The sequence below is a fragment of the Pseudomonas sp. E1BtOHC1 genome (assembly GCF_058744285.1).
Genome location: NZ_CP196023.1, coordinates 1,694,429 through 1,750,575, shown reverse-complemented (window position 1 = coordinate 1,750,575; position 56,147 = coordinate 1,694,429). Strand labels below are relative to the sequence as shown.

At 60.1% G+C, this 56,147-nt stretch carries 54 protein-coding genes, 2 tRNA genes and 1 other RNA gene (1 of these 57 cut by a window edge); 23 read left to right on the top strand and 34 right to left on the bottom strand.

Annotated features, from left to right (window positions below; translation table 11 throughout):
• Positions 1–22: 22 nt before the first annotated feature.
• The 14 genes from rpsO to rlmE all read right to left on the bottom strand — a co-directional run bounded on the left by rpsO (position 23) and on the right by rlmE (position 13,011).
• Positions 23–292, bottom strand: a complete 270-nt coding sequence (rpsO, locus tag ACSSVC_RS08030; protein WP_011059205.1) for a 30S ribosomal protein S15 — start codon at positions 290–292, stop codon at positions 23–25.
• A gap of 115 nt (positions 293–407) precedes the next feature.
• Positions 408–1,325: a tRNA pseudouridine(55) synthase TruB gene (gene truB, locus ACSSVC_RS08025; protein ID WP_058438936.1), complete on the bottom strand. Its 918-nt coding sequence runs from the start codon at positions 1,323–1,325 to the stop codon at positions 408–410.
• A 3-nt stretch (positions 1,326–1,328) separates the two neighbouring features.
• The gene (gene rbfA / locus ACSSVC_RS08020; RefSeq protein ID WP_016967778.1) at positions 1,329–1,730 is read right to left on the bottom strand and encodes a 30S ribosome-binding factor RbfA; all 402 of its coding nucleotides are present in this window, start codon (positions 1,728–1,730) and stop codon (positions 1,329–1,331) included.
• Between the two features lie 159 nt (positions 1,731–1,889).
• Positions 1,890–4,418 carry a translation initiation factor IF-2 gene (infB, locus tag ACSSVC_RS08015; RefSeq protein WP_346633669.1) on the bottom strand — a complete coding sequence of 843 codons (2,529 nt, stop codon included), beginning with the start codon at positions 4,416–4,418 and terminating at the stop codon, positions 1,890–1,892.
• A gap of 27 nt (positions 4,419–4,445) precedes the next feature.
• Positions 4,446–5,927 (bottom strand): transcription termination factor NusA, encoded by a 1,482-nt coding sequence (gene nusA / locus ACSSVC_RS08010; RefSeq protein ID WP_346633670.1) that lies wholly within the window; start codon positions 5,925–5,927, stop codon positions 4,446–4,448.
• A 47-nt stretch (positions 5,928–5,974) separates the two neighbouring features.
• Complete coding sequence (rimP, locus tag ACSSVC_RS08005; RefSeq protein ID WP_041120545.1) at positions 5,975–6,433, bottom strand: ribosome maturation factor RimP; 459 nt, start codon at positions 6,431–6,433, stop codon at positions 5,975–5,977.
• Between the two features lie 130 nt (positions 6,434–6,563).
• Positions 6,564–6,640, bottom strand: a tRNA-Met gene (locus tag ACSSVC_RS08000).
• 96 nt (positions 6,641–6,736) lie between these two features.
• Positions 6,737–6,822 (bottom strand) — tRNA-Leu (locus ACSSVC_RS07995).
• A gap of 29 nt (positions 6,823–6,851) precedes the next feature.
• Positions 6,852–7,235, bottom strand: coding sequence for a preprotein translocase subunit SecG (gene secG, locus ACSSVC_RS07990; protein ID WP_015634120.1), 384 nt, complete (start codon positions 7,233–7,235; stop codon positions 6,852–6,854).
• Between the two features lie 4 nt (positions 7,236–7,239).
• Entirely contained in the window at positions 7,240–7,995 is a 756-nt protein-coding gene (gene tpiA, locus ACSSVC_RS07985) for a triose-phosphate isomerase (protein ID WP_025131413.1), read from the bottom strand.
• 66 nt (positions 7,996–8,061) lie between these two features.
• On the bottom strand, positions 8,062–9,399 hold the full coding sequence (glmM, locus tag ACSSVC_RS07980) for a phosphoglucosamine mutase (protein WP_199010586.1): 1,338 nt from the start codon (positions 9,397–9,399) through the stop codon (positions 8,062–8,064).
• A gap of 16 nt (positions 9,400–9,415) precedes the next feature.
• A complete protein-coding gene (gene folP, locus ACSSVC_RS07975) occupies positions 9,416–10,267 on the bottom strand; it encodes a dihydropteroate synthase (protein ID WP_492612147.1) in 852 nt (283 codons plus the stop codon).
• Between the two features lie 8 nt (positions 10,268–10,275).
• Positions 10,276–12,180, bottom strand: coding sequence for an ATP-dependent zinc metalloprotease FtsH (gene ftsH, locus ACSSVC_RS07970; RefSeq protein ID WP_060837486.1), 1,905 nt, complete (start codon positions 12,178–12,180; stop codon positions 10,276–10,278).
• 201 nt (positions 12,181–12,381) lie between these two features.
• Positions 12,382–13,011 (bottom strand): 23S rRNA (uridine(2552)-2'-O)-methyltransferase RlmE, encoded by a 630-nt coding sequence (gene rlmE, locus ACSSVC_RS07965; RefSeq protein WP_047283886.1) that lies wholly within the window; start codon positions 13,009–13,011, stop codon positions 12,382–12,384.
• Between the two features lie 104 nt (positions 13,012–13,115).
• Between rlmE and ACSSVC_RS07960 the strand changes: the two genes are divergently transcribed.
• Complete coding sequence (locus tag ACSSVC_RS07960; RefSeq protein ID WP_102861082.1) at positions 13,116–13,424, top strand: YhbY family RNA-binding protein; 309 nt, start codon at positions 13,116–13,118, stop codon at positions 13,422–13,424.
• Positions 13,425–13,436: 12 nt separating this feature from the next.
• Here ACSSVC_RS07960 and ACSSVC_RS07955 read toward each other — a convergent pair whose 3' ends face one another.
• The 8 genes from ACSSVC_RS07955 to grpE form a co-directional block, all read right to left on the bottom strand.
• Positions 13,437–13,841 (bottom strand): MFS transporter, encoded by a 405-nt coding sequence (locus ACSSVC_RS07955; protein WP_492612146.1) that lies wholly within the window; start codon positions 13,839–13,841, stop codon positions 13,437–13,439.
• A 28-nt stretch (positions 13,842–13,869) separates the two neighbouring features.
• Positions 13,870–14,346: a transcription elongation factor GreA gene (greA, locus tag ACSSVC_RS07950; protein ID WP_011059193.1), complete on the bottom strand. Its 477-nt coding sequence runs from the start codon at positions 14,344–14,346 to the stop codon at positions 13,870–13,872.
• Positions 14,343–17,564: a carbamoyl-phosphate synthase large subunit gene (gene carB / locus ACSSVC_RS07945; RefSeq protein ID WP_123727413.1), complete on the bottom strand. Its 3,222-nt coding sequence runs from the start codon at positions 17,562–17,564 to the stop codon at positions 14,343–14,345. Before carB ends, greA begins: the two co-directional genes overlap by 4 nt.
• A gap of 130 nt (positions 17,565–17,694) precedes the next feature.
• Positions 17,695–18,831 (bottom strand): glutamine-hydrolyzing carbamoyl-phosphate synthase small subunit, encoded by a 1,137-nt coding sequence (carA, locus tag ACSSVC_RS07940; protein ID WP_047301683.1) that lies wholly within the window; start codon positions 18,829–18,831, stop codon positions 17,695–17,697.
• Positions 18,832–19,088: 257 nt separating this feature from the next.
• Positions 19,089–19,895 (bottom strand): 4-hydroxy-tetrahydrodipicolinate reductase, encoded by an 807-nt coding sequence (dapB, locus tag ACSSVC_RS07935; protein WP_015634113.1) that lies wholly within the window; start codon positions 19,893–19,895, stop codon positions 19,089–19,091.
• 10 nt (positions 19,896–19,905) lie between these two features.
• Positions 19,906–21,030 carry a molecular chaperone DnaJ gene (dnaJ, locus tag ACSSVC_RS07930; protein WP_123727412.1) on the bottom strand — a complete coding sequence of 375 codons (1,125 nt, stop codon included), beginning with the start codon at positions 21,028–21,030 and terminating at the stop codon, positions 19,906–19,908.
• 321 nt (positions 21,031–21,351) lie between these two features.
• Positions 21,352–23,268 (bottom strand): molecular chaperone DnaK, encoded by a 1,917-nt coding sequence (gene dnaK / locus ACSSVC_RS07925; protein ID WP_492612145.1) that lies wholly within the window; start codon positions 23,266–23,268, stop codon positions 21,352–21,354.
• A gap of 102 nt (positions 23,269–23,370) precedes the next feature.
• A complete protein-coding gene (grpE, locus tag ACSSVC_RS07920; RefSeq protein ID WP_346633674.1) occupies positions 23,371–23,937 on the bottom strand; it encodes a nucleotide exchange factor GrpE in 567 nt (188 codons plus the stop codon).
• Between the two features lie 250 nt (positions 23,938–24,187).
• Between grpE and recN the strand changes: the two genes are divergently transcribed.
• Positions 24,188–25,861, top strand: a complete 1,674-nt coding sequence (recN, locus tag ACSSVC_RS07915) for a DNA repair protein RecN (protein WP_346633675.1) — start codon at positions 24,188–24,190, stop codon at positions 25,859–25,861.
• A 94-nt stretch (positions 25,862–25,955) separates the two neighbouring features.
• Here recN and fur read toward each other — a convergent pair whose 3' ends face one another.
• On the bottom strand, positions 25,956–26,360 hold the full coding sequence (gene fur, locus ACSSVC_RS07910) for a ferric iron uptake transcriptional regulator (RefSeq protein ID WP_011059185.1): 405 nt from the start codon (positions 26,358–26,360) through the stop codon (positions 25,956–25,958).
• A 98-nt stretch (positions 26,361–26,458) separates the two neighbouring features.
• On the opposite strand from fur, the gene ACSSVC_RS07905 reads away from it, so the two are divergent.
• Positions 26,459–26,986 (top strand): outer membrane protein assembly factor BamE, encoded by a 528-nt coding sequence (locus tag ACSSVC_RS07905; RefSeq protein ID WP_102861073.1) that lies wholly within the window; start codon positions 26,459–26,461, stop codon positions 26,984–26,986.
• 59 nt (positions 26,987–27,045) lie between these two features.
• Here ACSSVC_RS07905 and ACSSVC_RS07900 read toward each other — a convergent pair whose 3' ends face one another.
• Genes ACSSVC_RS07900 through ACSSVC_RS07890 form a run of 3 tightly spaced genes read right to left on the bottom strand, consistent with a single transcriptional unit; the run spans position 27,046 to position 29,198 of the window.
• Positions 27,046–27,360 (bottom strand): RnfH family protein, encoded by a 315-nt coding sequence (locus ACSSVC_RS07900; RefSeq protein WP_446439064.1) that lies wholly within the window; start codon positions 27,358–27,360, stop codon positions 27,046–27,048.
• The gene (locus ACSSVC_RS07895) at positions 27,353–27,787 is read right to left on the bottom strand and encodes a type II toxin-antitoxin system RatA family toxin (protein WP_346633677.1); all 435 of its coding nucleotides are present in this window, start codon (positions 27,785–27,787) and stop codon (positions 27,353–27,355) included. The genes ACSSVC_RS07900 and ACSSVC_RS07895 overlap by 8 nt, the downstream gene beginning before the upstream one ends.
• Before the next feature lie 7 nt (positions 27,788–27,794).
• Positions 27,795–29,198 (bottom strand): sodium-dependent transporter, encoded by a 1,404-nt coding sequence (locus ACSSVC_RS07890; RefSeq protein ID WP_346633742.1) that lies wholly within the window; start codon positions 29,196–29,198, stop codon positions 27,795–27,797.
• Positions 29,199–29,315: 117 nt separating this feature from the next.
• On the opposite strand from ACSSVC_RS07890, the gene smpB reads away from it, so the two are divergent.
• A complete protein-coding gene (smpB, locus tag ACSSVC_RS07885; protein WP_025131431.1) occupies positions 29,316–29,798 on the top strand; it encodes an SsrA-binding protein SmpB in 483 nt (160 codons plus the stop codon).
• Between the two features lie 81 nt (positions 29,799–29,879).
• On the opposite strand, the gene ACSSVC_RS07880 is transcribed toward smpB, so the two are convergent.
• Positions 29,880–30,647 (bottom strand): GntR family transcriptional regulator, encoded by a 768-nt coding sequence (locus ACSSVC_RS07880; RefSeq protein ID WP_053149011.1) that lies wholly within the window; start codon positions 30,645–30,647, stop codon positions 29,880–29,882.
• A gap of 261 nt (positions 30,648–30,908) precedes the next feature.
• On the opposite strand from ACSSVC_RS07880, the gene ACSSVC_RS07875 reads away from it, so the two are divergent.
• The 7 genes from ACSSVC_RS07875 (at position 30,909) to ssrA (ending at position 39,482) form a co-directional block, all read left to right on the top strand.
• On the top strand, positions 30,909–32,603 hold the full coding sequence (locus ACSSVC_RS07875; RefSeq protein WP_492612144.1) for a lactate permease LctP family transporter: 1,695 nt from the start codon (positions 30,909–30,911) through the stop codon (positions 32,601–32,603).
• Positions 32,604–32,745: 142 nt separating this feature from the next.
• Positions 32,746–33,570, top strand: a complete 825-nt coding sequence (locus ACSSVC_RS07870; protein ID WP_492612143.1) for a (Fe-S)-binding protein — start codon at positions 32,746–32,748, stop codon at positions 33,568–33,570.
• Positions 33,567–35,021, top strand: a complete 1,455-nt coding sequence (locus ACSSVC_RS07865) for a LutB/LldF family L-lactate oxidation iron-sulfur protein (protein WP_492612142.1) — start codon at positions 33,567–33,569, stop codon at positions 35,019–35,021. The genes ACSSVC_RS07870 and ACSSVC_RS07865 overlap by 4 nt, the downstream gene beginning before the upstream one ends.
• Positions 35,021–35,692, top strand: a complete 672-nt coding sequence (locus ACSSVC_RS07860) for a LutC/YkgG family protein (protein ID WP_492612141.1) — start codon at positions 35,021–35,023, stop codon at positions 35,690–35,692. Before ACSSVC_RS07865 ends, ACSSVC_RS07860 begins: the two co-directional genes overlap by 1 nt.
• On the top strand, positions 35,689–38,499 hold the full coding sequence (locus ACSSVC_RS07855) for an FAD-binding and (Fe-S)-binding domain-containing protein (RefSeq protein WP_492612140.1): 2,811 nt from the start codon (positions 35,689–35,691) through the stop codon (positions 38,497–38,499). Before ACSSVC_RS07860 ends, ACSSVC_RS07855 begins: the two co-directional genes overlap by 4 nt.
• A gap of 213 nt (positions 38,500–38,712) precedes the next feature.
• Entirely contained in the window at positions 38,713–39,000 is a 288-nt protein-coding gene (locus ACSSVC_RS07850) for a PA2433 domain-containing protein (protein WP_041115918.1), read from the top strand.
• An 88-nt stretch (positions 39,001–39,088) separates the two neighbouring features.
• Positions 39,089–39,482, top strand: a transfer-messenger RNA (tmRNA) gene (ssrA, locus tag ACSSVC_RS07845).
• A gap of 507 nt (positions 39,483–39,989) precedes the next feature.
• On the opposite strand, the gene ACSSVC_RS07840 is transcribed toward ssrA, so the two are convergent.
• Positions 39,990–40,844 (bottom strand): helix-turn-helix domain-containing protein, encoded by an 855-nt coding sequence (locus ACSSVC_RS07840; RefSeq protein ID WP_404938203.1) that lies wholly within the window; start codon positions 40,842–40,844, stop codon positions 39,990–39,992.
• Positions 40,845–41,000: 156 nt separating this feature from the next.
• Here ACSSVC_RS07840 and ACSSVC_RS07835 point away from each other — a divergent pair, with 156 nt between their 5' ends.
• Both ACSSVC_RS07835 and ACSSVC_RS07830 read left to right on the top strand, forming a co-directional pair.
• On the top strand, positions 41,001–41,549 hold the full coding sequence (locus tag ACSSVC_RS07835) for a GNAT family N-acetyltransferase (RefSeq protein WP_015634094.1): 549 nt from the start codon (positions 41,001–41,003) through the stop codon (positions 41,547–41,549).
• Positions 41,550–41,842: 293 nt separating this feature from the next.
• Positions 41,843–42,280 carry a GNAT family N-acetyltransferase gene (locus ACSSVC_RS07830; RefSeq protein WP_221809598.1) on the top strand — a complete coding sequence of 146 codons (438 nt, stop codon included), beginning with the start codon at positions 41,843–41,845 and terminating at the stop codon, positions 42,278–42,280.
• A 98-nt stretch (positions 42,281–42,378) separates the two neighbouring features.
• Here ACSSVC_RS07830 and ACSSVC_RS07825 read toward each other — a convergent pair whose 3' ends face one another.
• On the bottom strand, positions 42,379–43,008 hold the full coding sequence (locus ACSSVC_RS07825; protein WP_346633683.1) for a helix-turn-helix domain-containing protein: 630 nt from the start codon (positions 43,006–43,008) through the stop codon (positions 42,379–42,381).
• 165 nt (positions 43,009–43,173) lie between these two features.
• Between ACSSVC_RS07825 and ACSSVC_RS07820 the strand changes: the two genes are divergently transcribed.
• The 3 genes from ACSSVC_RS07820 (at position 43,174) to ACSSVC_RS07810 (ending at position 45,872) form a co-directional block, all read left to right on the top strand.
• Complete coding sequence (locus ACSSVC_RS07820; protein ID WP_492612139.1) at positions 43,174–44,310, top strand: NAD(P)/FAD-dependent oxidoreductase; 1,137 nt, start codon at positions 43,174–43,176, stop codon at positions 44,308–44,310.
• Between the two features lie 26 nt (positions 44,311–44,336).
• Positions 44,337–44,714, top strand: coding sequence for a RidA family protein (locus ACSSVC_RS07815; protein WP_346633685.1), 378 nt, complete (start codon positions 44,337–44,339; stop codon positions 44,712–44,714).
• 102 nt (positions 44,715–44,816) lie between these two features.
• Positions 44,817–45,872 (top strand): YkvI family membrane protein, encoded by a 1,056-nt coding sequence (locus tag ACSSVC_RS07810; protein ID WP_346633686.1) that lies wholly within the window; start codon positions 44,817–44,819, stop codon positions 45,870–45,872.
• 157 nt (positions 45,873–46,029) lie between these two features.
• On the opposite strand, the gene ACSSVC_RS07805 is transcribed toward ACSSVC_RS07810, so the two are convergent.
• The 3 genes from ACSSVC_RS07805 to ACSSVC_RS07795 all read right to left on the bottom strand — a co-directional run bounded on the left by ACSSVC_RS07805 (position 46,030) and on the right by ACSSVC_RS07795 (position 49,237).
• Positions 46,030–46,485 carry a GNAT family N-acetyltransferase gene (locus tag ACSSVC_RS07805; protein ID WP_492612138.1) on the bottom strand — a complete coding sequence of 152 codons (456 nt, stop codon included), beginning with the start codon at positions 46,483–46,485 and terminating at the stop codon, positions 46,030–46,032.
• 70 nt (positions 46,486–46,555) lie between these two features.
• On the bottom strand, positions 46,556–48,196 hold the full coding sequence (locus tag ACSSVC_RS07800) for an ArnT family glycosyltransferase (protein ID WP_346633688.1): 1,641 nt from the start codon (positions 48,194–48,196) through the stop codon (positions 46,556–46,558).
• 156 nt (positions 48,197–48,352) lie between these two features.
• Positions 48,353–49,237 (bottom strand): EamA family transporter, encoded by an 885-nt coding sequence (locus ACSSVC_RS07795; RefSeq protein ID WP_346633689.1) that lies wholly within the window; start codon positions 49,235–49,237, stop codon positions 48,353–48,355.
• Between the two features lie 115 nt (positions 49,238–49,352).
• On the opposite strand from ACSSVC_RS07795, the gene ACSSVC_RS07790 reads away from it, so the two are divergent.
• Positions 49,353–50,135: an AraC family ligand binding domain-containing protein gene (locus ACSSVC_RS07790; protein WP_492612137.1), complete on the top strand. Its 783-nt coding sequence runs from the start codon at positions 49,353–49,355 to the stop codon at positions 50,133–50,135.
• Between the two features lie 47 nt (positions 50,136–50,182).
• Here ACSSVC_RS07790 and ACSSVC_RS07785 read toward each other — a convergent pair whose 3' ends face one another.
• Positions 50,183–50,500, bottom strand: a complete 318-nt coding sequence (locus ACSSVC_RS07785) for a hypothetical protein (protein ID WP_011059155.1) — start codon at positions 50,498–50,500, stop codon at positions 50,183–50,185.
• A gap of 365 nt (positions 50,501–50,865) precedes the next feature.
• Between ACSSVC_RS07785 and ACSSVC_RS07780 the strand changes: the two genes are divergently transcribed.
• Together ACSSVC_RS07780 and ACSSVC_RS07775 are read left to right on the top strand one after the other, a co-directional pair.
• The gene (locus ACSSVC_RS07780; RefSeq protein ID WP_346633691.1) at positions 50,866–51,336 is read left to right on the top strand and encodes a hypothetical protein; all 471 of its coding nucleotides are present in this window, start codon (positions 50,866–50,868) and stop codon (positions 51,334–51,336) included.
• A gap of 85 nt (positions 51,337–51,421) precedes the next feature.
• The gene (locus ACSSVC_RS07775) at positions 51,422–51,910 is read left to right on the top strand and encodes a hypothetical protein (RefSeq protein WP_346633692.1); all 489 of its coding nucleotides are present in this window, start codon (positions 51,422–51,424) and stop codon (positions 51,908–51,910) included.
• Positions 51,911–52,071: 161 nt separating this feature from the next.
• Here ACSSVC_RS07775 and ACSSVC_RS07770 read toward each other — a convergent pair whose 3' ends face one another.
• Positions 52,072–53,088: a zinc-binding alcohol dehydrogenase family protein gene (locus ACSSVC_RS07770; protein WP_492612136.1), complete on the bottom strand. Its 1,017-nt coding sequence runs from the start codon at positions 53,086–53,088 to the stop codon at positions 52,072–52,074.
• Positions 53,089–53,194: 106 nt separating this feature from the next.
• Between ACSSVC_RS07770 and ACSSVC_RS07765 the strand changes: the two genes are divergently transcribed.
• The 4 genes from ACSSVC_RS07765 to ACSSVC_RS07750 form a co-directional block, all read left to right on the top strand.
• Positions 53,195–53,554, top strand: a complete 360-nt coding sequence (locus ACSSVC_RS07765) for a winged helix-turn-helix transcriptional regulator (RefSeq protein ID WP_492612135.1) — start codon at positions 53,195–53,197, stop codon at positions 53,552–53,554.
• 126 nt (positions 53,555–53,680) lie between these two features.
• The gene (locus tag ACSSVC_RS07760) at positions 53,681–55,147 is read left to right on the top strand and encodes an ArnT family glycosyltransferase (RefSeq protein ID WP_492612134.1); all 1,467 of its coding nucleotides are present in this window, start codon (positions 53,681–53,683) and stop codon (positions 55,145–55,147) included.
• 148 nt (positions 55,148–55,295) lie between these two features.
• Positions 55,296–55,844 (top strand): hypothetical protein, encoded by a 549-nt coding sequence (locus ACSSVC_RS07755; RefSeq protein WP_346633697.1) that lies wholly within the window; start codon positions 55,296–55,298, stop codon positions 55,842–55,844.
• A gap of 84 nt (positions 55,845–55,928) precedes the next feature.
• Positions 55,929–56,147 carry the 5' end (the start) of a hypothetical protein gene (locus ACSSVC_RS07750; RefSeq protein ID WP_346633698.1) on the top strand. 240 nt of this gene lie beyond the right edge of the window, so 219 of the gene's 459 nt are visible here — the first part of the coding sequence; its start codon is at positions 55,929–55,931; its stop codon lies beyond the right edge, outside the window.

Below are 56,147 nucleotides of genomic sequence, written 5' to 3'. Positions count from 1 at the left end.
AACCTCATAGCGCAATCGCTGATTAGCGACGCAGACCCAGACGACCGATCAGGGTGCTGTAACGGCTCAGGTCTTTGCCTTTCAGGTAGTCCAGCAGCTTACGACGCTGGTTTACCATGCGGATCAGGCCACGACGGGAGTGGTGGTCTTTACCGTTGGCTTTGAAGTGACCTTGCAGTTTGTTGATGTTGGCGGTCAGCAGTGCAACTTGCACTTCTGGCGAACCAGTGTCACCAACAGCTTGCTGGTAGTCGGTTACGATCTGAGCTTTTTCTTCAACGCTGAGTGCCATGTGGGCAATCCTTATATCAGGAAACTGTTCAAGAACAGTTTCAACAGGCCAGGGACAAATCCCTGTATCTATAAATGAGTAGTGACCGTGCCTGTTAACAGCCACCCTCGTCCGGTCATTCTGACCGAATCAGTCGACGCGGCGCGATGCGCCCGTCTTCGCTCACTTCACCGATACCGATGAAGCGACCGTTGTGATCCTGTACCCGCACCATGCCGAACTTCGGTGCATCCGGGGCACGTACCGGCTGGCCATTGAGCCAGTAGAACGCGCTGTGCTCCGAGAACTGCAGCAGCGGCCAATCCAGCAAGCCGCTGTCCGATGGCATCAGGAAGCGGTCTACCGCTTCGTTGCCGCCTTCGGCGTGCACTGCTTCGAGCTCTTCCAGGGTGACCGTCTGGGCCAGGCTGAAAGGTCCGGCCTGGGTCCGCCGCAGTTCTGCAACGTAAGCACCACAGCCGAGTTTTTCACCGATATCTTCCACCAGGGTACGGATATAGGTGCCTTTGCTGCAGTCCACCGCCAGGCGGGCAGTGTCGCCTTCGCAGGCGAGTAATTCCAAGCGCGCAATAGTAACAGAACGCGGTTCGCGCTCCACCACTTCCCCTGCACGAGCCAGTTTGTAGAGTGGCTGGCCATCACGCTTGAGGGCGGAGTACATCGGCGGTATCTGTTTGATTTCGCCACGAAATTCCGGCAATACCGCTTCGATATCGGCACGACCAACGGTCACTTCACGGGTCTGCAAAACTTCGCCTTCAGCGTCCGCAGTGGTGGTGGTCTTGCCCAACTGCGCCAGGGTTTCGTAACCCTTGTCGGAGTCGAGCAGGTATTGCGAAAACTTGGTGGCCTCGCCGAAGCACAGCGGCAGGACGCCAGTGGCCAACGGATCGAGACTGCCGGTGTGACCGGCCTTCTCGGCATTGAGCAACCAGCGGACCTTCTGCAGGGCCGCGTTAGAGGTGAAGCCCAGCGGCTTGTCCAGAAGGATGATGCCGCTGACGTTACGACGGATACGCTTGACCTGAGCCACCGCTTACTCCTTGGCGTCTTCAGGGGCAGGCGCGTCGCCATGCTGGCTGTCTTCAGCCACGGCACGCTCGATCAGGGCCGACAGGTGCGCCCCGCGGGCCACGCTTTCGTCGTAATGGAAGTGCAGTTGCGGCACGCTGCGCAGCTTCATTTCCTTGGCCAGTTGCATGCGCAGGAAACCTGCCGCCGAGTTCAGCACCTTGATGCTCTGGGCGATCTCTTCGGCGTTTTCCTGGCCCATCACGGTGATGAAGATCTTCGCATGACCGACATCGCGGCTGACTTCCACGGCGGTGATAGTCACCAGGCCGACGCGTGGATCTTTGACTTCGCGACGGATCAGCTGCGCCAGTTCGCGCTGCATCTGATCACCGATACGTTGGGTACGGCTGTATTCTTTTGCCATGTCTTGTTACCTGTTACTGCCTCACGGCGAAAGCCGTGTGGTCTGAAAGCGGCAAACGCCCGGCCTGGCAGGAGCCAGACCGGGCGTTGCGTTTAGAGGCCGCTGGCGATGCCGTGCATGGACATGCTACGGGCCACCAGGGCTCTTGAAGTGCGCGAGTTAGAGGCTGCGAGCAACCTGGACCTTCTCGAAGACTTCGATCTTGTCACCGACTTTGACGTCGTTGTAGCTCTTCACGCCGATACCGCATTCCATGCCGGCACGTACTTCGGAAGCGTCATCCTTGAAGCGGCGCAGGGATTCCAGCTCGCCTTCGAAGATAACGATGTCTTCACGCAGTACACGGATTGGACGGTTACGGTGCACGACACCTTCGATGACCATGCAACCGGCAATCGCGCCAAACTTCGGCGAGCGGAACACGTCGCGAACTTCGGCAACACCCAGGATGTTCTCCCGAACGTCGCTGCCCAACATACCGGTCAGGGCTTTCTTGACGTCTTCGATGATGTCGTAGATCACGTTGTAGTAACGCATATCCAGACCTTCCTGCTCGACGATCTTCCGTGCGCCGGCATCAGCACGCACGTTGAAGCCGAACAGTACAGCGTTGGAGGCCAGTGCCAGGTTGGCGTCGCTCTCGGTGATACCACCGACGCCGCCGCCCACTACACGCACTTGCACTTCGTCGTTGCCCAGGCCGTTCAGAGCGCCTTGCAGAGCTTCCAACGAACCACGGACGTCGGATTTGAGGACGATGTTGAGCGTCTTCTTCTCTTCCTGGCCCATGCTTTCGAAGATGTTTTCCAGCTTGCCGGCGTGAGCACGGGCCAGCTTGACTTCGCGGAACTTGCCTTGACGGAACAGAGCCACTTCACGGGCTTTCTTCTCGTCGGCCACTACGCTCATCTCATCGCCAGCGTCCGGAGTACCGTCCAGGCCGAGGATCTCGACCGGGATGGAAGGACCGGCTTCCTTGATTGGCTTGCCGTTCTCATCGAGCATGGCGCGCACGCGGCCATAGTTCGAGCCGACCAGTACCATGTCGCCTTGACGCAGGGTACCGTCTTGAACCAGCACGGTCGCTACCGGGCCACGGCCCTTGTCGAGACGGGATTCCACCACGACACCACGACCTGGGGCCGAAGGAGTCGCCTTGAGTTCCAGTACTTCAGCCTGCAGCAGGACGGCTTCCAGCAGGTCGTCGACGCCGGTACCCATTTTCGCGGAAACCGGTACGAACGGAGTATCGCCACCCCAATCTTCCGAGGTCACGCCGTGAACCGAGAGTTCACTGCGGATACGGTCCAGATCGGCGCCTGGCTTATCGATCTTGTTCACGGCGACTACCAGCGGTACGCCGGCTGCCTGTGCGTGCTGAACGGCTTCAATGGTCTGCGGCATCACGCCGTCGTCCGCTGCAACCACCAGGATCACGATGTCGGTAGCCTTGGCACCACGGGCACGCATGGCGGTAAACGCGGCGTGACCAGGGGTGTCGAGGAAGGTGACCATGCCACGCTCGGTTTCTACGTGGTAGGCACCGATGTGCTGTGTAATACCACCAGCTTCGCCCGCGGCGACTTTGGCGCGACGAATGTAGTCCAGCAGCGAGGTCTTACCGTGGTCAACGTGGCCCATTACAGTCACGACCGGCGCACGGGCAACCGCTTCACCTTCGAACTTCAGGGACTCGGCCAGGGAATCTTCCAAGGCGGTGTCGCTGACCAGGGTCACTTTGTGGCCCAGTTCTTCAGCAACCAGCTGGGCAGTTTCCTGATCCAGAACCTGGTTGATGGTGGCTGGAGTGCCCAGCTTGAACATGAACTTGATGATTTCAGCAGCCTTGACCGACATCTGCTGGGCGAGATCGCCAACAGTGATGGTCTCACCGATCTTCACTTCACGCACGACAGGGCCGGTTGGGCTCTGGAAACCGTGAGCGTTGCGTTTCTTCAGCTTGGCCTTGCCACGACCACCACGACGGAAGCCATCGCTTTCTTCGTCGGTGGTACGTGGGGCAACGCGCGGCGCAGGCGCCTTCTCCTTGACCGAAGCACGATGCGGAGCGTTTTTGCGCTCACCATCGCCACTGCCGCGACGATTGTTATCGTCTGCACGTGGTTTGTCCGGACGGCGCTGCTCGTCTTTCTTGCGCACGTCAGCCACAGGAGCCGGAGCGGCTACCGGGGCGTCTTGCACAGGCTCGGCGGCAACTGGCGCAGAAGCCGGGGCTGCAACCGCGTCAGCGACTGCAGTTTCGGCAACTGGAGCAGGCTGGCGACGCGCTTCTTCTTCGGCGCGACGCTTGGCTTCTTCTTCAGCCTTCTGACGGGCAGCATTTTCTACTGCGCGACGTTCTTCCAGTTCGCGTTGACGCTCGGCTTCGATTTCTTCCGGGCTGCGCTGCACGAAGACTTTCTTCTTGCGCACTTCAACGCTGATGCTCTTGCTGCCAGCGACACGCAGGGTGCTGGTGGTCTTGCGCTGCAAAGTAATTTTGCGTGGTTCTTCCACTTTCGCCTTGTGGCTGCTTTTCAGATGAGTCAGCAACGACTGCTTCTCACTGTCGCTCACATGTTCCTCGGCGGCGGTGTGCGGCAGACCTGCCTCACGCATCTGCTGCAGCAGGCGCTCTACCGGTGTTTTGACCTCATCGGCCAGTTGTTTCACCGTGACTTGCGTCATGCACTTCTCTCCTCAGGCCGCGCCTAATTACTCGAACCAGTGGGCTCGGGCGGCCATGATCAACTTGCCGGCACGATCATCGTCAATGCCGTCGATGTCGAGCAGGTCGTCAATAGACTGCTCGGCCAGGTCTTCGCGGGTAATTACGCCGCGCACCGCCAGTTCCATCGCCAAATCCTTGTCCATACCCTCAAGCGAGAGCAGGTCTTCGGCCGGATGGGCGTCTGCCAGCTTTTCCTCAGTAGCGATGGCTTTAGTCAACAAGCGATCCTTGGCCCGAGCGCGAAGCTCGTTGACGATGTCTTCGTCAAAGCCGTCGATGTTGAGCATTTCTTCCAGCGGTACGTAGGCAATCTCTTCCAGGCTGGTGAAGCCTTCATCTACCAGCACCTGTGCCAGTTCTTCATCAACTTCCAGCTCGTCGATGAAATTGCGCAGGATGTCGCCGGTTTCTGCTTGCTGCTTGGCCTGGATGTCCGATTCGGTCATCACGTTCAGGGTCCAGCCAGTCAATTGGCTAGCCAGACGCACGTTCTGACCACCGCGACCGATGGCCTGAGCCAGATTGTCTGCGCCAACGGCGATGTCCATGGCATGGGCATCTTCGTCAACGATAATTGCCGCAACTTCAGCCGGCGACATGGCGTTGATCACGAACTGCGCAGGGTTCTCGTCCCACAGGACGATGTCCACACGCTCGCCACCCAACTCGCCGGAGACGGCCTGGACGCGCGAACCGCGCATACCAATGCACGCGCCTTGCGGGTCGATGCGCTTGTCTTTGGAGCGGACTGCGATCTTGGCGCGCGAACCCGGATCACGGGAGGCGGCCATTACTTCGATCAGGCCTTCGGCAATTTCCGGCACTTCGATACGGAACAGCTCGATCAGCATTTCCGGTGCGGTACGCGACAGGATCAGCTGCGGGCCGCGGTTCTCGGTGCGGATTTCCTTGAGCAGCGCACGCAGACGCACGCCAACCCGGAAAGTCTCACGGGAGATGATGTCTTCACGGGCCAACAACGCTTCAGCGTTGTTACCCAGATCAACGATCACGTTGTCACGTGTCACTTTTTTCACGGTGCCGGAGATGATTTCTCCCAGGCGCTCGCGATAGGCATCAACCACCTGTGCGCGCTCGGCTTCGCGAACTTTCTGCACGATGACCTGCTTGGCAGTCTGTGCAGCGATGCGGCCGAACTCGATGGATTCGATTTTTTCTTCGATCACATCACCGACTTTGGCTTCGGGATGAGTCTCGTGGGCCTTGCTCGGCCAGGTTTCCACCGCTGGATCATCCAGATCGGCTTCTTCGACCACCGTCCAGCGACGGAAAGTCTCGTAGGAACCGGTGTGGCGATTGATTTCCACACGCAGGTCCACTTCGTCTTCAAAACGCTTTTTGGTAGCAGTGGCCAGGGCCAGCTCCAGCGCTTCAAAAATCACGCTTGCCGGTACACCCTTTTCATTGGATACCGACTCAACAACCAGCAGTACTTCTTTGCTCATCGTACGCCTCGCCTTTCGCAAGCCATTGGATCCGCGGGATCCGCGTCTCAGTCAAAACTGGGAATAATGTTGGCCTTGTCGATCATATCGATCGGCAACAGGAACTCATGGTCATCCACCTGCACCACGACGTCCTGTTCCTCCACCCCGCGGAGAAGGCCCTGAAAATTACGCCGACCTTCGAAGGGCGAGCGCAGCTTGATCTTCACTTGCTCACCGACATACTTGGCGAACTGCTCAAGAGTGAACAGTGGGCGTTCCATGCCAGGAGAGGAAACTTCAAGGGTGTACTCAACGGAGATCGGATCCTCTACGTCGAGAACACCGCTGATCTGACGGCTGACGATGGCGCAATCGTCCACCAGCACACCGCCTTCTTTATCGATATAAACGCGCAACAATGAGTGGCGACCCTGAGCCGAAAACTCAATACCCCAGCATTCATAGCCAAGGGCCACGACCACCGGGGCCAACAAGGCCTGCAACTGTTCTAGCTTGCTCGACACCTGAACCCCCTCGTGCATGCTTGTGCAAATAAAAAATGGGCGAAGCGCCCATCCCGGAAACGCCGTTGAATAGCGGCGTTATAAAGTGTCCAGCTAACAAAAAGCCCCTGAAAAGGGGCTCCGCTAAAACTGGTTGCGGGGGCCGGATTTGAACCGACGACCTTCGGGTTATGAGCCCGACGAGCTACCAGACTGCTCCACCCCGCGACAAAGCTGGGGCGGAAGTATACGACTGATCCCTTTTTGGGTCAATGTAACCTTCCACCTACAAGAAAGCCCGCAACAGCGGGCTCTCCTGATAATTGGTACCGAGAAGGGGACTCGAACCCCTACACCCTATGGGCACAACCACCTCAAGGTTGCGTGTCTACCAATTCCACCACCTCGGCATAGACTACGTTACTGCGTGAAACTCTTCTTACTTCTGCTCTGGAGCTGGAGGTACGTCAGTCGCACTATTGGCCGACTTTTGCTCTTGGAGCACCGGGACATCATCAGAAGCCGGTTTTTGCTTTGGTACTTCAAGCACTGCTGGATCTGGCAAACCTACTTGAGTCAGCTGATGAGCTTTCTCTTTAGCAAAGTAACCTAACCCCAAGCTGGTTATGAAGAAACCGGCGGCAAGTATAGCAGTAAACTTACTAAGAAAGGTAGAGGAACCTTGGCTTCCGAACACAGTATTTGAAGCACCTGCACCGAAAGACGCGCCAGCATCCGCACCTTTACCCTGCTGCAGCAAAACCAGAGCAACTACGCCCAGGGCACCCAGCAGATGAAAAACGACTACGACTGTTTCCAGCATTTTTTCAGTTTCCCGCGGCGCGACAGATCGCACCGAACTCATCTGCATTCAGGGAAGCTCCACCAATGAGCCCCCCATCGATATCCGGCATGCCGAACAGTTCGACCGCATTGGCCGCCTTCACGCTGCCGCCGTATAGAAGCCGCACTCCTCGTGCCACTTCAGAATTCTCTGCCGCCAACTGCGCGCGGATGGCTGCGTGCACATCCTGCGCTTGTTGCGGCGTTGCAGTCAGCCCGGTACCAATGGCCCAGACCGGCTCGTAAGCGATAACAGCATTGGCGAACGCGCCAACACCCAACTCCTCGATAATGCTGCCCAGCTGACGCCCGACAACCTCTAGAGTCTTCCCGGCTTCGCGCTGCTCCAGGGTTTCCCCTACACACAGAATCGGCTTCAAACCACAAGCCTGTGCCGCCGCGAACTTGCGGTTGAGAGTCGCGTCCCGCTCGCCCATTATCAGGCGGCGTTCGGAGTGCCCAACCAGCACCAGGGAACAACCTGCGTCCACCAATTGACTCGGGGCGATCTCGCCCGTCAACGCACCTTGCATGGATTCCACCGCAGAATTCTGCGCGCCGACCGAAATCGACTTACCTTTCAAGCCATCAATCACTTGATTGATATACAAGCAAGGCGGGAAAACCGCGACATCAACACCGCTTGGCAAGGCCAGATGACGAAGGCCATTGATCAGCTCAGCGACGCTGGCGCGGGTACCGTGCATCTTCCAGTTACCAGCTACCATAGGGCGACGCATGCTGTACCTCGTCGGTCAAAGTGGGCGCAGATGTTACCCAACCAAAACAACACTGGCAAGCCGAAATCAGGCAGAAACTTCAGCAACCAGTTTTGCCAGCTCATCAGCATAAGCGCGAACCTGTGCCTCATCGTCACCTTCGACCATGACACGCACCAAAGGCTCGGTACCGGACTTGCGCAGCAGAACCCGTCCACGCCCCGCCATCGCAGCAGTGACACGCTCACAGGCCTCTTTCACGGCAGGATGCTCAACCGGGTTATCCCCCCCGGCAAAGCGAACATTGACCAGCACCTGAGGACACTTGCGCAGCCCCTGGCGTGACTGGGCCAGGCTTTCACCACGCGCCTTGAGCGCCATCAGCACCTGCAATGCTGCAATGATCGCATCACCCGTCGTGGCATGCCGGAAGCACACAATGTGCCCGGAGTTTTCCCCCCCCACCAACCAGTTACGCTCCAGCAGTTCGGCAATCACATAACGATCACCTACATTGGCCCGGACAAAAGGAATGCCCAGATCCGCCAGAGCCAGCTCCAGCCCCAAATTGCTCATAAGCGTCCCGACCACACCGCCTTGCAACTTGTCACGCTCATGCAGATCCCGAGCAATGATGAACAGCAGTTCATCACCGTCAACAATTGCACCGGTCTGGTCGACCATCAGCACCCGGTCACCATCGCCATCAAAGGCAATACCCAGATCCGCGTGCTCGGCCAGGACCGCCGCTTGCAATTGCGACATATGAGTCGAACCGCAGTTCTCGTTGATGTTCAAGCCATTAGGCTGCGCAGACAGAACCGTGACTTGTGCGCCCAACTCGCGGAATACACTCGGCGCGACCTTGTAGGTGGCACCATGAGCGCAGTCCAGGACGACCTTCAAGCCGGCAAAACTGGTGCTCGATGGCACGCTGCTCTTGCAGAACTCAATGTAGCGCCCTGATGCGTCGTTGATCCGCGACACCTTGCCGAGCTTGCTCGACTCCACCACGGTCATCGGTGCATCCAGCAACTCTTCGATCATCAACTCCACCTCGTCAGGCAGCTTGGTGCCCTCACCCGAGAAGAACTTGATGCCGTTGTCATCATGGGGATTGTGCGAAGCACTGATGACAATCCCGGCCTCCGCATGGAAAGTACGCGTCAGATAGGCGATCGCCGGAGTCGGCATCGGCCCCAGCAGCATTACATCCGCACCGGCCGCGGACAGTCCTGCCTCAAGAGCTGACTCGAACATGTACCCAGAGATACGCGTGTCCTTGCCTACCAACACGCGGCAGGCACCCATGCTGCGAAAGGCCATGCCAGCCGCCCAACCGAGCTTGAGCATGAAATCGGGAGTAATCGGGAATTCGCCCACACGACCACGAATGCCGTCGGTGCCAAAGTATTTCTTAGTCATAAGTACTCCATCGTTCTTATTCGGCGGATTCCACTGCCGCAATCATTCGCACAACGTCCACTGTCTCGGCGACATCATGAACGCGGATAATTTTCGCCCCCTTGGTCACCGCCAATGCCGCGAGCGCCAGACTGCCGTGCAATCGCTCAGCCACAGGTCGATTCAAGGTTTGGCCAACCATGCTTTTGCGCGAAACCCCAACCAGAAGGGGGCGCCCAAGGGCATGCAGGGCTTCCATATGCTTGAACAGGCTCAAATTGTGCTGCAGGGTCTTGGCAAAGCCAAAGCCCGGGTCGAGAACAATCCGTTCAGCGCCAATCCCGACGGCCGCACACGCCACCATTCGCTCGGCCAAAAAGACACCCACTTCCTGAGTGACATTCTGGTAATGCGGATTGTCCTGCATATCGCCCGGCTCCCCGAGCATATGCATCAGACACACCGGCAAGCCTGTGGCAGCTGCTGCATCCAGAGCGCCATCACGGCGCAATGCACGTACATCGTTAATCAGCCCCGCCCCCAGACGTGCAGTTTCGCGCATCACTGCCGGGGTTGAGGTATCAACGGAAATAACCACGTCCAGTTCGCGATGAATTCGCTCGACGGCAGGGGCAACGCGCTCCAGCTCCTCCAGCGGCGATACCGCCCGGGCACCTGGCCGAGTTGACTCGCCGCCGATATCGATCAGCGTAGCACCGGCGGCAACCATGGCCTCGGCATGTCGCAAAGCGACATCCAGCTGGCTGAAGCGACCGCCATCGGAAAAGGAGTCGGGGGTTACATTCAAGATGCCCATGACATGCGCACGGGCCAAATCAAGAACCCGGTTGCCGCAAGGCAACCGGGTGGAGGAAGGAACAGAAGTCATTTAAAACCTTAGTGGTCGGCAGCAGGGCCGCCGATGGGTGTTTCCGGACGTTCGTTTTGCACTACTGGAGGAGTAGTACCCGAACCGCCCTCCCAATCACGAGGTTCACGCGGAGTACGCCCTGCCATGATGTCGTCAATCTGATCGGCATCGATGGTTTCGTACTTCATCAAGGCGTCCGCCATGGCGTCCAGCTTGTCACGGTTGTCCGTCAGGATCTGTTTGGCAGTGCCGTAGCACTGGTCAATGATACTGCGCACTTCAGAGTCGATCAGTTTCGCTGTTTCGGCGGACAAGCTGGCATGCTGACTGCCTGCACTGCGACCCAGGAATACTTCGCCCTCTTCTTCCGCATACATCAGCGGACCGAGTTTTTCGGAGAGACCCCACTTGGTGACCATGTTCCGAGCAATCTGGCTGGCGCGCATGATGTCGTTGGATGCACCGGTGGTCACACCGTCAAAGCCCAGCGTCATCTCTTCTGCGATACGGCCACCATAGAGCGAGCAGATCTGGCTGATCAGGGCTCGCTTGGACAGGCTGTAGCGATCTTCTTCCGGCAGGAACATGGTGACGCCCAATGCCCGACCGCGAGGGATGATCGAGACTTTGTAGACCGGATCATGCTCAGGCACGACTCGACCGACAATGGCGTGGCCGGCTTCGTGATAAGCGGTGTTCTGCTTTTCTTTCTCGGACATGACCATGGATTTGCGCTCTGCGCCCATCATGATCTTGTCCTTGGCCAGTTCAAATTCCTTCATTTCGACAATACGCTTACCGGTACGAGCCGCGAACAGCGAGGCCTCGTTCACCAGGTTTGCCAAGTCGGCACCGGAGAAACCCGGTGTACCACGCGCGATCACTGCCGGGGCAACATCTTCGCCCATCGGCACTTTGCGCATGTGAACCTTGAGAATCTGCTCGCGACCGCGAATATCCGGCAGGCCAACCACCACCTGGCGGTCGAAACGACCGGGACGCAGCAGCGCTGGGTCGAGCACGTCAGGACGGTTAGTGGCGGCGATAACAATGATGCCATCGTTCATTTCAAAGCCGTCCATCTCAACCAGCAATTGGTTGAGGGTCTGCTCACGCTCATCATGACCGCCGCCCATGCCGGCGCCACGGTGACGACCGACAGCGTCGATCTCATCGATGAAAATGATGCATGGAGCATGCTTCTTGGCCTGTTCGAACATATCGCGAACGCGGCTGGCACCGACACCAACGAACATCTCGACGAAGTCGGAACCGGAAATAGTGAAGAACGGCACCTTGGCTTCGCCCGCAATGGCCTTGGCCAGCAAGGTCTTACCAGTACCCGGCGGGCCTACCATCAGCACGCCGCGAGGAATGCGACCACCCAGACGCTGGAACTTGCCTGGATCACGCAGGAATTCCACCAGCTCGCCAACTTCCTCTTTGGCCTCGTCACAACCAGCAACGTCAGCCAGAGTGGTTTTCACCTGATCTTCAGAGAGCAGACGCGCCTTGCTCTTGCCAAAGCTCATCGGCCCACCCTTGCCACCTGCGCCACCTTGCATTTGCCGCATGAAGAACATGAAGACTGCAATGATCACCAGGATCGGGAAGCTGGCCACCAACAATTGGGTCCAGATACTTTGCTGCTCAGGCTGCTTGCCTTCGACCACGACATGGTTGTCCACCAAATCGCCGATCAGGCCATTGTCCTGAATGGCAGGACGAATGGTTTTGAAGCTGTCGCCATCGTTGCGCTTGCCGGTAATAACGTAGCCATCAACAGCTACGCGCTCGACCTTGCCATCCTTAACTTGCTGGATGAAGTCGGAGTAGTTGAGGGTTTGCGGCTCGTTAGGGCTGGAGAAGTTGTTCATCACCGTCACAAGGACGGCAGCGATGATCAACCAAAGGATCAGATTCTTTGCCATGTCGTTCAATTAACTACCCTCTGAAGCAAGCTCCGCTACTGGCGCGCGCTTCGCATGATATTCACCGGCCTAACTTACTACATTACCTACAGCTCTGGCAGGCGCTGTCTGTAACCCTATGTGAAACTTAGACTACACAATATGCGTTTAATCTGACGGGGCGAAATACGAAAATCCTATCACCCCAGTCAAAATCCTTACTTACTCACTGCGACCACGAAAGCCACGCCCCAGCAGGTATTGCTCCCGAGAACGGTCACGGGACGATGTCGGTTTGCGCATCTGCACCTTCTCGAACATCTGCCGAACGCTCTTGTGGTACTCATCAAATCCTTCACCTTGGAAGATCTTGATAAGAAAATCACCACCTGGACGTAATACTCGACCCGCAAGATCCAGCGCCAATTCGCACAGGAACATCGCACGAGGCATGTCCACGGCCGCTAATCCACTCATATTGGGGGCCATATCGGAAATCACAAGGTCAACCTCTGAATTTCCGACTGCTTCGAGAATCTGTGCCAGCACCGCATCCTCGGTGAAGTCCCCTTGAATAAAGGTCACATCGGGAATGCTGTCCATTTCCAGGATATCCGAGGCGATCAATCGCCCTTGACCACCAATCAGACGACTGGTCACCTGCGACCAGCCTCCCGGGGCAGCCCCCAGGTCAATAACACTCATGCCAGGACGGATAAGGCGGTCCTTTTCCTGGATCTCCAGCAGCTTGTAGCTGGCACGGGAACGATACCCATCTTTTTGCGCCATTTTGACGAATGGGTCGTTGAAGTGCTCTTTCAGCCAGTTATGGCTAGTTTTGGAACGGGCCACGGGCCACCTCAAAATAAAACGGGTCGTGATTAACTGGGCGGTCCCGGACTCGCTCGGGTAAACTGGCCGCCGCTTTTTACAAGATCAGACGCAGGGGTCAGATTATGCCGCTCACTCAAGAGCAGAAGAAACAGTACAAATCCATTGGCCACCATCTGAAACCAGTATTGACTGTGGCTGACAACGGTTTGACCGAAGGTGTGCTAGCCGAACTTGAACGCGCCTTGAGCGATCACGAGCTGATCAAGATCAAGCTCAACATCCTCGAGCGCGAATCGCGCCTGGAAGCCATTGCCGAACTGTGCAAGGCCGGCAAAGCGGATCTGGTGCAGGTCATCGGCAAGATGGCGCTGATCTACCGCAAGAACGCCAAGGTAAACAAGCAATTGTCGAACGTCCATCGTTTCAACTGACGCCGACTCGGGTCAAGGGTGTGCCTGGCGCACCCTTCCACCCCATCCTGGCACCGGCTGCAGCACCAGTATCAAGCCGGAAAAGCCCAGAACCAGATAGCTGAACAACTGCCAGCGTTGAGCTTCCGGCAACAGAATTCGTACAGTGAAATACATCCCGCACGCATACATTGCCATCAACAGCAGTTGCCCTCGAACATCACGCCAAAGACTTCTCAGCCCTTCGGACTGAATCAGTACCAGCGCCTGCAGAACCAGGCACGCCGCCGAAAAGCCCACCAACAACGCACTGAGCTGCATCGAAATCTCTTCGATGAGCAAGGGGGCGAGGCCAATCTGGCTCAGAGCGGGAAGCAAGCCAAGATGCAATAACCACAAGCCGCCGACCCACAACATCTGGGTCAGTTGCCAAAGCATGGCGCCCGCATGCAGCGGGCGCCTTCTTTCAGATGTGACGGACTTCGACAATCTCATACTCGATAACGCCGCCAGGCGTTTTGACCGCCACCACATCACCCTCTTCCTTGGCAATCAAGGCGCGGGCAATCGGCGAGCCGACGGAGATTTTACCGAGCTTGATATCAGCCTCGTCCTCACCAACGATCTGGTAGGTCACGCTTTCGTCGGTCTCGACGTTGGCGATCTCGACCGTGGTGCCAAAGATTACTTTGCCAGTATGAGGAATGGTCGTGACGTCGATGACCACCGAGTTCTGCAGACGGCCTTCAATATCACGGATCCGCGCCTCGACCATGCCTTGCTGTTCACGCGCAGCATGGTATTCAGCGTTTTCCTTCAAGTCACCCAACTCGCGGGCCGTACCGATGTCCTGGCTGAGCTTCGGACGCACGACCTTGGTCAGGTGAGCATGCTCTTCTTCCAGGGCGCGAGCGCCCTGGACGGTCATTGGGTATTTATTCATGCCTTCAATCCTGCGTGTAGATCCTGCAAGCGACGCACGGTTTTTTCTGGACCGAACTTCAACGCTTCGCAGATAGCTTCGCCAGCAGCAATGGTGGTGGTGCAGTAGATCTTGTGCTGCAAGGCGTTACGACGAATGGAGTAAGAGTCAGCGATCGACTGACGGCCTTCAGTGGTGTTGATAATCAGGGTGACTTCGTCGTTCTTGATCATATCGACCACATGCGGACGACCTTCAGTCACCTTGTTCACACGACGCACTTTCAGGCCGGCCGCTTCGATCAGCTTGGCAGTGCCTGCAGTAGCGACCACTTCAAAACCCAAGTTGATCAGATCACGGGCCACGCCTGCAACCAGAGGCTTGTCATCGTCACGGACGCTGATGAATGCGGTACCGCCAGTTGGCAGCACTTCGCTAGCACCCATCTGGGCCTTGGCGAACGCCTCACCGAAGGTATCGCCCACACCCATGACTTCACCGGTGGACTTCATCTCTGGGCCGAGGATCGGGTCAACGCCTGGGAACTTGGCGAACGGGAACACCGCTTCCTTGACGCTGTAGAAGTTCGGGATGATTTCCTTGGTGAAGCCCAGCTCTTTCAGGGTCTTACCAGCCATCACACGAGCCGCGATCATCGCCAGGGAGACGCCAATGCACTTGGACACGAAAGGCACGGTGCGGGAAGCACGCGGGTTCACTTCAATAACGTAGATCTCATTGCCCTGCAGGGCCAACTGTACGTTCATCAAGCCAACCACGCCCAACTCCAGGGCCATTTTCTTGACCTGCTCACGCATCTCATCCTGGATGTGCGCCGGCAGCGAGTACGGCGGCAGGGAGCACGCGGAGTCACCGGAGTGAACGCCGGCTTGCTCGATGTGCTGCATGATCGCGCCGATCACCACATCGGTGCCGTCGCAGACCGCATCCACGTCCATCTCGATGGCGCAGTTGAGGAAGTGGTCCAGCAGCACCGGGCTGTCGTTGGACACTTGCACCGCTTCACGCAGGTAGCGCTTGAGCTCTTCTTCCTCGTAGACGATTTCCATCGCCCGGCCGCCCAGAACATAGGACGGACGCACCACCAGCGGATAACCGATCTTGGTCGCGGCACGAATCGCTTCGTCTTCGCTGCGCACAGTAGCGTTTGGCGGCTGACGCAGGTTCAGGCGCTCAACCATCTGCTGGAAGCGCTCACGGTCTTCGGCACGGTCGATGGCGTCAGGACTGGTGCCGATGATCGGCACACCGGCCGCTTCCAGGGCACGAGCCAGCTTCAGCGGAGTCTGGCCGCCATACTGAACGATCACGCCCTTTGGCTTCTCGACGCGGACGATTTCCAGCACGTCTTCCAGGGTTACTGGCTCGAAGTACAGGCGATCGGAGGTGTCGTAGTCGGTGGAAACGGTTTCCGGGTTGCAGTTGACCATGATGGTTTCGTAACCATCGTCGCGCAGCGCCAGTGCAGCGTGTACGCAGCAGTAGTCGAACTCGATACCCTGGCCGATACGGTTTGGACCGCCGCCCAGGATCATGATCTTGTCACGGCTCGAAGGTGCGGCTTCGCACTCTTCTTCATAAGTCGAGTACAGGTAAGCGGTGTCAGTAGCGAACTCGGCGGCGCAAGTATCGACGCGCTTGTAGACCGGGAACACTTCCAGCTTATGACGGTGAGTACGCAGGTTCTTCTCGGTCACACCCAGCAGCTTGGCCAGACGCTGGTCGGAGAAGCCTTTGCGCTTCAAGCGGAACATCAGGTCGCGGCCGATAGCCGACAGCCCCAAGGTCTTGACCTTCTCTTCTTCCTTAATCAGATCTTCGATCTGCACCAGGAACCAAGGATCGATCATGTTCATGCCGAAGATCTGCTCGACGGTCATGCCCGCACGGAAGGCGTCAGCCACGTACCAGATACGCTCGGCGCCCGGCACGGTCAGCTCGCGCTTGAGCACGTTCATGCTTTCCGGGTTGCTCAGGTCGAGTTTCGGATCCAGGCCGCAAACACCGACTTCCAGACCTCGCAGGGCTTTCTGCAGGGATTCCTGGAAGGTCCGGCCGATGGCCATGACCTCACCCACCGACTTCATCTGGGTGGTCAGGCGCGCGTCAGCCTTGGAGAATTTCTCGAAGGCAAAGCGTGGCAGCTTGGTCACGACGTAGTCGATTGACGGCTCGAAGGAGGCTGGAGTCTTGCCGCCGGTGATGTCGTTGGACAGCTCGTCCAGGGTGTAACCCACCGCCAGCTTGGCCGCGACCTTGGCGATCGGGAAACCAGTGGCTTTCGAGGCCAGCGCCGAGGAACGGGACACCCGCGGGTTCATCTCGATCACGACCATGCGGCCGGTGTTCGGGCAGATGCCGAACTGCACGTTGGAACCGCCGGTTTCCACGCCAATCTCACGCAGTACCGCCAGGGAGGCGTTACGCAGGATCTGGTATTCCTTGTCGGTCAGGGTCTGTGCCGGAGCTACGGTGATCGAGTCACCGGTGTGCACACCCATCGGGTCGAAGTTTTCGATGGAGCAGACGATGATGCAGTTGTCCTTCTTATCGCGGACCACCTCCATCTCGTACTCTTTCCAGCCGATCAGCGATTCGTCGATCAGCAGTTCCTTGGTCGGCGACAGGTCCAGACCGCGGGCGCAGATCTCCTCGAACTCTTCACGGTTGTAAGCGATACCGCCACCGGTGCCGCCCATGGTGAAGGACGGACGGATGATGCAAGGGAAGCCCAGCTTGTCGAGGACTGCATTGGCCTCTTCCATGCTGTGAGCGATACCGGAACGTGGGCACGCCAGGCCAATGGACTTCATGGCCGCATCGAAGCGCGAACGGTCTTCAGCCTTGTCGATAGTGTCGGCATTGGCGCCGATCATCTCTACGCCGAACTTCTCCAGAACGCCTTCGCGCTCCAGGTCCAGAGCGCAGTTCAAAGCAGTCTGGCCGCCCATGGTTGGCAGCAGCGCGTCCGGACGCTCTTTCTCGATGATCTTGGCAACAGTCTGCCACTTGATCGGCTCGATGTAGGTGGCGTCGGCCATGGCCGGGTCGGTCATGATGGTGGCCGGGTTGGAGTTCACCAGGATGACCCGGTAACCCTCTTCGCGCAGAGCCTTGCAGGCCTGGGCGCCGGAGTAGTCGAATTCACAGGCCTGGCCGATCACGATCGGGCCAGCGCCAAGAATCAGGATGCTTTTAATGTCTGTACGTTTTGGCATGGGTTGTCACTCAAATCCGCAGGTCAGTCGGCAAGCCGTCTTGAACATTCTCTGAGGCGCCTGAGGGGATTCCGCCGGACTCGCCGGGGCCGCCCTCAGGCGCTGCTCGCTACACTTTCAAGGCGAACGCTTAGCGTCGCTTGGCCATCTCGTTGATGAAGCGGTCGAACAGCGGCGCCACATCGTTCGGGCCCGGGCTGGCTTCAGGGTGGCCCTGGAAGCTGAACGCGCTCTTGTCGGTACGCTCGATACCCTGCAGGGTGCCGTCGAACAGCGACTTGTGGATCGCCCGGACATTGCCCGGCAGCGTAGCTTCATCCACCGCAAAACCGTGGTTCTGGCTGGTGATCATGACCACGCCGGTGTCCAGGTCCTGGACCGGGTGGTTGGCGCCGTGGTGACCGTGACCCATTTTCAGGGTCTTGGCACCGGAAGCCAGGGCCAGCAGTTGGTGACCCAGGCAGATACCGAATACCGGAATCTCGGTCTCGAGGATTTCCTTGATGGCCTTGATCGCGTAGTCGCAAGGCTCGGGGTCGCCAGGACCGTTGGACAGGAACACGCCATCCGGATTGAGGGCCAGGACGTCGCTCGCCGGGGTCTGAGCAGGCACCACGGTCACGCGGCAACCGCGCTCCACCAGCATGCGCAGGATGTTCAACTTGACCCCGTAGTCATAGGCGACCACGTGGTACGGCAGATCGGCGGCTTCGATGGTGGCGTGGCTGTCGGTCTTAAGATCCCAGACAGTCGAACGCCATTCGTAGCTTTGCTTGGTGCTGACGACTTTCGCCAGGTCCATGCCTTTCAGGCCCGGGAAGCCGCGAGCCGCTGCAATCGCCGCTTCTTCGGAAATGTTGTCACCGGCCATGATGCAGCCGTTCTGAGCACCTTTCTCACGCAGGATGCGGGTCAGACGACGGGTGTCGATACCGGCGATCGCCACGACGTTGTTGGCTTTCAGGTAATCGGAAAGAGACAGAGTGTTACGCCAGTTGCTGGCCACCAGCGGCAAGTCACGGATGACCAGGCCAGCCGACCAGACGCGGTCGGACTCGGCGTCTTCCGGCGTGGTGCCGGTGTTGCCGATGTGGGGATAGGTCAGGGTAACGATCTGTTGGGCGTAGGAAGGATCGGTAAGGATTTCCTGATAGCCGGTCATTGCGGTGTTGAACACCACCTCACCAACGGTTTGACCGTCGGCTCCAATGGCTTCGCCGCGAAAAATGCTGCCATCAGCAAGGGCGAGTATGGCTGGCTTAGTCAAGAAGACCTCCCGTAAATAGAGCCTGAAAGGGCGATCGCAGGTTGCAAAAAAGCGGAATGACGTATAGACACGTCACCCCGCTTCTTCGTCGAATTATCTGCGCGCTTTTAGTGGACACACTAAAGCTGTAGCTTACAGAAAAAGGCTTTTTCGGTCCACCGCTAATGAGCCTTAAAGGCAGAGGAATGCGACAGAACATCGCTTAGCGGTTTGAAGCAGGGGTCAAGGCACAACCTCAACCCCACTTCAGATGCATCTCAACGCAGATCCAGCACATCCTGCATGTCGTAAAGACCTGCCTCACGACCATCCAGCCAGAGAGCGGCACGCACCGCCCCCTTGGCGAAGGTCATGCGACTGGAGGCCTTGTGGGTGATTTCCAGGCGCTCGCCCTCAGTGGCGAACAGCACAGTGTGATCCCCCACCACGTCACCACCACGCACAGTGGCGAAACCGATGGTTTCGCGCTCACGCGCACCGGTATGCCCCTCACGACCATAGACCGCAACCTGTTGCAGATCGCGCCCCAAGGCACTGGCAATCACCTCACCCATGCGCAGGGCTGTGCCCGAAGGCGCATCGATCTTGTGACGGTGATGAGCCTCGATGATTTCGATGTCCGCATCATCACCCAGCACCCGAGCCGCCATGTCCAGCAACTTCAGCGACAGGTTCACCCCAACACTGAAGTTGGCAGCGAAGACGATGGGAATCTCCTTGCCCGCCTCGGCCAGCAATTGCTTTTCCTTGGCACCCAAACCCGTAGTACCAATCACCATGGCCTTGCCCGCCTTACGGCAGAAGGCCAGGTTCTTGAGCATCACTTCCGGCAAGGTGAAATCGATCAGCACATCAAACTCATCGACAACCTTCTCCAGGCTATCGGACATCGACACGCCAAGACGACCCAGGGACGCCAGTTCACCTGCATCCGCCCCCACCAGCGAACTGCCAGGACGAACGATAGCTGCCGTCAGCCCGGAGAGCGGCGAGCGCAGCTGCACAGCCTCGACCAAAGTCTTGCCCATGCGCCCCGCGGCGCCCATCACTGCTATACGTCGCATGCATTACTCCTTACAGGTCGCCGAAGAAGCGCTTGACGCCCTCGAACCAACCCGTGGTTTTCGGCGAGTGCGAATTGTCGCCATCCAGCGAACCGCGCAGCTCTTCCAGCAACTCGCGCTGACGACGGCTCAGGTTCACTGGCGTTTCCACCGCAACCCGGCACATCAGGTCGCCGGCACCGCCGCCACGCACCGGAGCAACGCCCTTGCCACGAATCCGGAACTGCTTGCCGGTCTGGGTTCCCTCAGGGATCTTCAGCTTGACCCGACCATCCAGGGTCGGAATCTCCAGCTCGCCACCCAGCGCCGCATCAACGAAGCTGATAGGCACTTCGCAGAACAGGTGCTTGCCGTCACGTTGGAAGATCGCGTGCTCGCGCACATTGATCACCACATACAGATCACCGGTCGGACCACCCTGAGTCCCCGCCTCACCCTCACCGGACAGACGGATACGGTCACCGGTATCGACACCCGCCGGCACTTTTACCGACAGCGTCTTGTACTCTTCGACCCGACCTTCGCCGTGACACGAATCGCACGGATCGGAAATGATCTTGCCCTGGCCATGGCAACGCGGGCAGGTCTGCTGCACCGAGAAGAAGCCCTGCTGCATCCGCACCTGACCAATACCACCGCAGGTCGGGCAAGTGACAGGCGACGAGCCTTTCTTGGCACCCGAACCATCGCACGGCTTGCAATTGACCAGTGTCGGCACACGGATATTCACCGTGGTGCCACGCACCGCCTCTTCCAGATTCAGCTCCAGGGTGTAACGCAGATCGCTACCGCGCTGCGCGCCGCCACGGGAACCGCCGCGACCGCCACCGAAGAAATCACTGAACACGTCTCCGAAGATATCGGAGAAGTTCTGACCGCCAAAACCGGCGCCACCGCCACCCATGCTCGGATCGACACCGGCATGACCATATTGGTCATAAGCTGCACGCTTACTGGAGTCGGACAGCACTTCGTAGGCCTCGTTGGCCTCCTTGAACATGTCTTCCGACGCTTTGTCGCCGGGATTACGATCCGGGTGATGCTTCATCGCCAGGCGACGGTAAGCCTTTTTCAGCTCCGCTTCGCTGGAGCCACGCTCCACACCCAATACTTCGTAATAGTCACGCTTTGCCATAAGTCTTTGCACTCTTAAGGACGTCCGGCAAACCCTCCTGAGCTCTGCCAAACTCGCTGAGCCCCAATACAGGCCCGGACCCAACTCACGTCAATTCAACGATCCTGGTCTTGGATAGACGACCCGGTTGCAGGTCGATAATTGCGGTCATCGCAGCCGGAAAGCAGGAGCTTCTCCGACCCGACCGCCAGCGCACAAACGAAGGTTGTACGCCATCAAAATTCGCTGACTCCAGACACGCCAACGCGGGAGCAAGCTCCCGCGCGGCGACATCCTACCAGTCACCGCCCGAAGGCAGTCAACCGGCCGACCAACAAGCCATTACTTGTGGTCTTTTACTTCTTCGAACTCGGCATCGACGACGTCGTCGGCTTTTTCAGCAGACTCGGCGTGCGGTGCAGCGCCTTCAGCAGGCTGAGCCTGTTCGGCGTACATCTTCTGAGCAACCGGGGCCGAGACTTTCGACAGTTCTTCGACCTTGGCGTCGATAGCAGCCTTGTCGTCGCCTTTGACAGCGGCTTCCAGGGCAACCACGGCAGCTTCAATCGCGGCCTTCTCTTCCGCAGTTACTTTGTCGCCGGCGTCAGCCACCATCTTGCGAGTCGAGTGCACCAGCGCATCACCCTGGTTACGGGCAGTGGCCAGCTCTTCGAACTTGCGATCTTCTTCCGAGTTGGCTTCAGCGTCACGGATCATCTGCTGGATTTCTTCATCCGACAGACCCGAGTTGGCCTTGATCACGATCGACTGAGTCTTGCCGGTAGCCTTGTCCTTCGCACCTACGTGCAGGATGCCGTTGGCGTCGATGTCGAAGGTCACTTCGATCTGCGGCACGCCACGTGGAGCAGGTGGAATGTCGGCCAGGTCGAACTTGCCCAGGGACTTGTTCTGCGCGGCTTGCTTGCGCTCGCCCTGCAGCACGTGAATGGTCACTGCGCCCTGATTGTCGTCGGCAGTCGAGAACACTTGCGATTTCTTGGTAGGAATCGTGGTGTTTTTCTCGATCAGCGCGGTCATCACGCCACCCATGGTTTCGATACCCAGGGTCAGCGGGCTGACGTCCAGCAGCAGCACGTCTTTCACGTCACCGGCCAGTACCGCACCCTGGATCGCAGCACCCATGGCAACAGCTTCGTCCGGGTTGACGTCCTTACGGGCTTCTTTACCGAAGAAGTCGGTTACGGTTTTCTGTACCAGCGGCATACGGGTCTGGCCGCCGACCAGAATCACGTCGTTGATCGCGCCGACGTCGATACCGGCGTCTTTCAGAGCGATACGGCATGGCTCGATGGTGCGCTGAACCAGGTCTTCAACCAGAGATTCCAGCTTGGCGCGGGAGATCTTCACGTTCAAGTGCTTAGGACCGGTGGCATCTGCAGTGATGTACGGCAGGTTGACGTCGGTCTGCTGGCTCGACGACAGCTCGATCTTGGCTTTTTCAGCAGCTTCTTTCAGACGCTGCATTGCCAGCGGGTCACCCTTGAGGTTCATGCCGCTTTCTTTCTTGAACTCATCAACCAGGTAGTCGATCAGACGGATGTCGAAGTCTTCACCACCCAGGAAGGTGTCACCGTTGGTAGCCAGTACTTCGAACTGGTGCTCGCCATCGACTTCAGCGATCTCGATCACGGAAACGTCGAAAGTACCGCCACCCAGGTCGTAAACGATCACGGTGTGATCGCCCTTGGCCTTGTCCATGCCGTAAGCCAGAGCGGCTGCGGTTGGTTCGTTGATGATGCGCTTGACGTCCAGACCGGCGATGCGACCGGCGTCCTTGGTGGCCTGACGCTGGCTGTCGTTGAAGTAGGCCGGAACAGTAATGACCGCTTCGGTCACTGCTTCACCGAGGTAGTCTTCGGCGGTCTTCTTCATTTTCTTGAGGATTTCAGCCGAGATCTGTGGCGGAGCCATTTTCTGGCCGTTCACTTCAACCCAGGCGTCGTTGTTGTCAGCCTTGACGATCTTGTAAGGGACCATCTGGATGTCTTTCTGCACAACTTCTTCGTCGAAACGACGACCGATCAGACGCTTAACTGCGTACAGGGTGTTGTGCGGGTTGGTGACAGCCTGACGCTTGGCCGACTGACCTACCAGAATCTCGCCATCGTTGGCGTACGCGATGATCGACGGCGTGGTACGCGCGCCTTCAGCGTTTTCGATAACTTTTACGTTGCCGTTTTCAAGAATGGAGACGCACGAGTTGGTGGTCCCCAAGTCAATACCGATAATCTTGCCCATGTTAACTCTCCCGAAACTTTGGATTTGGATGCCGCAGCTGTGGTGGCAAACTGCGGTAGCACTTAAACGCTTGACTGATAAATGGGGGCTCTACAGCCGTTTTCAAGCCTTTTCGTCAATCGAAGGCGAAATCGGTGCAGGGGCCTTGCTGACCACGACCATGGCCGGGCGCAGCAGGCGACCATTGAGCTGGTAGCCCTTCTGAAACACTTTGAGAACACTGTTTGGCTCGACATCCGCGCTTTCCTGCATGGCCATGGCCTGATGCTGTTCAGCGTTGAACGGTTCGCCGTGAGGATCGATGGCTTCCAACTGATAACGCTTGAGGGTGTCGTGGAACATCTTCAAGGTCAGCTCGATGCCTTCACGCATTGGGCGGATGCTTTCGTCGTCCGGATTGGACAGTTCCAGGCCACGCTCCAGACTATCGATCACTGGCAACAGGTCACCGGCAAACTTCTCCAAAGCAAATTTGTGAGCCTTTTCCACATCCTGCTCGGCGCGGCGGCGGACGTTTTGCAGATCGGCTGCAACACGCAAAGCCTGATCCTGCGCACCAGCCAGTTGCTCTTCGAGCACTTGTACACGAGCCGTCAGGTCTTCACCCGAAGTCTCGGGAGCCTGATTGGCGTCTAGATTTTGCGTATCCAGCGTCTGTTCGTCAGCCATGAAATTCTCCTTTCAATATCGTCTGTGAGCCAGGCTCACTCTTCTGCCCAGCTATATGGGGTCGCATTTTCAGGGTTCAAGTCCGCAGCCACAGCAAAAGTCATTCCGACCCGATAAATCCTGTATGCGGACATTACCGGGCGCACTAAAAAGCCAGAATGACCAAGCAAATCGAGCTAAGGGAAAGCATTGTCAGCCCGAAACAAAACACTGTATAAATAACCAGACATCTAGTTTGGGAGCGGCCTTAATGCTGGTGCACCTGTCCGTACACAATTACGCCATCGTCGAACACCTGGATCTGGAACTGGATCGCGGGATGAGCGTCATTACAGGCGAAACCGGCGCCGGCAAGTCGATCATGCTCGATGCGCTCGGCCTGACCCTGGGCGATCGCGCCGACAGTGGCGTGGTACGGCCAGGCGCCGACAAGGCCGACATCCTTGCCACCTTCGACCTGGCGGATATTCCCGAGGCCCACAGCTGGCTGGCCGAACGCGATCTGGACAACGACGGCCCCTGCATACTGCGCCGGGTGATCACCGCCGAAGGACGCTCCCGTGGCTATATCAACGGTACGCCCTGCCCGCTCGGAGACCTCAAGGCCCTGGGCGAACTGCTCATCGATATCCACAGCCAGCACGAGCACCAGTCACTACTCAAGACCGATACCCACCGGCGCCTGCTGGATGAATACGCCGGCGCTACCGATCTCGCCCGCCAGGTGCAGTTGGCCGCCCAACGCTGGCGCCAGACCCGCCAGGAGCTGGAACGCCTGTCCAACTCCGGCGATGAGCAACGAGCTCGTCACCAACTGCTCAGCTATCAGCTCGAAGAACTGGAGAACCTCGGCCTGGGGGAAAACGAACTCGAGGATCTGGAGCAGGAACACAAGAACCTGACCAACGCTGAAACCCTGTTGGGCATTTGCCGGCAGGTGGTGGAGCAATGCAGCGAAAGTGATTCCGGCAATGTCCTCAACGCGTTAACCGTCAGCCTCAACCGCCTGTCCAGCATCGGCAATGCATCGGGCTCGCTAGGGGAAGCCACCAATCTATTGGCCAGCGCTCAGATCCAGGTAGAAGAAGCGGTGGGTGAGCTAAATCGCTTTCTTGATCATTTCGATGCCGACCCGGCACGCCTGCAACAACTCGAAGAGCGACTGGACTCGATCTACACCTTGGCGCGCAAACATCGCATCCAACCCTTCGAATTGGCCGCCATGCAGCAGACCTTGCTGGATGAAATAGAGACCCTGGACGCCAACGATGAGTCCATTGAGCGGCTTGGCGAAGAATTGCAGTCCTTCGCCCGGCACTACCAGGAAAAAGCCCAGGAGCTGAGCCAATTGCGCCAGCAAGCGGCGACTGGCCTGGCCAGTGCAGTGGAGCTGGAAATTCAGCGCCTGGGCATGCCTGGCGGGCGCTTCACCATCGAACTGCGAGCCAACACCAGCGATGAGCTGCTGCCCAATGGCCTGGAACAGGTTGAACTGCTGGTCAGCGCCAACCCCGGACAACCACTCAAGGCCCTGGCCAAGGTTGCATCGGGTGGCGAGTTGTCACGCATCAGCCTGGCCATTCAAGTGATTACCGCGCAAACCTCCCGCGTTCCAACCCTGGTATTCGACGAGGTCGACGTCGGGATCGGAGGCCCGACCGCGGAGATCGTCGGCCAATTGCTACGGCGTCTCGGAGAGCGCGGCCAGGTGCTGACCGTTACCCACTTGCCACAAGTCGCCGCCCAGGGGCATCAGCATCTGTTCGTGCACAAGGTACGCGGCAACAACGCGACTCACACCGCCGTTTCCAAGCTGGGCAAAAATGAAAGGGTCGAGGAAATTGCCCGAATGCTGGGCGGCATCGATTTGACCAAGGAGTCCCTGGCCCACGCCAAGAAAATGGTAGTGACCACCAAGGCTTGAGTCTCAAGCACTGCTTTTATATAGACACAAAGCACGAAGGCGACCCTAAGGTCGCCTTCGATCGTTTCACGACTATGAAAGTCGCGTGAGGGGCTTACTTCTTCTTGCGCACATACAGCACAAGATTGTGATCCACCAACTCGAAACCGTGCTTTTCGACAATCGCCTTCTGAAGCTTTTCGATTTCTTCGTCGAAGAACTCGATCACTTCGCCAGACTCCACGTTGACCATATGGTCGTGGTGACCGCCATCCGCCAGCTCGAATACAGCGTGACCGCCATCAAAATTATGGCGCACCACCAGTCCGGCTGCTTCGAATTGAGTCAGTACACGGTAAACCGTGGCCAAACCCACATCCTCACCAGCTTCCATCAGCGCCTTGTAGACATCTTCAGCGCTCATGTGCCGCTGCTCGGTGGAATCGAGCATTTGTAGAATTTTGACCCGTGGCAGAGTCACTTTAAGGCCGGCTTTACGTAGTTCGCTATTTTCAACCATGGTCAGCTTTCTCGCCGATGCTGCTTCGCAGCTTCTCTTAATGCGGGTATGATCGGGGTTTACGTTGTCCCAGCCAAGATAGTGGAAGTCGCCCACCGATGCAAAACACCAAGCTCTTGCTAACCAGTTTCACCTTCGTGGGACTGCTCGCACTCGCCGGTTGTTCATTCCCCGGGGTTTACAAAATCGACATCCAGCAGGGCAATGTCGTCACGCAGGACATGATAGACCAGTTGCGCCCCGGAATGACCCGACGGCAAGTACGGTTTATCATGGGCAACCCTCTGCTGACCGACACGTTCCATGCCGATCGCTGGGATTATCTCTACAGCCTGCAGCCTGGTGGCGGTGAACGCCAACAGGAACGCGTGAGCCTGATCTTCAACGGCAACGACCAACTGGTCAGCTTGGCCGGTGACTTCATGCCAGGCGTGAGCCGCGACGAAGCCTTGCTGGGCAAGGAGAGCGGCAACACCGTTACCGCCCCTGCCGAGAACGCCGAGAAGCCCAAAGCCGAGAAGCCGGTCAAACCAGGCTCGCTGCTGGACCAGATCCAGAAAGATGTGGATGGCGTCGAAACCGTACCAGTGCCTACACCTGAACCACTGGATACTTCTCCGCAATAATTTGTGGCGAATAAAAAAGCCCGGGCATGCCCGGGCTTTTTATTGGCTGTCGCTAACGATCACTGCTCACGCTTACGAGCCTCGGCCGCCTTGGCAGCACGCAGACGCCGCACCTCTTTCGGATCTGCCAGCAGCGGACGATAGATTTCAATTCGATCTCCAGCCTGAACCACATACTGCCCAGGATCGGAAACCTGCTTTCCGAAGATTCCCAGCGGACACTCCGCCAGATCCAGCTCCGCAAAATGCTCCTTTATAGAAGAAGCCTCCAGCGCTGCAAGCAGGGTCGAACCCTGGGGCACTTGCACATTGACCAGTACCTGGCGGTCGACAGCAGCGTGAACCACCTCTATGGCAATCAGAGGCTCAACCATGCAGTTGCTTGGCCCGCTGACAGAATGCATCCATCAGGGTATTGGCCGCCTGATTGAACAGGGGCCCCAGGGTGGCACGCACCAACGGCCCGGCGTAGTCGAACGACAGATCGAGGCTGATCTTACAGGCCTTCTCCCCCAACGGCTTGAACACCCAAAGGCCATGCAGCTGATTGAACGGCCCCTCTTCCAGATTCATCTCGATCGACTGCCCCGGCACCAGGGTATTGCAGGTCACGAAACGCTGGCTCATGCCGCCCTTGGCCACCGCTAGACTGGCACGCATACGCTGTTCACTGCTTTCCAGCACCTCGGCAGTAGAACACCAGGGAAGAAACTCCGGGTACCGGGCCACATCATTGACCAGGTCATACAGGAACTGCGCCGGATAGGGCAAAAGGGCCGAACGTTGAATATGGGTCGTCATGTGAGCTTCATTTCCACAACTGGGCGGCAAACACCACAAGAATGCCGACGGGCGCCACATAGCGCATCAAAAACAAGGCCAGGGCGAACAACAGCGGACTGCGCAACGACAGCTCATCACGAACCGCCTCACGGCCCATCACCCAACCTGCAAATACCACGAAGCACAAACCGCCAAGAGGCAACATGATCCGCGAGGTGAAAAAGTCGATCACGCCAAAGAAATCCAGACCGCCGGCCGCGCCCCATCGATAGAGATGAAAAACACCGCCTTCGTTCACGAAGAATTTGGCCTGCTGCCAGATGTTGAAAGAGAACACCGTTCCCAATCCCACGAACCAGCAACTGAACGCCAGCCAGAATGTCACCCAGCCGCGGCGGATTTTAGTCTTCTCGACGAGATAAGCCACCATCGGCTCCAACAAGGAAATGGCCGAGCTCCAGGCCGCAATCGCCACCAGGATAAAGAACACTACGCCCATAAGCTGGCCGAACGCCACATTGCCGAAGGCGAACGGCAGGCTGATGAACATCAACCCCGGCCCCTCGCTGGGATTCAGCCCGGCGGCGAATACGATAGGGAACAGGGCCATCCCCGCCACCAGAGAAACGAAGGTATCCAGCAGCGCCACCCCCACCACGGTGCCGGCCAGGGATGAATGCTTGGGCATGTAGGCACCGTAGATCATGATCGAGCCAACCCCCACGCTGAGGGAAAAGAACGCATGCCCCATGGCCGGCAACAGCCCATCCAATAGCCGGTCCAGGCTGAAGTCGAACATGAAATGCAGGCCCTGCATGAAATGCCCGGTGGTCATGCTGTAGCCCAGCAGCACCAACAGCATCACGAACAGCAGCGGCATCATGATCCGCAGACTGCGTTCAAGCCCGGCCACGACGCCCTTGGCAATCACCCAGGCCGACAGCAGCATGAACAGCGTGTGCCACAAAGTCAGGCGCCAGGGATCGGCAGTCACTGCAGAGAAATATGCCCCGACCTGGTCCGCCGCAACCCCTTGGAAGTCGCCACGCCCCATATCGATGATGTAGTCCAGGGACCAACCACCCACCACGCTATAGAAGGAGAGAATCAGCAACGCCGTGATCATTCCGGCAAAGGCGCCCCAGGACCACTTGGCCGAGTGCCCGGCCTCCAGGGCCAGCACCTTCAGGGCATTCGCCGGGCTTTGTCGCGCACGACGGCCAATCAGGGTTTCCGCCAGCATCACCGGCAACCCGATCAGCGCAATACACGCCAGAAACACCAGGACAAAGGCACCACCACCATAGACGCCGACCATGTAGGGGAATTTCCAGATGCTCCCCAGGCCCACGGCCGAACCAGTTGCAGCGAGTATAAAGACCCAGCGGCTTGCCCAGCCGCCGTGGACAGAGACCCTGTCTGTCGACATCGTTAACGCGCCCAACCGAAAAAAAAGAGGCCGCATTGTCCGGGATTCAATCAACCTGCTCAAGCACGCTGCGTCACCGTAGCCGACGCGCGCGCAACTCCCTATAATGCCGCCCCTATGGCTAAACAGAAGAAACACCCAACAGGGACCATCGCGCAAAATAAAAAGGCGCGTCACGATTACTTCATCGAACATAGGTTCGAGGCTGGCATGGTCCTGGCCGGCTGGGAAGTAAAGAGTCTGCGTGCAGGCAAGGCACAGCTGGTCGACAGTTATGTGCTGCTCAAGGATGGTGAAGCCTGGTTGCTCGGCAGCCACTTCACGCCATTGACCACCGCCAGCACCCACGTCATCGCCGACCCGACGCGCTCGCGCAAGCTGCTGCTCAACCAGCGAGAGCTGGAAAAGCTGTTTGCCGCCGTGCAGCAGAAGGGTTACGCCTGCGTGTGCCTTTCGCTCTACTGGAGCAAGCACCTGATCAAGTGTGAAATCGCACTGGGCAAGGGCAAGAAGGAATACGACAAGCGTCATACCGAACGCGAGCGCGATTCCGATCGTGAGCTGCAGCGCGCGGTGCGGACCAAGGGCAAGGAAGACTGATCTTCCTGCCTTGAGGTCGTTTTCGCCGGCAAGCCGGCTCCTACATAACCCAGGTAGGAGCCGACTTGCCGGCGATTTGCATTACATGCCCTTGCGCCGCTCGGCCCGGGCCACTCGCTGTACTTCCTGACGCACTTCCTCAAGCACCTCCTGCACATAAAGAATGTGCCGGCTGGAGACTTCCCGAGCCTCCTCTGCGCGCCCTTCAATAATCGCCAGGTACAGATCGCGATGCTGACTGATCAGCATGTCGCGAGTTTCCGTGCGTTGTTTATACATGCCACCGATGTTGGTCACCACGTTGCGCTTGAGCAGGTCGAACAGCCCGCGAATGGTGTGCAGCAACACCGCGTTATGGCTGGCCTCGGCAATTGCCAGGTGGAATTTGGCATCCGCCGCGCCTTCCTCGATACGACTGATATCGTCCGAACGGGAATAACAATCCTGCAACTCCTCGAAGGCTTGAGTCAGCCGCTCACGGTCCACCGCCGTCGCGCGCAGCGCCGCGTAGTAAGCGCAAGACGCCTCCAGGGTATGACGAAACTCCAGCAGATCGCGCTGGGCATCCGTGTTGTTTTCCAACAGGTGCAGCAGTGGATCGCTGAAGGTCGAGCCCAGGGATTCCACCACATAGTTGCCACCGCCCTGACGACTGATCAGCAACCCCTTGGCCGTGAGTTTCTGGATCGCCTCGCGCAGTGAGGGCCGAGAGACACCGAACTGCTCGGCCAGTGCCCGCTCGGCCGGCAGCCGCTCGCCAGCCTTCAAGGTGCCTTCAAGAATCATCCCTTCCAGACGCTCGACAATATCGTCGGACAAACGGCGCTGGCGTATCTGATCAAACCCCATAACTCACTCTCCACCCTCCCGACCCTTCGCCGGGGGGCTCTATTCTGGCCTATTCGCGGCGCGCCAACACCTAGCAGAACGAGGCCTTTTGCACCGATCAGATGCCCGCGCCATAGCGCATTCGACAAAAGTTTTAGGGCGGCAAATTGACACACCACGCACAAGGCTTTTACCCTAGCCAACAGCGCTTGTAAATTGGTCTTACCAATTTACCAAGACGCTCGCAGTGCCTGACCAACAACAATTAGGGGCCACCCCATTATGCAAACCTGGCAACAGCTCTATAGCCCGCTTGGCAGCCTCGGCCTGTCCGCCCTCGCCGCCGTTATCCCGATCGTGTTCTTCTTCCTGGCTCTGGCCGTGTTCCGTCTCAAAGGACACGTCGCCGGGAGTATCACCCTGGCCCTGTCGATCCTGGTGGCGATCTTCGCCTTCAAGATGCCCGCCGACATGGCCCTCGCTGCCGCTGGCTATGGATTTGCCTACGGTCTGTGGCCCATCGCCTGGATCATTGTCGCCGCTGTATTCCTCTACAAACTGACCGTGAAGAGCGGCCAGTTCGAAATCATCCGCAGCTCAGTGCTGTCGATCACCGACGACCAGCGCCTGCAAGTGCTGCTGATCGGCTTCTGCTTCGGCGCCTTCCTCGAAGGTGCGGCAGGCTTCGGCGCACCAGTGGCAATCACCGCCGCCCTGCTGGTGGGTCTGGGATTCAACCCGCTATACGCCGCCGGCCTGTGCTTGATCGCCAACACCGCACCCGTGGCCTTCGGCGCTCTGGGGATTCCTATCATCGTCGCCGGCCAGGTGACGGGCATCGACGCCTTCAAGATCGGCGCCATGACTGGCCGCCAGTTGCCGCTGCTGTCGCTGTTCGTGCCGTTCTGGCTGGTGTTCATGATGGACGGCCTGCGCGGCGTCAAAGAGACCTGGCCCGCCGCGCTGGTAGCCGGCCTGAGCTTTGCCATTACCCAGTACTTCACCTCGAACTTCATCGGCCCGGAACTGCCGGATATCACCTCGGCCTTGGCCAGCCTGATCTCCCTGACCCTGTTCCTGAAAATCTGGCAGCCCAAGCGCACCGCCGGCGCGCAGATTGCCGGCGCCACCTCTGGCGTCGCCATCACCGCCAGCGCCGGCGGTTTCGGCCAGCCACGCCAGACCCAGGCCTCGCCCTACAGCCTGGGCCAGATCTTCAAGGCCTGGTCGCCGTTCCTGATCCTCACCGTGCTGGTGACCATCTGGACCCTCAAGCCCTTCAAGGCGATGTTCGCCGCCGGCGGCTCGATGTACGGCTGGGTGTTCAACTTCGCCATCCCGCATCTGGATCAACTGGTGATCAAGATGGCGCCGATCGTGACCACGCCAACGGCCATCCCGGCGGTGTTCAAGCTCGACCCGATCTCCGCCACCGGCACGGCGATTTTCTTCTCCGCGCTGATCTCCATGCTGGTGCTGAAGATCAATTTCAAAACTGGTCTGACCACTTTGAAAGAGACTTTCTACGAGCTGCGCTGGCCGATTCTCTCCATCGGCATGGTGCTGGCATTCGCCTTCGTCACCAACTACTCGGGCATGTCGTCGACCATGGCCCTGGTACTGGCCGCCACCGGCGCGGCGTTCCCATTCTTCTCGCCGTTCCTGGGCTGGCTCGGGGTGTTCCTCACCGGTTCCGATACCTCGTCCAACGCCCTGTTCAGTTCGCTGCAGGCCACCACCGCGCACCAGATCGGGGTCAATGACACCCTGCTGGTCGCGGCCAACACCAGTGGCGGCGTGACCGGCAAAATGATCTCGCCGCAATCGATCGCCGTGGCCTGCGCCGCCACCGGCCTGGTGGGCAAGGAATCCGACCTGTTCCGCTTCACCCTCAAGCACAGCCTGTTCTTTGCCACTATTGTCGGTCTGATCACCCTGGCCCAGGCCTACTGGTTCACCGGCATGCTGGTGCACTAAGCGACACCGAAAGAGCCGACGCTGCCCTCACCCGCGGCGTCAGTCATTCACCACCCGGTCTGCAAGGCTGCTGAAAGCTTGCTGGTTTATCTTTCAGCCGCCGCGACGGACGAATAACCGGGACCACCCGGAGACACGCCTGATGAGCGAGCTTTTCTACAACGCCGTGCCCAATGCGACCCGTGTCGCACCGCCGCAGGCCGAACCCCGGCAGTACCCCAGCGCGAAACCGTCGCGGGTCTACCTGTTCGGCACTTGTGTGGTCGACCTGTTCTATCCCGAAGCCGGGATGGACGCGATTCACCTGCTGGAGCGCGAAGGCATTCGCGTGGAGTACCCGCAAGGGCAAAGCTGCTGCGGACAACCGGCCTACACCTCGGGTTACACCGAGCAGGCGCGCACCGTGGCCCGCTCGCAACTGGCGCTGTTTGCCGGCGACTATCCGGTGGTGGTGCCGTCGGGTTCCTGCGCGGGCATGCTGCGCGAGCATTACGCGGACTTGTTCAAGGACGAGCCCGAGACGTTGCAACAAGTGCAGGCCCTGGCTGCCCGCACCTATGAACTGGCCGAGTTCCTCCTGCGCGTGTGCAAGGTGCAGCTCAAGGACAGTGGCGCTCCGGTCAAGGTGGCCTTGCACACTTCGTGCTCGGCACGCCGGGAAATGAACACCCACCTGCACGGCCGTGAGTTGCTGTCACAGCTGAGCAATGTGGAACGGGTAGAACACAGCCACGAAAGCGAATGCTGTGGCTTTGGCGGGACTTTCAGCGTCCGAATGCCGGACATCTCCGGCGCCATGGTCGCGGACAAGACCCGGGCGCTGAAGGAATCCGGCGCGCATCAGGTACTGAGTGCCGATTGCGGCTGCTTGATGAACATCAACGGCGCGCTGGAGAAACAGCAAGAGGCATTGCGCGGCCAGCACCTGGCGAGCTTCCTCTGGCAACGTACTGGAGGTGCACAATGAGCACCCCAGAGCTGATTCCGACCACGACGCTGGCGGACGATTTTCGCACCCGGGCCCACCAGGCCCTGGGTGACCAACAGCTGCGAAACAACTTTCGCAGTGCCATGGATTCACTCATGGCCAAGCGTGCGGCCTCGTTCAGCGATGCCCACGAAAGAGAACACCTGCGCGCCCTGGGCAACGCGATTCGCGCCCGGGCGTTATCCAAGCTGCCCGACCTGCTCGAGCGCCTGGAACAGAACCTGACCCGCAACGGTGTGACAGTGCACTGGGCGGAAACGGTGGACGAGGCCAATGGCATCGTCCTCTCGATCATCCGCGCTCACGAGGCGCGGCAAGTGATCAAGGGCAAATCGATGGTCAGCGAAGAGATGGAAATGAACCATGTCCTCGCTGAACAAGGCATTGAATGCCTTGAGTCGGACATGGGCGAGTTCATCGTCCAGCTCGACCACGAGAAGCCTTCACACATCATTATGCCGGCGATCCACAAGAATGCCGGTCAGGTCGCGTCCTTGTTCCACGACAAACTCGGCGTGGAGTACACCAAGGACGTTGACCAACTCATTCAGATCGGTCGCAAGGTCTTGCGGCAGAAGTTCTTCGAAGCCGACATCGGCGTCTCCGGCGTCAACTTCGCCGTGGCCGAGACCGGCACCCTGCTGCTGGTGGAAAACGAAGGCAACGGGCGCATGTCCACCACCGTGCCGCCAGTGCACATCGCTGTCACCGGAATCGAGAAAGTCGTCGAGAACCTGCGAGACGTGGTTCCCCTGCTGTCGCTGCTGACTCGCTCGGCCCTGGGCCAGCCCATCACTACCTACGTCAACATGATCTCCGGCCCGCGCAAAGAGCATGAGCTCGACGGCCCCCCGGAAGTGCACCTGGTGCTGCTGGACAACGGTCGTAGCCAGGCGTTTGCCGACAGCGAACTGCGCCAGACCCTGAACTGCATCCGCTGCGGCGCCTGCATGAACCACTGCCCGGTCTACACCCGGGTCGGCGGCCACACCTACGGTGAGGTCTACCCGGGCCCCATCGGCAAGATCATCACCCCGCACATGGTCGGTCTGGCCAAGGTTCCCGATCACCCCAGCGCCTCGTCGCTGTGCGGCGCCTGTGGCGAAGTCTGCCCGGTGAAGATCCCGATTCCGGCGTTGCTGCGGCGCCTGCGGGAAGAGAACGTCAAGGCCCCGGACAGCCCACATAAAGTGATGCGTGGCCAGGGCAGCAAGTACTCGCGCAATGAGCGGTTCATCTGGAACGCCTGGGCCCGCCTCAACAGCTCACCGCGCCTGTATCGCCTGTTCACCCTGGCCGCCACCCGGCTGCGCGCCCTCACCCCGAGCAAGGTCGGCCCCTGGACGCAGAACCACAGTGCGCCAAAACCCGCCGCCCGGTCGCTGCATGATCTGGCCCGTGAGCACCTGGACAAGCAGGGAGACCGCTGATGAGCGCGAAAAACAACATCCTCGCCAAACTGCGCAACAGCCTGAGCGGCACCACGCCGATTGTGGATAACTTCGACGAGGCGCTGGTCACCGAGCCTTACACCTACACGGCTGAACAACGCATCCCGCAACTGCGCAAACAGATGGAAGCGGTGCACACCGAAATCCACCTGAGCACCGCCGCCGGTTGGCCTGAACTGCTGGCCCGCCTGCTGCAGGAACGCCAGTTGCCCAGTCTGCTGATCGCCCCGAGCACGCCCCACGGCCAGCGGGTCACCCAGTACTGGGCCGAGCGGCCGCAACTGCCGGCGCTCAAGGCCTACGACCGCCCGGTGGAAGAATGGAAAGCCGAGCTGTTCAACGACACCCCGGCCAGCCTCACCACCACCCTGGGCGCCATCGCCGCCACCGGCAGCCTGATCCTCTGGCCGACCCGGGAAGAGCCGCGGCTGATGAGCCTGGTGCCGCCGGTGCATTTTGCCCTGCTCAAGGCCAGCGAGATCCGCGACAACTTCTATCAGGTGCAGCAACAGATGAACTGGGCCGCCGGCATGCCGACCAACGCGCTTCTTGTGTCCGGCCCGTCGAAGACCGCTGATATCGAGCAAGTCCTGGCTTACGGCGCCCACGGCCCGAAAGACCTGGTGGTGCTGATCCTGGAGGACCAATGAGCCTACCGGCCGCTTTTCTGCGTGATGCCCAGCAACTGATCCCTCAGGAGCGGCGCTTCGACGACCCGCTCTCGACCCTGGCCTTCGGCACCGACGCCAGCTTCTACCGACTGATCCCCAAGCTGGTAATCCGCGTCGAGTCCGAAGACGAAGTGGTGGCCCTGCTCCAGTTGGCCCAGCGCGACCGAGTACCGGTGACCTTTCGCGCGGCGGGCACCAGCCTTTCCGGGCAGGCCATCAGCGACTCGGTGCTGATCGTTCTTGGGGATAACTGGAACGGTAAGGAGATTCGCCATCAGGGTACGCAGATTCGTCTGCAGCCTGGTGTGATCGGCGCCCAGGCCAATGCCTGGCTGGCACCTTTCGGGCGCAAGATCGGCCCCGATCCGGCCTCGATCAACGCCTGCAAGATCGGTGGCATCGTCGCCAACAATGCCAGCGGCATGTGCTGCGGCACCGCGCAGAACACCTACCACACCCTGGCCGGCATTCGCCTGGTACTGGCCGATGGCACGCGCCTGGACACCGAGGACGCCGCCAGCGTCAGCGCCTTCCGCACCAGCCATGGTCCGTTGCTGGAGCGTCTGGCCGAACTGGGCCGCAGCACCCGTGCCAACAGCGAGCTGGCAGCGAAAATCCGTCACAAGTACCGGCTGAAAAACACCACCGGCCTGTCCCTCAATGCCCTGGTGGATTTCGACGAACCGCTGAACATACTCAGCCACCTGCTGGTGGGCTCCGAAGGCACCCTGGGCTTTATCAGCGCGGTGACCTACGACACGGTGATCGACCACCCGAACAAGGCCTCGGCGCTGATCGTCTTTCCCGACGTGGAAACCTGCTGCAACGCGGTGACCGTGCTCAAGAGCCAGCCAGTGTCGGCAGTGGAGCTACTGGACCGCCGCAGCCTGCGCTCGGTGCAGGACAAGCCCGGCATGCCGGCCTTCGTCCAGCAGCTCTCGGCCAACGCCTGCGCGCTGCTGATCGAATCCCGCGCCGCGTCCTCATCACTGCTGCACGAGCAACTGGCGCAGATCATGAATTCCCTGGCCGCCTTCCCGGTGGAAAAGCAGGTGGACTTCACTGAAGACCCGCAGGAAAACGCCAAGCTCTGGGCGATCCGCAAGGACACCTTCCCGGCGGTGGGCGCGGTGCGCAAGACCGGCACCACGGTGATCATCGAAGACGTGACCTTCCCCGTGGAGCAGCTGGCCATCGGCGTCAACCGCCTGATCGAGCTGTTCGACAAGCACCACTACGACGAAGCGATCCTGTTCGGCCATGCCCTGGAGGGCAACCTGCACTTCGTCTTCACCCAGGGCTTCAACAGCAGCGAGGAAGTGAACCGCTACCAGGCGTTCATGGACGACGTGGCGCAACTGGTGGCGGTGGAATTCGGCGGATCGCTGAAGGCCGAACACGGCACCGGGCGCAACATGGCGCCCTTCGTCGAGCTGGAATGGGGCAGCGATGCCTACCAGCTGATGTGGCAGCTCAAGCGCCTGCTGGACCCCAACGGCATCCTCAACCCGGACGTGGTGCTCAGCGAAGACCCGCAGATCCACCTCAAGCACCTCAAGCCACTGCCGGCGGCCGACGAGATTGTGGATAAGTGCATCGAGTGCGGCTTCTGCGAGCCGGTGTGCCCATCCAAGGGGCTGACCCTGAGCCCGCGCCAGCGCATCGTCATCTGGCGTGATATCCAGGCACGCAAACGGGCCGGCATCGATACCACGGAACTGGAAGCGGCCTATCAGTACCAGGGCATCGACACCTGCGCCGCCACCGGGCTGTGCGCCCAGCGCTGCCCAGTGGGCATCAACACCGGCGAGCTGGTGAAGAAACTGCGCAGTGAACACGCCACCCATAACGGCACCGCCGACTGGCTCGGCTCACACTTCGCCACCACCTTGCAGGGCGCCCGCTTCACCCTGCACGTGGCCAACGGTGCGCGCATGCTCCTGGGCGCGTCGCGCCTGAGCAAGCTGTCGGCGAGCCTGACGCGTCTGTCCAAAGGCCAGGTGCCGCAGTGGAGCAGCGCCATGCCCCAGCCGGAAAAGGCCATCCGCTTCAGCCCGGCAGTGAGCGATTCGCGCCCGCGGGTGGTGTACCTGGCGGCCTGTGTGTCCCGGGTCATGGGGCCAGCGGCGGGCGACAAGGAGCAAAGCTCGCTCTACGAGAAAACCCGCGGCCTGCTGGAGAAGGCCGGTTATCAAGTGGTGCTGCCGGACAACTTGGACAACCTGTGCTGCGGCCAGCCGTTCGCCTCCAAGGGCTACGCCACCCAGGCCGAGGACAAGCGCCAGGAACTGATCGGCGCCCTACTCCACGCCAGCCGGGGCGGCCTCGACCCGATCTACTGCGACACCAGCCCTTGCACCCTGCGCCTGGTGCAGGACCTGGGGGACGTGCGCCTGGACCTCTACGACCCGGTGCGCTTCATCCGCACCCACCTGCTGGAACGCCTGGAGTTCACCCCACAGGAAGCACCGATCGCGGTGCACGTCACCTGCAGCACCCAGCACCTGGGCGAGAGCCAGGCCCTGATCGAACTGGCCCGGCGTTGCAGCAACAACGTGGTGATCCCCGAAGGCATCCATTGCTGTGGTTTCGCCGGCGACAAGGGTTTCACCACCCCGGAACTCAATGCCCACTCCCTGCGCAGCCTCAAGGACGCGGTGCAGTATTGCAGCGAAGGCATCTCCACCAGCCGCACCTGTGAAATCGGCCTCAGCCAGCATGGCGGGATCGACTATCACGGGCTGGTCTACCTGGTGGATCGAGTCACCCGGGCCAAGGCGGTCTGAGCCATCGAACCGGGCAACCAAGGGGCGTTTTCGCCCCTTTTTTTGTGCCTGGCGCAAGGCGCCCATGGCTTTTCCATTTCATCGCAAAAAAAAACAGAACCCCGGCGCGCGGCTAGAGTCCATTTTCTAGGCCCGCAACAAAGGGCTTAGCCCCACTCGGCAGCCTGCCCCATTGACCGGAGGCACCGAGCCCCTGCGATCAAGGAGATAACCATGAAGCGTTCTGCACTGGCTGGACTGTTCATCACCGCCGCGATGCTGGCCTCCCCGGTTTTTGCCGCCGGGCAAGAGGACCTGTGCCAGATCAACCTGCAAAAGATCAAGGATGCCAAAGTCAGCACCGAAGTCATGAGCTCGGACCTGAGCAGCGACATCGACGCCAAGGTCCAGCAAGCCACCGCCGAACACGCCAAAGGCACCGAGGAAGGCACCAAGAACTGCATCTCCCTGACCACCCAGGCGATCCAGCAATTGCAGAACAATACAAAGGGCGATCAGTAGGCCGATGCATTGGGCCAACCTTCGGGTTGGCCTTCTGGCCTCGGTTAGCGTAAACTCCGCCCACCTGTTGGTAATGCACAACAGGTTCGGGGCCGTTTAGGATTCGACGCCGGTTGCGAAACTTTAGGTGCATGCCGAGTTGGTAACAGAACTCGTAAATCCACTGTTGCAACTTCCTATAGTTGCCAATGACGAAACCTACGGGGATTACGCTCTCGCTGCGTAAGCAGCCTTAGCCCTTCCCCCCTGGTACCTTCGGGTCCAGCAATCATCAGGGGATGTCTGTAAACCCAAAATGATTGTCATATAGAACAGAATCGCCGTGCAGTACGTTGTGGACGAAGCGGCTAAAACTTACACAACTCGCCCAAAGCACCCTGCCCGTCGGGTCGCTGAGGGTTAACTCAATAGACACGGCTAAGCATGTAGTACCGACAGCGGAGTACTGGCGGACGGGGGTTCAAATCCCCCCGGCTCCACCAACTGAACAAGAAAAGACGTCCACAGACGTCTTTTTTTGTGCCTGAAATCCAGAAAATACAGGGCCTTGGCGTCTATTAGCGTCCACAGACGTCCGACAAAATCCACACCTTCTTGTATTCCACAAGGTACTCCAAGCCCTTCAGGGGTAGTTTTTGGAGTACCGAATGATGTCATGGAGTGCTGAACCGCCCTGGTTTAGTAGACGCATTCGAGTGACTGCATTTGGCTGACTCCGTTGAAAAAGTCGCCCATGGTTCCTGCAGAAGAAAATTATGCGTCCGAAGTCGAACTCTTTACTTCGGCAGAGGCTTCCGAACTCAGAATTCAGTTAGTCGTTTGCAAAAAAAGCGTTTTAACCGGTCACTATTCAATCCGTTTAGGCAGCCCGATTCTCAACAGAGTCTGCCGAATGCTGCTTGCTGCGAAATGCGGCAGCCGACCTCAAGCGAACGCTATATATGTAATCAAAATGTAGTGCGCCTTCCCTCCTCCATTTCGACCGCAGGTCAGTCCTGCCCCCCCTCCTCCCTCTTGTGCTTACGATAACGGGAGAGCGAAATTCCCGTTTGGCGCTTGAAGTAGCGACACAAGTAAGACGCGTCGACGAAGTTCAATTCGTCGGCCACACGGCCAATAGCCAAGTCACTGTATGAAAGAAGAGCCTTGATCTCCAAGGTTACCTGCCGATCGATCAGGCCCTTGGGAGTGTCATTGAAAAACGCTTTGGTCAACTGCGACAGGTAGAACGGCGTGATATTCAGTGCGTCGGCGTAGAACTTCACATCTCTGTGGCGCACACAATGTTTGCCTATCAATTCCCAGAAGCGCCAGCTGAGCATTTCCTTCCGGCTGAATCCCCTGTTTTCTATCTGGTTGGCTGGAAGTTGCTCGGCTATTTTCAAAAAGAGGTTCTGCAGCTGATTGCGCAACATGATGCGTTGGTAGGTGGGACAGGTCTGCGCAATGTTCCGCATCTGTGTCACCCAGCTCTCTATCAGCGGCATGTCGTCCTTGGATGGAACGCAATGAGGATGGTCATGCAGAAATACGAACAAGGTATTGGGCAGTGGGTAGGCAACCTCTGCGGCAAAACTTTTCGGCATAAGGCAGAAAAACACCTTGAAGCGGCGCGAGCGACGTTTGAGCAAGGCAATAGTGTCCTCAGCCAGCAGCATCACAGCACCGCGCCTAACCGCATGTTCTTTGAAGTTAAGTGTGAAGTGGGCACTACCGCAGAGGCATACCAGTAGCGTCAAGTAAGCGTGACCGAAGGAGAGCGGTAAACCTTGCCCTTCCGCTAGCGTGGTTTCTCCCATCCGCATCGAGTCGTCAGGAGCGGAAAGTTTCGGAATGTGATGCATAGTGACCCAGCGCGACTACAAACAAGAGCCAAAATCCTATCACCGCTTGGCATAGCTGTTTCGAAAAGTACCGAAAAAGCCGAGGTACTGGCGTGTACCGCTGATCTGTCTCTCAATACTCTGTCCCGAACGAACCAATCCATTCGGGTACAGGACATGACACTTGAAACAGAACGACTCTTGCTTCGCCCCTGGCAGGCCACAGACGCCGCCGATCTATACGAATATGCCAAAGACGCCCGAGTCGGTCCCATCGCTGGCTGGCCCCCCCATACCAGTGTGGAGAACAGTGCCGACATCATCCGTACGGTCTTCAATCACCCCGAGGTGTACGCGGTCGAACTGAAGGAAAATCGCCGTGCTGTCGGTTGTGTGGGCATTCTCATAGGCAGCAACAGCAATTTTGAAATCAGTGAGCAGGAAGGTGAAATCGCCTACTGGATCGGTGTGCCGTACTGGGGCAAAGGCCTGACTCCGGAAGCCGTGCGTGAGGTGATGCGACACGCCTTTGAAAACCTGAATCTCAAAGCACTTTGGTGTGGTTACTTCGCCAACAACATCCAGTCCTATGCTGCTCAATCGAAGTGTGGCTTTCGCTTTCATCACACGGAAGAAAACAAATACAACCAGTTCCTCCAAGACTATCGGACAGAACACATTAGCCGTATCACCTACCAAGAATGGCTGGACCATACGAAAGAGTAAGGACACAAACCAAAGGTACCGGTGTACGGCGGCCACAACCGACGGACGCAGTCTGGTGACGACGTAAACCGCACGAACGCCGCAGAGGAGTTCAAACCTTACTTGGAACTGCACGGAGAGCTAACCGGAATCCCCCGCCGCCCCAGCACTGCCGCGAACTGCAACAGCTAGAGTGCGAAGCCTGCCGCAGGACAGCGCCGCACTTTTCGCCGCGCTGCTGGCGAAGGCGCAGGAGGAACTGAATGCCCGTGAAAGTTAATTGAGCCTTATCAACACCCCAGTTCAGGAGACTTATGAAAATCTCACTTACCCAAGTAACGCAAAAAAACTATGAAGCGATTTGTGAACTGGAGGTCACTGAAGAGCAGGAAGACTACGTGGCAAGTAATACCTGGTCGCTCGTTGAGGCTGCGTACAACCCAGGTTACTTCACACGCGCCATAATCGCGGATGGAGAGCCTGTAGGCTTCTTTATGTGGGTACAAGAGTCAAAAGGCAAAGTTTCTATCTGGCGCTTTATGGTGGACAAACAACATCAGCAGAAATCCATCGGCAGAGTAGCGCTGGGCCTCGCCCTACATGAAATAAAACAGATCGCAGATTTGAAAGAAATTGAAATTTGCTACAACCCCAACAACATCGTAGCTAAAGGGTTTTACTCCAGTTTCGGGTTTGTCGAGGTTGGTATGGATGCAGACGGCGAAGATATGCTGGCGAGGATCAGGATTTGAACTGCACCAAATACAATCCGGGCTTTGCACAACAGTTCTAATTACCTTCAACTCCAACCGCCTATGACTCAGGAGGGCGCAGAGGATGATCAGGGGCTTCAGCGCTCCGACATCACCACCATCACTTCCGCATCCTCCTCCCCTTCCGCCAGGTAGATATGGCCGACGCTGCTGTTGAAGTACGCCGTCTCCTGCGATCCGATGCTCACGGCTTCCCCGGTCTCGAACTGAATCCGCACCCGCCCCGACAGCACCAGGGCGAATTCCTGCCCGGGGTGGCGGATGTAATCCTCGAACTGCTGCAGCTCGCGGGCAAAGATTCGCGCATACATGGGGGTCATGCTGCGTCCGGGGAAGTCGCCGGCCATGGGGTGGTAGTCGTAGTTGCCGGTGCTGTAGCCGGGGGCGTCGGCGATGGTGGTGCTGACCACGGTCGGTTGCACCTGGGCGCTGCGGGTCTGGGTCAGGTTCGGCGCGGGGGTGAACAGTTGGGCGATGTCGACGCCCAGGGCGCGGGCCGCGGCGGCGAGTTTTTCGTAGCTGACCGAGACTTGGGCCAGCTCCATTTTCGACAAGGTCGACAGCGCCACGCCGGAGCGTTCCGAGAGCTGCTTGAGGGTCAGCTTCTGGTTTTTGCGGATGGTCCGCAGGCGGGCGCCGACCTGGGTTCGGTCGATCAGTGGATGGGCGTGGGAGCTCGAGGCGGGCTGGGCTCGGTCGGAACTCATTGGGGCTCTCTGTCTGGCAAATAAGGGCAACCGCGACGCTGGCCGGGGCACGTGGCGAAATATTAACCCATGACTCCGGGTTGACTGGAAAATTCTCATATCTTACATTTCTCGTATGTGAGAATTTTAACCCCTGTCATTTCCCAGCGATTCAGGAACCCCGGCATGCACGCAAACCAATGCTTCGACTTCGTCATCATCGGCGCCGGTATTGCCGGGGCTTCCCTGGCCTATCGGTTGGCCGGGCAGGCCAGCGTGCTGGTGCTGGAACGTGAATCGCAGCCGGGCTATCACGCCACCGGGCGCTCGGCGGCGATGTTCATGGAGGCCTACGGCACCCCGCAGATCCAGGCCCTGACCCGCGCCAGCCGGGCTTTCTACCAGCGGCCGCCGCAAGGTTTCTGCGAACACCCGCTGATGGAACCCCGTGGCTGTCTGTACGTCGCCAGCGAGGAACAGCTGGACCAATTGCAGCAGACCTACGACGAAACCCGCGCCCGCTCCGCCAACGTGCGCCTGATCACGGCCGAGCAGGCCCGGGCCCTGGTGCCCTGCCTGCGCCCCGATGCTGTCGCCGGGGCGATGCTGGAAACCGCCGCCCAGGACCTGGACGTGCACGCCCTGCACCAGGGCTTCCTGCGGGCCATGCGCCGGGCCGGTGGGCAGCTGGAGTGCGACATACAGATCGTCGAAGCCAACCGCGAAGACCGCCACTGGAACCTCACCCTCAGCGATGGCCGTTCCCTGCAGGCGCGCAATCTGGTGAACGCTGCCGGTGCCTGGGTCGATGAGGTGGCCCAGCTGTGCGGCGTGGCCCCCATCGGCCTGCAGCCCTGCCGGCGCAGCGCCTTCACTTTCGACGGCCCGCTGGATGAAGATTTCAGCCGCTGGCCGGCGGTGATCGGCATCGACGAAAGCTTCTACTTCAAGCCCGACGCCGGCCAGTTGCTCGGCTCCCCGGCCAATGCCGACCCAGTGCCGCCCCAGGACGTGATGCCCGAAGAACTGGACATCGCCACTGGCATCTACCACATCGAGAACGTCACCTCCCTGAGCATCCGCCGCCCGCGCCACAGCTGGGCCGGCCTGCGCTCCTTCGTCGCCGACGGCGATCTGGTGGTGGGCTGGGATGACAACTGCGAAGGCTTTTTCTGGCTCGCCGCCCAAGGCGGCTACGGCATCCAGTCGGCGGCCGGCGTCTCGCAACTGGCCTGCGCCCTGCTGCTGGGGCAACCGGTCCCCGAAGAACTGCTGAGCCAGGGCGTCGATGCCCAGGCCCTGGCCCCCGCTCGCTTGCGTTAACCCACCCAGCCCACGAGGCCCTTGCCATGTCCAATGACATCCAGCGTTACCCCAGCCACCTGCCCTACCCCTTCTCCCGGGCGATCCGCGTCGGCGGCTTTCTGTTCCTCTCCGGCCAGGTGCCGATGAGCGCCGAAGGCGAAGTGGTGCACGGCGACATCCGCGTGCAAACCGAGGCCGCCATGGCGCGCATCGGCGAAACCCTGGCCGCGTGCGGCGCCAGCTTCGACCAAGTCGTGAAGAGCACCGTCTGGCTCACCGACATGCAGCACTTCGCCGGCTTCAACGAGGTCTACCAGCGTCACTTCAAGAACGGTTTCCCGGTGCGCTCCACCGTCAGCGCCCAACTGGCGCTGGGGGTCGATGTCGAGATCGAAGTCCAGGCCTGGGTCGGCGAAAGCTGAGTCACCCGCCCCAGCCCTCAAGTGCGATGCCCAGGACCGCCACGCCAATAGATGACGCGGCCGTCCACCCCACATAACAACAACAAATCGAGGCTAATCGTCATGAAAGAAAGTCTGAAGATCGCCGGCGCCTTCGTCGGTGTGATTGTCGGCGCGGGGTTCGCCTCCGGTCGTGAACTGCTGTTGATGTTCGTCGACTTCGGCGTCTGGGGGCTGGCGGGTGCGGTGGTCAGCGCCGCGCTGTTCACCTTCCTCGGCATGGCCCTGGCCAGCATGGGCAGCCGCCTGCGGGCGGCGTCGCACAAGGACGTGGTGCAGGCCCTGTGCGGCAAACACCTGGGCGCCCTGGTGGACCTGATGATTACCTTCTTCATGTTCGCCGTGACCGTGGTGATGCTGGCCGGCGGCGGTGCCCTGCTGGAACAGCAGTTCGGTATTCCGGCCATCGCCGGCAGCGTGCTGGTGACCCTGATCGTGGTCGCCATCGTGTGCCTGGACGTGCACAAGGTCATCGGCATGATCGGCGCGGTGACGCCCTTCCTGATCATCACCGCGGTCGGCGTGGCCCTGTATGGCGCCGCCACCCGTGACCTGAGCTTCGGTGAACTCAATCAACTGGCGGCCAAGCAAGAAGCCGGCGCCAGCCACTGGCTGCTGGGCGCCTTGCTCTACGTGTCCTACAACATCGTGGCCGGGGTGCCGATCCTGGCAATCATGGGCGGCGCGGCCAAGGGCGAGAAACAGGCAATGTGGGGCGGCATCCTCGGCGGCGCCCTGCTGGGCCTGCTGATGCTGGTGATGAGCCTAGGCCTGCTGTCGCGCCTGGACAGCGTGGCGGACCTGCCGATGCCCATGCTGTCGATCGCCAGCGAAGTCTCCCCGGCGCTTGGATTGCTGATGGCGCTGATCATCTTCTGCATGATCCTCAACACCGCCGTGGGCACCCTGTACTCCTTCTCTGCGCGGCTGTTTCCAGCGGGCACCCGACAGTTCCGCCTAGGTTCGATAACCGCCGGCGTCCTGGCGTTTGTCGGCAGCCTGGTGGGCTTTATCAGCCTGGTGGGGCAGGTCTATCCGTTCTTCGGCTACCTGGGGTTCCTGCTGATTGCCGCGGTGGTGATCGGCTGGCTGCGACCACGGCGGGTGGTGGTAGCGTAGGCGCCGTTCGATGGGGCAGGCACCCGGGGCGTATCCCAGGTGCCTTGAGTTCAACCCGGCACTGTAGGAGCGAGCTTGCTCGCGAAAATCCCCAGAGCGCCGCATTTCCCCAGCGAACCCGCGTTATCGTTAACGCCCATTGCGAGCAAGCTCGTTCCTACAAGGACAGGGCCCGTTCCATGATCAGCGTCAGCTCCTCGCCCTCGTAATGCTCGCGCACCCGGACAAAGCCCAGACGGGCATAAAAGCCTTCGGCGGTGACCGACGAGGGCACCACCAGCGAGGTCAAGCCCGCATCCAGCGCCGCCTGCTCGACCGCCGCCATGAGTTGCCGGCCCAGGCCATGGCCGTGGTGCGCCGGGTCGACAAACACCGAACGCACCGCGCGCCCGTCGAGGCTGGCGGTGCCCAGCAACTCGCCGTCCACCAGGGCGACAAACATCTGCCGGCGCTGCATCAGTTGGCGTAAGGCATCGGTGGTGAAACTGGCCTTGACCCGCTCGATCACACTGGCAGGGTAATCTTGGGCATTGCTGGTGAGCAGGGCCGCCAGGATCACCTGACTGACCCGCGCGGCATCGGCTGCTACGGCCGGACGAACCTGACATTCCATGACCACTCCTTGGTTGTCGCGTTGATCGCAGTGGTCAAAAATACGGCCCATCCCACGCGCAGCCAAGCACTTACTGCAACTGGAACACCAGGCAGGGGTTGTCGTTGAGCCGCCCTTCGAACACCGGCAACTGATTCTCCAGCGAGGTGTTATCCAGCAGCCCCCGGTCCTTGCGCGCGATGATCACCCAGGAGTCGTGAGGCAGCGCATCCAGGTGCCCGGGGTCGTCGCCGCTGACGAACAGCGGTTGCTCGTCGCGGTCCAGGTTCATCATGTAGCGCACCGCCCAGGTGTCCTGGCCCAGGTTGAAGAACACCAGCGGCCCGGGGCTCGCCTGGCGCAACTGCTCAACCTGGGAAACGAAGGCCTTAGTGTCGAACTGCAGATCCTTGGCCGGGTCCACCACCGCCACCAGCAGCGTCCATTGCGCCGCCAGGGCCAAGCCGCTGAGCAGCACCAGACGCCGTCCGAAACTGCCCAGGGTCTTGCGCCAGCCATACAGTGCCAGCAGCTGCAACACGGCGAAGATCGCGATCAGCAACGGCATGGACACCGGCGGCCAGTAACCGTGCTTGTGCCAGTTGTGACGCAGGACGAACAGCACCAGGATGCACACCCCCGGCAGCAACCCCACCAGCCACAGGTAGGCGCTGCGTACCTTGTCCAGCCTGCCCCGGATCATGAGCAGGCCATAGGCCGCCACCGCGGCGAACATCGGCACCATGGGCAAGATGTAATAGGCGCGTTTGAAGTGTGGCACCGACAAGCCCAGCAGGATCATCAGGCCGCAGGCACCAAGACGCAGTACCAGGCGCAGTTGCGGGTCGGCATGGCGCCGGAACACTTGGCGGCGCAGCATCCACAACGTCACCAGGGCCAGGGGCACCACGGGGAAATAGCGGTACAGGGCCAACTGGAAGTAGAAGTAGAACGGCTCGCCACTCTCATCCAGGCGCCCGCCCACCTGCATGTGGTAGACCTGCTGCACAAAGGCCTCGCCGCCGCTGACATAAGCCAGCTTCAGCAGCAGCCACCAACAGGCTGCCAGCAACAGCAGGCCGCTGAAGCCGTAGCCGAGCACGCGCTTGAACAAGATACGGCGCGCCTCCTGAGTACGACTCTCGCCCAGCAGCCAATAGGTGCAGACCACGCCGCAGACCTCCACCAGCCCCAAGGGCCCGCGAATGGCGAAGGCCAGCACGAACAGCGGCAGCACCATCAGTGGCCGCAGCCGCGAGCCACGCTGCTCGCCGCTGTGCAGCAGGTAGAAAGCGCCCAGGCACAGCAGCGAAACCATCTGGTCCAGACACACCGAGCGGGACTTGTCCAACAGCTGGCTGGTGAGCGCCGTGAGCAACACCGCGAGCAGTGCCCAGGTGCGCCCCGAAGGCGCCAGCAGGCGATACAGCAGCGCCAGCACCCCGGCCGAGGCCAGCGCGGTGGGCAGGATATTGGCCAGGTGATTGGGGGCGCCGAAGGCCTGGGCGAACAGGTAGCTGAAGAAGGTCGCGGTGCCCGGATAGTCTGGATACGGCTGGCCGTAAGTGGTCGGAAACAGGCTCGCGCCGTGGCGGAACATCTCCTGCAGAAACAGCGCCCAGCGGCCGTCGAAGCCCTGGGGCTGCTCGTCCCAGATGCCAAAGGTGAACAGCAGCAGGGCCACCAGGTAGATACCCCAGGACTCAATCCCTAAACGCGTTTCTCGAACCATCTTCGCCCCACCAGAAAGCGCCGCACCAAGGGCGCGGCATAAGGCTGAACATGTTGCGCGCGCAGCCCCTGAACGGTGCCTGAACAGGGATGAAAATCCCCATGACGCCGTTCTGCCCAGCTGACTGTTGCCGCTGTCGAGTCCGCGAGGCTGCGGTTACACGGAGCTGCGGCGCAGGGTCGTAAACCGGCGCCAGTCGAACTGCCCCACTGCCAGCGCCAGCAGGATCAGGCCCATGGATATGCCCTCCTCGACCCCGACCCGCTGCCCCAGGATCAACACCGAACCGGCCATGCCGAACACCGGGATCAGCAGCGACAAGGGCGCCACCCGGGAGACCGGATACTCACGCAACAACAGGTTCCAGCCCCAGTAACAGAAGTGCGTTGCGGCATAGACCTGGAACATCAGGGACAAGGCCGCACTGACGGACACCTGCCCGGCCAGTTGCAGAAACGGCGCACTCCCATGGCTTATCCAGGTCAACGCCAGCAGCGGCAACGGCGCAAACAGGCTGGCCCAGACCACGAAGGCGAACACCTCCCGAACCCCGCAGCGCTTGATGATGACGTTGCCCACACTCCAGCTGAACGCGCTCACCAACAGCAAGGCGTAACCCAGACTGGTGGCGTGCCCGGGGCTGTCGCCGATGATCCGCAGCAGCCCCCACAGGGCAATGGCCGTGGCCAGAACCTGCTGCAGGCGCAGGCGCTCGCCGAACAGCAACACCCCCCAGCCCAGGGAGAAAAAGGCGCTGAACTGGATCAACAGCGAAGCGGTGCCCGGAGCCACGCCCTGATCGATCCCCAGGTTGATCAGCGCCCACATGGCTACGCCGAAAATCAGCCCGTAGGCCGCTAGCCAGCCGAGCGCCACTGACGGGCGCGGCACCAGGAACACCCAGGGCAGTGCCGCCAGGGTGAAACGCAAGGCGGTGAGCAGCAACGGATCGACACTGGCCAGGCCGAGTTTGGTGATGGGGAAGTTCAGGCCCCACAAGGCCGTTACCAGCAGGGCCAGGAACAGGTGTTTTTTCTGCATGTCGCGCGGTCCAGGAAAGGCGGCCGCGAGCAAATCCCCGGCCGGGGCCGAACTATCGCCGGAGCACGACATGGCCCGCTTGCAGTATCAGGTCAACTATCAGTAAATTCGGGCCATGCACCCTATCGACATCGACCCCTACGAAAACATCCCCCGAGATGCACTGGTCACGGCCATCGACTATGCGGACGGCCAGCACTTCGCCGAACACCAGCATCGACGCGGGCAGTTCGCCTACGCCGCCACCGGGGTAATCAGCGTCTACACCGAGCAGGGCAACTGGGTGGTGCCGCCACAGCGGGCCATTTGGGTGCCGGCCGGGGTGACCCATGCCATGCACATGAGCGGGCCGGTGACCATGCTCAACACCTATGTGCGCCCTCAGGCCATGAAGAACCTGGGCTTGCCCGGACATTGCCAGGTGCTGGAGGTGTCGGAACTGCTGCGCCAGCTGCTGCTACGAGCCGTAGACATCCCCGCCCTCTACGCCGAGGACAGCGCGCAGGGCCAGCTCATGAACCTGCTGCTGCATGAAATCGCCGCCATGCCGGCACTGTGCCTCAACGCCCCATTGCCGTCCGAGCCGCGCCTGGCCAGGGTCTGCCGGGAAATGCTGGAGCAACCGTCACTGGAGCTGGGGATCGATGCCATGGCCGAGCGCGCCGGGATGAGCCGCCGCACCTTCACCCGCCTGTTCCGGCAACACAGCGGCATCAGTTTCGTCGAATGGCGTCAGCAGGCCTGCCTGTTGGCAGCGGTGGTACGCCTGGGCCAGGGACAACCCGTCACCCGGGTTGCCACCGACCTGGGCTACAGCAGCCCAAGCGCGTTCAGCGGTGTGTTTCGCAAGGTATTGGGCGAGCCGCCCAGTCGCTACTTTGCCCAGGGCCGGGTGTGAAAGACCCGGGCCCGGCAGCTTGCCTGCCAGGCCGGGCCTGCGCGCCGCTACAGAAACACAGCAGACAACATCCCCAGCGCCCCCAGGCAAAAGCCGATCAAGGCACCGCGCCCGGGCGCCTGCTGGAACAGCGCCCAGATCACCAGCGGCTCCAGGAGCAGCAGCGATGTCACCGAGACCACGGTGATGATCCAGATATCACCCACCGCCACATAGCCGAGCCAGTAGGCCGCCAGCAGGCAGATACCGCCCAGGCACATGATCAGCACCGGCAACGCCAGTTCGGCACCCGAGGTGTTGCCGGAATGGGCCAGCCGCGCCACCACCACTTCACTGTAGATGGCGCAGAACTCGCCCAGCACCATCAGCCCTACAGCAGAAACTCCGAGTAATTCTTTGGACATGTGACAAACCCCTTCGTATTGAGAGCCCGATTTTTCAGCTCCCAGGCATTGATCGCTCCGCTGACGGAGCCTGAATCACGATGCGCAGGGGTACGGGGCAACTCGGTCATAGTCAGGAACTTGAACATGTCCATCTCCTTCTGGGTGGGTGATGCAAACCGGGCCCGTGAACTGTCGACGGGCCGCTGCCTGTATAAGGGATTTGCTCCCCCGGCGTCATCCGTCACGCGTATTCACCGCGAAAAAACCACGCAAACTCCACAATCAAAACGCCTTGCTGCCGATAGCCTGGGTCCGGTCATCCTCTGCCTGAAGCCATTGCCCCCATGCCCCAGCCGTCCAAACCTCTTCGTACCGTCCAGCCCTCTGATTGGGTCGCTACCTATTTCATCAGCGTCGCGACGCTGGCCGTGGTCCTGACGCTGTTGGTCAACCTGATCGTGCAGATCAGCAGCCGGGACCCGTGGAGCGAGCTGTCCAGCGCGCTGACTTTCAGCGTGGTGGTGCTGCTGGTGAGCGTGGTCGTGATAGGCGTCGTTGCCGCCCTGCCCTGCATCCTGTTCTTCTGGCTGGCCCAGCGTTTCACCTGGCGCCACCTGTGGATCTACCTGCTGGGTGGAGCCCTGGCGGCCCTGCCCACCATTCCCATGGTGGTGAGCCTGTCTCCCGGTTTTTTCAACCTCCCGTACGGCGTCAACATCCTTGAGCGCTATCTGCCGCTGGCGCACTTGTTCGCTGGTTGCGGGGCCTTTCTGGGAGCGATGTTCTGGTGGCTCAGCGGGCGGCACCTGCGCTGACTCCCTCCTGTAGGAGCCGGCTTGCCGGCGAAGAAAGCGCCCACGATCCCAGCCTTGTCACTCACCTCAAGAAGCGATGTCTCCCATGCCTGCAAAAACTCCAGCCCTTCGCACCGTGCACCCTGAAGACTGGTTCGCCGCCTACTTCATCGGTGTCACGGCCCTGGCCGTGGTCCTGGCCTTGCTGATCATGCTGGCAATGCTGGCCGGCGCCGGCTCGTTGAACGCAGACATCATTCTCCAGACGCTATTCGTGGGCCTGCTGACCCTGGTCGTCAGTGGCGTGCTGATCGGCATTATCACGGCCCTGCCCTGCGCCCTGTTCTTCTGGCTGGCCCAGCGTTTTGCCTGGCGCAATGTGCTGATCTATCTGTTCTGCGGGGCACTGGCGGCGATGCCGACCATTCCCGTGGTGGCAAGCCTGGCCCCCTCCAGCTTCTACACCGACCGAGACGAGGATGAACCGCTACCCGACGGTTTGCCGCGCTACCTGCCGCTGGCGCCATTGTTCGGCTGCTCGGGGGCTTTTCTGGGAGGTATCTTCTGGTGGCGCAGCGGCCGCCACCTGCGCTGATCAGCCCTCCCTGCCCCCCCTCCCGTAGGAGCCGGCTTGCCGGCGAAGAGGCCCTCCGGCCCTGCGCCAGACGTGATGAGGCCTTCGCTGGCAAGCCAGCGCCTACCAAGCCAACACCAGATCAGCGCCACCCCAGCCAGCGCCTACAAGGAGGCGCTGGGCTAGGCGTCGCAGGCCACTACTACCTTGCCCAGCAAGCCGCCCTGCTCGACGCGGGCATGGGCCCGGCGCAGGTTGTCGACGGTGAAGGGGCTGAACACCTCGCTCAAGGTGCTGCGAATCACACCCTGATCCAGCAGTTGCGCCAGCCGCTCAAGAATCCGGTGCTGCTCGATCATGTCCGGGGTCTGGAACAGGGCGCGGGTGAATACCATCTCCCAGTGCAGGGACACGCTCTTGGCCTTGAGCGGCACCGCATCGAAGAACTCATGATCGTCGATCAGTGCGATGTGGCCATGGGGCACGATGATCTCGGCCAGCTCGGCATAGTGCCGTTCGGTGTGGCTCAGGGCGGCAATGTGGGTCACCGACGGCAGGTCGAGGGCTGCCAGTTGCGCCACCAGCGAATGGGAATGGTCCAGCACCTGATGAGCCCCCAGGTCCAGGCACCACTGGCGGCTGTCCGGCCGCGAAGCCGTGGCGATGACGGTCATCCCGGTCAGTTGGCGCGCCAGCTGGATCAGCACCGAGCCCACGCCACCGGCACCGCCGACAATCAACAGCGTGCCTTGCTCAGAGAGGTCGCCGGGCACCCGACCCAGGCGCTCGAAGAGCAATTGCCAGGCGGTTAGCGAGGTCAGTGGCATGGCCGCCGCCTGGGCGAAGGACAGGCGGCCCGGCTTGTGCCCCACCAGGCGTTCGTCCACCCGGTGCAGCTCGGCATTGGCCCCATCCCGGGTGAAGGTGCCGGCATAGAACACCGCATCCCCCGGGGCGAACAGGGTCACTGCGCTGCCCACCGCGCGGACCACGCCACTGGCGTCCCAGCCCAGGGTCCGCACACCGTCGGGCACCGCCACCTTGCCGGCGCGTACCTTGGTATCCAGGGGGTTGACCGACACCGCTTCAACCGCCACCAGCAGGTCATGCGGTTCCAGTGGCGGCGGCTCCAGTTGCACCTCGCAGAGGGCTTGAGGATCAGACAGGTGCGAACCTTTGAGGTAGACGATGGCCTTCATTGCAACACTTCCTTGACGACGCAAAGCGCACACTTAAATCCTTCATGCCCCACTCGCACAAGTACGGTACTTTTGCGTACCAGCTACGCAAAAGGGTCGTCAGGCAATGAAGAACAAGCACTACCAGGACATTCCAGGCTGCCCGGTGGAGGTCACCCTGGACCTGATCGACGGCCGCTGGAAAGGCGTGGTCCTGCATCAATTGCTGGCCAACGAGTTCCTGCGTTTCAACGAGCTGCAGCGGCGTCTGCCGGGGATCTCACAACGCCTTTTGACCAAGCAACTGCGGGACCTGGAAGCCGCCGGCCTGGTGTCGCGCACGGTGTATGCCGAGGTGCCGCCGCGGGTGGAGTATCGCCTGACCGCAGAAGGGCAATCCCTGCAACCGGTGATCGAGGCGCTGTCCGCCTGGGGCCGCGGGCGCATCAGCCGCCAACAGCAAAACCACCCGAGCAGGTCCGACTGAGTCTTCAAGACCGAACCGCACCTTTTCCCCCTACTTGTTCACAATTCGTTAAGAGTTGCCTCCGTATACTTTTGCGCTTGCCCGCAGCCTTCCGGCTGCGCCCCTCGATCTGCCGGCGCACAATTCATGTCACGACCCGCTCCGCTGTTGTTACTGCTGGCTTGCCTGCTGTTCTTCTTTGCCCTGGGCAACCATCAACTGCAAGGTTCCACCGAAGCCCGGGTCGCCGGGATCGCCATGGAAATGCACCTGGATGATGACTGGGTGACGCCGCGCCTGTTCGGCACGCCGTTCCTGGAAAAGCCGCCCCTGAGCCTGTGGCTCGACGCCGGCGCCATCCGCGCCTTCGGCGGCACGCCCTTGGCGGTGCGCCTGGCCTCGGCCTTTGCCGGGCTGTTCAGCGTGATGCTGCTGTACGCCATGCTGCGTCGCTTCGGCCGGCCAGCCACTTTGGCCGCAGTGGCCGGGCTGATGCTGGCGACCATGGCCAGTTACTGGAGCAACGTGCGCGGCGTGGGTGAAGATGCCCTGCTCAGCCTGGGAGTGACCCTGGCCCTGCTGGCGTTTTTCCAGGCCCATCGACGTCAGGCCGCGCAGCAACCAGCGCTGCTGGCCTGGCTGGCGTTCGCCGTCGGCATCGCCATCGCCACCCTGAGCAAGGGCGTGCTGGGCCTGGCCATGCCGGGGGTGGTGATCTTCGCCTACCTGCTGGCCGACAGCCTGATCGACAAGCGCTTCACCTTCAGCCACTGGCTGCGCCCCGGGTTGCTGACCCTGCTGGGGCTGGTGCCCCTGCTGATCTGGCTGTACCTGCTCTACCAGCGCGGCGGCCTGCAGGCCCTGGGGGAAGTGCTGTGGACCAACAGCGTCGGGCGCTTCGGCGGCTCCTTTGAAGAGGCCGGGCACTACGAGCCGTTCTATTACTACCTGGCCAAGCTGCCCCAGGCCTTCCTGCCGTGGAACATCCTGGTCTACCTGGGGCTGTGGCACTTCCGTAAAACCCTGGTGCAGAACCGCTACCTGCTGTTTTTCAGCCTCTGGTTGCTGGCGCAGTTCACCCTGCTGTGCCTGGCGTCGAGCAAGCGCACGGTGTACCTGATGTCCCTGACTCCGGCCGCGGCGGTACTGGCGGCGGAATATGGCGCGGTGCTCTACCAACGCCTGGCCCAACGAGCCCCGGGCACGGGTTTCTGGAGTGCCGTGGGGCGCCAGCGCAAAGGGTTGCTGATCGCCCTCATGGCCCTGGTGATCGGCGGCTATCTGGCCAACGCGCAGTGGGCCGCGCCCAAGGCCGATCGCAAACTGTCGTTCGTCCCGGTGACCGAGCAGATCATGGCCTTGCAGGCCAGCGGTCATCAGCTGGCGCTGTATCAAGCCAACGAACGCATCGCCGGGGCCAGCGTGTTCTACACCCGACGCCTGCTCAAGGACCTGCAGACCGAGGCGCAGCTAAAGGCCTTTCTCAGCGAGTCGCCGCAGCACATGGCGGTACTCGGTGGCGCCGAGGCGCCCAAGCCGCCGTTGCAGATCCAGCAGACCATCATGGTCGGTCGCCAGGCCTACTACTTCGTCAGCCTGGCGCCCGCTGGCTGAAGCGCAAAAAAACGGCACCTGAATCAGGTGCCGTTTGCCCATCCCCACCGCCCATACCCCTTGAACCCTTTCCCGCTGATACCCGCCTGCCGCCCTTGAAACCATGACTCCTGCCCAACGACGGGCATTCCCCCCAAAGGAGTCAGTCATGACCATCACCGTTACCACCTCCACCATGGATCAGGCCGTTGCCCAGAAGCGTTTCGACGATGCCTGCCACTACCTGCGCCAATCCGACCTAGCCAACTTCCTCCTCGACGAGCTGATCGCCGTCAAAGAAGAACTGACCGTGGAAGTCACCAACTCGGCAGCGGCGGACAAGACCGACCGCTGGATTCCACCGGCAACCAGCTCCACCACTTCCGCCGGCCGCGTGGTGTGGAACCTCAAGTCCCAGGTGTACGCCATCGAGAAGAAATACAAACAGCCGGATCTGAGCAACTTCCAGAAATTCCTGGCGCTGTTCGCCAGTGATCGGGTCGAGCGCCTGTCCCCGGCCCTGGTGCTGATGCATGAACTGGGGCACGCCTGCCAGTTCCTCACCAACAAGGCCGAGTTCCGCAAACAACTGGCGGACAAAAATATCCTTGAAGTGGAAAACATCAACGTCAACGCCATCGAGAACACCGTGGCCAAGGAGCTGACAGCGAAAAACAACAAGGAAGGCCTGCGTTGGGACTACCTCGACGCCCGCTGAGCCTTGCCCCCCGGCGATAGCTTGTCGCCGGGATCTTCCCTGTGTTCGTGTCGGGCCCTTGCGGCCTGGAAAAGGAGTTGCCCCATGTTGATTCTGCGTTCACTGATCATCGGACTGAGCCTGTTGGCAGGCGCCGCCCACGCCCTGGACACCACCAGCACCCCAGCCGAAACCCTGAAGGCCTACGCCGCGACCCTGAGCACCACCGCCGGCAGCAGCCAATGGCAACAGCTGTGGAAGCGCGCCCGGGACCAGGGCGTTTTCGATACCGCGGGAGAACAACCGCGCTTCACCATCACCCAG

Bases quoted from the DNA above. Each gene is read 5' to 3' on its own strand.
- rpsO (WP_011059205.1), bottom strand. From the start codon at position 292: ATGGCACTCAGCGTTGAAGAAAAAGCTCAGATCGTAACCGACTACCAG.
- rbfA (WP_016967778.1), bottom strand. From the start codon at position 1,730: ATGGCAAAAGAATACAGCCGTACCCAACGTATCGGTGATCAGATGCAG.
- infB (WP_346633669.1), bottom strand. From the start codon at position 4,418: ATGACGCAAGTCACGGTGAAACAACTGGCCGATGAGGTCAAAACACCG.
- nusA (WP_346633670.1), bottom strand. From the start codon at position 5,927: ATGAGCAAAGAAGTACTGCTGGTTGTTGAGTCGGTATCCAATGAAAAG.
- secG (WP_015634120.1), bottom strand. From the start codon at position 7,235: ATGCTGGAAACAGTCGTAGTCGTTTTTCATCTGCTGGGTGCCCTGGGC.
- tpiA (WP_025131413.1), bottom strand. From the start codon at position 7,995: ATGCGTCGCCCTATGGTAGCTGGTAACTGGAAGATGCACGGTACCCGC.
- glmM (WP_199010586.1), bottom strand. From the start codon at position 9,399: ATGACTAAGAAATACTTTGGCACCGACGGCATTCGTGGTCGTGTGGGC.
- folP (WP_492612147.1), bottom strand. From the start codon at position 10,267: ATGACTTCTGTTCCTTCCTCCACCCGGTTGCCTTGCGGCAACCGGGTT.
- ftsH (WP_060837486.1), bottom strand. From the start codon at position 12,180: ATGGCAAAGAATCTGATCCTTTGGTTGATCATCGCTGCCGTCCTTGTG.
- ACSSVC_RS07960 (WP_102861082.1), top strand. From the start codon at position 13,116: ATGCCGCTCACTCAAGAGCAGAAGAAACAGTACAAATCCATTGGCCAC.
- ACSSVC_RS07955 (WP_492612146.1), bottom strand. From the start codon at position 13,841: ATGCTTTGGCAACTGACCCAGATGTTGTGGGTCGGCGGCTTGTGGTTA.
- greA (WP_011059193.1), bottom strand. From the start codon at position 14,346: ATGAATAAATACCCAATGACCGTCCAGGGCGCTCGCGCCCTGGAAGAA.
- carB (WP_123727413.1), bottom strand. From the start codon at position 17,564: ATGCCAAAACGTACAGACATTAAAAGCATCCTGATTCTTGGCGCTGGC.
- dapB (WP_015634113.1), bottom strand. From the start codon at position 19,895: ATGCGACGTATAGCAGTGATGGGCGCCGCGGGGCGCATGGGCAAGACT.
- dnaJ (WP_123727412.1), bottom strand. From the start codon at position 21,030: ATGGCAAAGCGTGACTATTACGAAGTATTGGGTGTGGAGCGTGGCTCC.
- dnaK (WP_492612145.1), bottom strand. From the start codon at position 23,268: ATGGGCAAGATTATCGGTATTGACTTGGGGACCACCAACTCGTGCGTC.
- grpE (WP_346633674.1), bottom strand. From the start codon at position 23,937: ATGGCTGACGAACAGACGCTGGATACGCAAAATCTAGACGCCAATCAG.
- recN (WP_346633675.1), top strand. From the start codon at position 24,188: ATGCTGGTGCACCTGTCCGTACACAATTACGCCATCGTCGAACACCTG.
- fur (WP_011059185.1), bottom strand. From the start codon at position 26,360: ATGGTTGAAAATAGCGAACTACGTAAAGCCGGCCTTAAAGTGACTCTG.
- ACSSVC_RS07905 (WP_102861073.1), top strand. From the start codon at position 26,459: ATGCAAAACACCAAGCTCTTGCTAACCAGTTTCACCTTCGTGGGACTG.
- ACSSVC_RS07900 (WP_446439064.1), bottom strand. From the start codon at position 27,360: ATGGTTGAGCCTCTGATTGCCATAGAGGTGGTTCACGCTGCTGTCGAC.
- ACSSVC_RS07895 (WP_346633677.1), bottom strand. From the start codon at position 27,787: ATGACGACCCATATTCAACGTTCGGCCCTTTTGCCCTATCCGGCGCAG.
- ACSSVC_RS07890 (WP_346633742.1), bottom strand. From the start codon at position 29,198: ATGTCGACAGACAGGGTCTCTGTCCACGGCGGCTGGGCAAGCCGCTGG.
- smpB (WP_025131431.1), top strand. From the start codon at position 29,316: ATGGCTAAACAGAAGAAACACCCAACAGGGACCATCGCGCAAAATAAA.
- ACSSVC_RS07880 (WP_053149011.1), bottom strand. From the start codon at position 30,647: ATGGGGTTTGATCAGATACGCCAGCGCCGTTTGTCCGACGATATTGTC.
- ACSSVC_RS07875 (WP_492612144.1), top strand. From the start codon at position 30,909: ATGCAAACCTGGCAACAGCTCTATAGCCCGCTTGGCAGCCTCGGCCTG.
- ACSSVC_RS07870 (WP_492612143.1), top strand. From the start codon at position 32,746: ATGAGCGAGCTTTTCTACAACGCCGTGCCCAATGCGACCCGTGTCGCA.
- ACSSVC_RS07865 (WP_492612142.1), top strand. From the start codon at position 33,567: ATGAGCACCCCAGAGCTGATTCCGACCACGACGCTGGCGGACGATTTT.
- ACSSVC_RS07860 (WP_492612141.1), top strand. From the start codon at position 35,021: ATGAGCGCGAAAAACAACATCCTCGCCAAACTGCGCAACAGCCTGAGC.
- ACSSVC_RS07855 (WP_492612140.1), top strand. From the start codon at position 35,689: ATGAGCCTACCGGCCGCTTTTCTGCGTGATGCCCAGCAACTGATCCCT.
- ACSSVC_RS07850 (WP_041115918.1), top strand. From the start codon at position 38,713: ATGAAGCGTTCTGCACTGGCTGGACTGTTCATCACCGCCGCGATGCTG.
- ACSSVC_RS07840 (WP_404938203.1), bottom strand. From the start codon at position 40,844: ATGCATCACATTCCGAAACTTTCCGCTCCTGACGACTCGATGCGGATG.
- ACSSVC_RS07835 (WP_015634094.1), top strand. From the start codon at position 41,001: ATGACACTTGAAACAGAACGACTCTTGCTTCGCCCCTGGCAGGCCACA.
- ACSSVC_RS07830 (WP_221809598.1), top strand. From the start codon at position 41,843: ATGAAAATCTCACTTACCCAAGTAACGCAAAAAAACTATGAAGCGATT.
- ACSSVC_RS07825 (WP_346633683.1), bottom strand. From the start codon at position 43,008: ATGAGTTCCGACCGAGCCCAGCCCGCCTCGAGCTCCCACGCCCATCCA.
- ACSSVC_RS07820 (WP_492612139.1), top strand. From the start codon at position 43,174: ATGCACGCAAACCAATGCTTCGACTTCGTCATCATCGGCGCCGGTATT.
- ACSSVC_RS07815 (WP_346633685.1), top strand. From the start codon at position 44,337: ATGTCCAATGACATCCAGCGTTACCCCAGCCACCTGCCCTACCCCTTC.
- ACSSVC_RS07810 (WP_346633686.1), top strand. From the start codon at position 44,817: ATGAAAGAAAGTCTGAAGATCGCCGGCGCCTTCGTCGGTGTGATTGTC.
- ACSSVC_RS07805 (WP_492612138.1), bottom strand. From the start codon at position 46,485: ATGGAATGTCAGGTTCGTCCGGCCGTAGCAGCCGATGCCGCGCGGGTC.
- ACSSVC_RS07800 (WP_346633688.1), bottom strand. From the start codon at position 48,196: ATGGTTCGAGAAACGCGTTTAGGGATTGAGTCCTGGGGTATCTACCTG.
- ACSSVC_RS07795 (WP_346633689.1), bottom strand. From the start codon at position 49,237: ATGCAGAAAAAACACCTGTTCCTGGCCCTGCTGGTAACGGCCTTGTGG.
- ACSSVC_RS07790 (WP_492612137.1), top strand. From the start codon at position 49,353: ATGCACCCTATCGACATCGACCCCTACGAAAACATCCCCCGAGATGCA.
- ACSSVC_RS07785 (WP_011059155.1), bottom strand. From the start codon at position 50,500: ATGGTGCTGGGCGAGTTCTGCGCCATCTACAGTGAAGTGGTGGTGGCG.
- ACSSVC_RS07780 (WP_346633691.1), top strand. From the start codon at position 50,866: ATGCCCCAGCCGTCCAAACCTCTTCGTACCGTCCAGCCCTCTGATTGG.
- ACSSVC_RS07775 (WP_346633692.1), top strand. From the start codon at position 51,422: ATGCCTGCAAAAACTCCAGCCCTTCGCACCGTGCACCCTGAAGACTGG.
- ACSSVC_RS07770 (WP_492612136.1), bottom strand. From the start codon at position 53,088: ATGAAGGCCATCGTCTACCTCAAAGGTTCGCACCTGTCTGATCCTCAA.
- ACSSVC_RS07765 (WP_492612135.1), top strand. From the start codon at position 53,195: ATGAAGAACAAGCACTACCAGGACATTCCAGGCTGCCCGGTGGAGGTC.
- ACSSVC_RS07760 (WP_492612134.1), top strand. From the start codon at position 53,681: ATGTCACGACCCGCTCCGCTGTTGTTACTGCTGGCTTGCCTGCTGTTC.
- ACSSVC_RS07755 (WP_346633697.1), top strand. From the start codon at position 55,296: ATGACCATCACCGTTACCACCTCCACCATGGATCAGGCCGTTGCCCAG.